Here is a 57,671-nt window from a genome sequence, read left to right on the forward strand (position 1 = left end):
TCAAGTATTACAATACGGAACGGATCAAGATAAAATTAAAAGGACTGAGTCCGGTTCAATACCGAACTCAGTCTTTAACCTAACTAATTTAAACTGTCCAATAAACTGGGGTCAGTTCAAACACGCTGTTATTGGGGTTTTGTTTATATCTTTGTCAATTAGATACTTAAGTCGATATGACTATTTTTTATTTAACTCTGCTTCATCTATTGGGGTATAAATTAATACATGGACATCCGTTAAAGTCTCCATTGCAATTTTAATTTTTTCATACACCACCGACCATTCTAGGCCACCTAAACCCGCCCCTAAAGGTGGAATGGCAATAGATTTAATATTGCGCTGTTTGATTTCATCAACCAGTGTAATTAATCCCGCTTCAATATCTTTAATGTTACTTGCATTTCGCCAATGGCGTTTGGTAGGGAAATTGATAATAAAACGAGGATTAGACGTTTTTTGTATCTGATAAATAAACATTACACCGGGTATGAGTTCTTTATTTTTACATGCTAAAGCATACGCTTTGAAATTATCTGGCCATGCTTTTTTAAACTGTAAGGCAATACCGCGCCCCATTACACCAACACAATTAACAGCATTTACAATCGCCTCAGTATTTGCATGTAAAAGGTTACCTCGGGTGAGTTCTATCATTTAAATCACCTCCAACGTTATACTGAATTAAGGCTCTTCTACTATACGATTAAAATGGCGATAGGCATGATTAGTGGCAACCCGGCCTCTTGGCGTGCGCTGAATAAACCCTTGTTGAATTAAATAAGGCTCTAACACATCTTCAATGGTTTCTCGCTCTTCACCAATGGCGGCAGCAAGGTTATCTAATCCTACTGGGCCACCCATAAATTTATCAATAATGGCAAAAAGAAGTTTGCGATCTAAATAATCAAAACCCGCAGCATCCACATTTAACATATCAAGCGCTTTTGAGGCAGTATCCTCATCGATGGCTCCATTACCTTTAACCTGTGCAAAGTCTCGTACTCGGCGTAATAATCGGTTAGTAATACGTGGTGTACCTCGTGAGCGCATTGCTATTTGGCGCGCACCTTCATCTGTCATCTCTAATCCCATAAAGCTGGCGCTGCGAGAGACAATGTGCTGGAGATCGTCAACATTATAAAACTCAAGGCGTTGAACAATACCAAAACGGTCACGCAAAGGTGATGTTAAAGAGCCAGCTCTTGTGGTTGCTCCCACTAAAGTAAATGGCGGTAGATCAATTTTAATTGAACGTGCGGCAGGCCCTTCACCAATCATAATATCAAGCTGGTAATCTTCCATCGCAGGATAAAGAATTTCTTCAACAACCGGGGAAAGTCGATGAATTTCATCAATAAACAGTACGTCATGAGGCTCAAGGTTAGTTAGCATCGCGGCTAAATCGCCTGCTTTTTCAAGTACAGGGCCTGATGTCGTACGCAAGTTAACCCCCATTTCATTAGCAATGATATTTGCCAATGTAGTTTTGCCTAATCCGGGAGGGCCAAAAATAAGCAAATGGTCGAGTGCATCATGACGTAATTTAGCCGCCTGAATAAAAATCTCCATCTGTTCACGAACTTGTGGTTGCCCAACATATTCGGCAAGAGATTTAGGGCGAATAGCCCTATCTATCATTTCTTCTTCAGGTTGTTGAATTTCTGCTGAAATCAGGCGATCTGCTTCAATCACAATGTGTTACTCCTAAATAGCCGCGCGCAATGCTTCTTTGATAAGCGTTTCACTATCTGAACCCAGTTTTGCTACTTTACTGATCATTTTTGCTGCTTCTTGTGGTTTATAGCCCAATGCGATTAATGCAGCAGAAGCTTCAGCTTCAATATCAGCCGCTTTTGGCGCTTTAGGTGAAGCACTTTCTGGTAATTCAATATCGCTATTTTCGAATAAATCACCATTAAGACCCTTGAAGCGGTCTTTCATTTCAACCACTAAACGTTCTGCTGTTTTCTTACCCACGCCGGGTAATTTTACTAATGAAGAGATAGATTCATTTTCAATCGCTGTCACAAATTGGCGAGCCGACATACCCGATAAAATAGCGAGTGCCAGTTTCGGACCGACGCCATTGACTTTAATTAATTCACGAAAGAGTGCGCGCTCTTGTTTTTGGTTAAAACCATAAAGTAATTGAGCATCTTCACGTACGATAAATTGCGTATAGATAATGGCTTCTTGGCCAATATCAGGCAGTTCATAAAAACAGGTCATTGGCATATTAATTTCATAACCTACACCATTACCTGCCTCGATCAGCACCACTGGTGGCTGTTTTTCAAGAATAATTCCTCTGATACGACCTATCACCCTAACGCCTCCGCAAATATATTTACGCCAAGTTTATAACATAAAAAAAGCTGGACGTATATCCAGCCTGTGAAAAACCAAAGACATTTACCAAGATAACAACTTATCTTAATCTACCTCGCGTTAAAACTAATCGAGGATCACCCACACGTAATAAATTTTGGTTAAAGTGGCAATGTGTGATAGCAATAGCTAAGGCATCGGCGGCATCTGATTGTGGTGCGGCAGATAGCTTTAATATTGAACGCACCATATGTTGTACTTGGCTTTTTTCGGCAGCACCCGTACCCACAACCGTTTGTTTAACCTGACGAGCCGCATATTCAAAAACAGGTAAATCGTTATTTACCGCAGCCAATATCGCCACACCTCGTGCTTGCCCTAGTTTTAATGCAGAATCCGCATTTTTAGCCATAAACACTTGTTCAACCGCAAACACATCTGGCGAAAATTGCGTAATTATTTCGCTAACACCTGCATAAATACGTTTAAGTCGATTAGGAAGGTCGGGAACTTGTGTGCGAATGCAACCGCTTCCCAAATAGATAAGTTGTCGCCCTTGTTGTCGAATTACACCGTAGCCTGTAACGCGCGAACCGGGGTCTATACCTAGAATGATAGCCATATCAATTCCTGTTGCCGATATGGTCGATGGCGAGAGAAAAGAGCAAGAAAATCTGCTCTGCTCTTCTCTTCGCACTTTTTAATAACAGCAGTCAACACTGTTATTTTCGATAATCGTTAGAACGATTACAGGATATCTTCCAGTTGTTTTGCAACTTCATCAGAGATATCACCGTTGTGATACACTTCTTGCACGTCATCACTGTCTTCTAACATATCAATAAGACGCATTAATTTTGGTGCTGTTTCAATATCTAATTCTGCTTTTGTCGATGGGATCATGGAAACTTCTGCTGATTCAGCAACAAAACCTGCCGCATCCATCGCATCTTTCACTTCACCAAACGATTCTGGTGTGGTGTAAACATCAATAGCGCCATCATCATAAGTTTCAACGTCATCCGCACCCGCTTCTAACGCAGCTTCCATAACAGCATCTTCATCAACACCTGGTGCGTAAGAAATGACACCTTTTTTGGTGAAAAGATAAGAAACTGAACCATCTGTTCCTAAGTTACCACCTGTTTTGGTAAATGCATGGCGAACATCGGAAACAGTACGGTTACGATTATCACTTAAGCATTCAACCATCACAGCAGTACCCGCAGGGCCATAGCCTTCATAGATGATAGTTTCCATATTATCATTTTCATCATTACCCACACCGCGTGCAATCGCACGGTTTAAGGTGTCACGAGTCATGTTGTTTGATAATGCTTTATCAACTGCCGCACGTAAACGCGGGTTAGTTGCAGGATCACCACCACCTAAACGTGCTGCTGTAACTAATTCACGGATGATTTTAGTGAAAATTTTACCGCGTTTCGCATCTTGCGCTGCTTTACGGTGTTTTGTATTGGCCCATTTACTATGACCTGCCATGAAAATATCTCCAAACGTGGTCTAATCATTAAATAACAAATTCTTCAATCGCTTGCTGATTACTGGTGGATTTTGTTAATTTTGCCGCCAGTGGTACGTCGAGCCATTGGTATTGAGAATGCTCAGTTAACACTAGCTCTCGCTCTGCGGGCAGTGCTAACGTAAACCAATGTTCCTGACAATGTGTCACATCGGGTGCATAACGATGCCGAAAATGTGCAAAAATCTCAAAAAGGACTGAGCGATGACAATCCACCAGCTCAAGATTTTCTTTTATGATATCAATTCCAACTTCTTCTTGCACTTCACGCAAGGCAGTTTGAAAAGGTGTTTCGTTCTCTTCTAAGCTACCTGTCACCGATTGCCAAAAATCAGGATCATCTCGACGTTTAAGCATAAGCACCCGTTTGGTCTCTTTTGCATAAATAACAACTAAAACGGATATCGGGCGCTTATATTTCATTATTTACTCTTTATCTTCGCTAACTTCTTTTTGAATTACTGCAATTGCTAGTTCTTTTAAAGAATCAGCATTAGCAAAACTCGGTGCGTTAGTCATTAAGCACGCTGCCGCTGTTGTTTTAGGGAATGCAATAACATCACGGATATTATCAGTCCCTGTTAACAACATCACTAAACGGTCTAAACCAAAAGCTAAACCTGCATGTGGTGGTGTACCAAATTTAAGTGCATCTAATAAGAAACCGAATTTCTCTTGTTGCTCATCTGGCGAAATACCTAAAATGCTAAATACCGCTTGTTGCATTTCATTACGGTGAATACGTACAGAGCCACCACCCACTTCATAACCATTGATAACCATATCATACGCATTTGCTACCGCACCTACTGGATGTGCTGTCAGCTCAACAGGTGATAAGTCTTTTGGTGAAGTAAATGGATGGTGCATTGCACTTAAACTACCCGTTTCTTCATCTTCTTCAAACATTGGGAAGTCAATAACCCATAATGGTTTCCATGCATTTAAGTCTGTCAGTTCAAGATCACGACCCACTTTCAAACGCAGAGCACCCATTGCATCACTCATAGTGCCTTTACGACCTGCACCAAAGAAGATTAAATCGCCATCAGTTGCACCTGTTGTTTCTAAAATAGCGTTAACAACATCATTCGTCAGGAATTTAGCAATTGGGCTTTGTACACCTTCAATGCCTTTAGCACTTTCGTTGACTTTCATCCACGCAAGGCCTTTAGCGCCGTAAATACCAACAAATTGTGTATACTCATCGATATTTTTACGGGTTAATGATGCGCCACCGGGCACACGCAGTGCGATAACACGGCATTTCTCATCATTAGCGGCTTGAGCAAATACACTGAACTCAACATCTTTGACTAAATCAGCAATGTCTTTGAGTTCCATTGGGTTACGTAAATCAGGTTTGTCTGAACCATAACGACGCATTGCTTCAGCAAAGGTCATGACAGGGAACGCACCTAAATCGACATTAAGAATATCCAACCATAATGCGTGGATCATACGCTCCATCACTTCGCGCACTTGATCTGCACTCATGAAAGAGGTTTCAACATCGATTTGTGTAAATTCAGGCTGACGATCGGCACGTAAGTCTTCATCACGGAAGCATTTTACGATTTGATAATAACGGTCAAAGCCAGACATCATTAACAGCTGTTTAAAAAGCTGTGGTGATTGTGGTAATGCGTAGAATTTACCTTTGTGTACACGACTTGGTACTAAATAGTCACGCGCCCCTTCTGGTGTCGCTTTTGTCAGCATTGGAGTTTCAACATCAAGGAAACCTTCACCATCCATAAAACGGCGAACAAAGCTTGTGATTTTAGCTCGGGTTTTTAAGCGATCAGACATTTCAGGGCGACGCAGGTCTAAATAACGATAAGTTAAACGACGCTCTTCAGTATTTGTTTGATTACTATCTAACGGTAATGGCTCTGAACGGTTAAAAATAGACAGAGATTCTGCCGCTAACTCAATTTCACCTGTTGCCATATTTTTGTTAACTTGGCTATCAGGACGAGCGCGTACTGTTCCTGTGACTTGAATACAAAATTCATTACGCAGTTCTGATGCCTGAGAAAATGCCTCTTTCTGCTCTGGGTCAAAGAAAACTTGAACAATACCTTCGCGATCTCGCATATCAATAAAGATAAGTCCACCTAAGTCACGGCGACGGTTAACCCAACCACAAAGAGTCACTTTTTGGCCCACATGGGCACTATTCAACTGCCCACAATAATTAGTACGCATACAATATCCTTTTACTCAGCTTGTTGTGCTTTCTGCTGCGGAAATTTTGGCAATAGTCTTTTTCGAGTAGTGTCAAAAAAAAGGCAGACATTATAACGAAAATTCTTCCTAGAGATAAGAGTATAGACCTAGTTTATATGATACATCTTTTCAAGGATTTGCTAATCCCCAAACAATTAATTAATAATAATTATTTATAGCGACAGAAGTCGCTTTGAGGTTTATCATTAAATTCGCCGTTTTTTGGCTTTGGCAATGGAGAAAAGATGGTTAGCTCGCTTTATATCGTACTGGGCGCACTATTATTGATTAAATTGTCCCTCAATGTCGTAAAACTCAGAACACAATATCGGGTTGCTTATGGCGATGGTGGCTTTTATGAATTACAAACCGCCATCCGTGTTCACGGCAATGCGGTAGAATATATTCCTATTTCTATGATCTTATTGCTGGTCATGGAAATGAATGGTGCTTTTGTTTGGATGGTACACATCTGTGGCTCAATTTTAATCGCAGGTCGCTTCTTACACTCTTATGGATTAAAACACCGTGAACTTTGCTGGCGTCGTTCAGGCATGGCTGCCACTTACTTATCAATGGTATTGATGATCATTGCTAATATTTATTTCCTTCCTTGGATTCAAATCTTTTCCTTTTATTACTAAGTCCTCGTGGGAATAACATGATCATCCATGATCAAAACCGACATCCTTGCTGTTGTGTCTAATAACGGCAAGGTATCAAAAAGGTTTATTTATTTTTTCCAATTTCTTTCTAAATAATGCAACTTTGTGAGCACCGTCGCTTCTGGTAGAATGCTTGCTTCTTTTATTCCTTAAACCTATTTTAGTTATGTCGAATTCAAAATCATCACAACAAGACAGCTTATTTGCGACACCTATTGCAAACCTTGGTGACTGGCGCTTTGATGAAAAAGTCGCTGAAGTGTTTCCTGATATGATAAAACGCTCAGTACCCGGTTATTCAAATATCATCTCTATGATTGGTATGCTTGCAGGTCGCTTTGTTACACCCAATAGCCAAGTCTATGATTTAGGCTGTTCTTTAGGTGCTGCAACCCTTTCGATGCGTCGTAATATTGATGTGACAGGCTGTAAAATTATTGGTGTTGATAATTCACCAGCTATGGTAGAGCGTTGTCAACGCCATATTGATGCCTATAAAGCAGACACTCCCGTCGATATTATTGAGGGAGATATTCTCGATATTGAGATCAATAATGCCTCAATGGTCGTGCTTAACTTCACCTTACAATTCTTAGCACCAAACGATCGCCAAATATTATTAAACCGCATTTACCAAGGCCTTAACCCTGGTGGTGTGTTAGTTCTTTCTGAAAAATTCAGTTTTGAAGATAAAGAAATTGGTGAATTATTGTTTAATATGCACCATGATTTCAAACGCGCTAATGGTTACAGCGAATTAGAAATTAGCCAAAAACGTAGCATGTTAGAAAATGTCATGCTGACAGACTCTGTTGAAACCCATAAAACTCGCTTACATAATGCAGGTTTCCCTCATGCAGAAGTTTGGTTCCAATGTTTTAATTTTGGCTCTCTTTTAGCGATTAAAGGCAATAACTAATGATTAATTTTGGTTCGTTCTATCAACTTATTGCGCAAGATGAGCGCTTATTTCATTGGTTAGATACATTACCTGCTCAATTATCAGAATGGCGCTCAAATGCGTTACACGGTCACTTTTCCTCATGGGAAAGAATGCTTGATGGTTTGCCTGAAATAACCCCTACTGAACTTGATTTAAAAAATGGAGTAATTGCCAATAAAACACCTACATTAAGTGCCGGTGAGCAACTAGGTTTAAATAATATTCTGAAATCCTTAATGCCATGGCGAAAAGGCCCTTTCTCTCTTTATGGGGTCGATATTGATACAGAGTGGCGTTCAGATTGGAAATGGGATCGTGTTTTACCTCACCTTTCCCCTCTTGAAGGCCGTTTGGTGCTGGATGTAGGTTGTGGCAGTGGTTATCACATGTGGCGAATGTTAGGTGAAGGTGCTGAGTTTGTTGTGGGGATCGACCCTACTCAACTTTTCTTATGCCAATTTGAAGCCGTCAGAAAATTATTAGGGAATGATCAACGTGCACATTTAATTCCTGTTGGTATTGAACAAATGCCAGAATTAAAAGCCTTTGATACCGTATTCTCAATGGGTGTACTTTATCATCGTCGTTCACCACTTGATCATTTATGGCAATTAAAAAATCAATTGGTTTCAGGCGGTGAATTAGTATTAGAAAGCCTCGTTGTTGATGGTGATGAATTTCAATGTCTGATCCCTGGTGAACGTTATGCACAAATGCGTAACGTGTATTTTATTCCATCGGCAAAAATGCTAAAAGTTTGGTTAGAGAAATGTGGTTTTAAAGATGTACGCATTGTCGATGAAAACACAACCTCTCTAGATGAACAACGTAAAACGGATTGGATGATAACAGATTCATTAGATGCATTCTTAGATGCTGACGATAAAACAAAAACAGTTGAAGGTTATCCAGCACCTAAGCGTGCAATATTAATTGCAACTAAGCCTTAAATTTGATTAATTTTAAGTGTGCTACAAATAATCATTATAAAAAGGGTATCTTATAGAGATATCCTTTTTTCTATATTAAATTGTATTTAAAAATGACTTCATCAAACTTGGATCTATTTATAACTATAAAATTGGCTCTATAAAAGCTCACTATGGCAAAATATAAAGAAAATAAGCAAGCTAAACAAAAAAGGATCGCACAACAAAAGCAGCAATCTCTGGTTCTTAATAAGCAACGAAAAGAGAGTGAAAAGCGAGAGCTTTTTTTTGCTAAGCAAAATTTTTTAGCAGAAGAATCACCTGTTACACTTACGCCGTTACAGCGTAAAATCAGTGAGTTATTCTCTTGGTTTGATTATTTTACCCAATTTTTCTATATCGCTTTTATTATTACCGTTTGGTGCTATCCCGCATTATTTAGTGTTCAGACCATTTATAATTTAACCGTTATTTTTATCTTTGAATTTATTCTGGTCCATTCAGGCCTATTTATGGCTGTATTAGCACGCACTAAGCTTGTCTTTGTTCTTGTCCCCGTTTATAGCGTATTTGCCTTTATGATTAATAGTTTTGTCATGGGCGATGAAAATATTGTGCTTTGGCTCTACGCAGTTATCGTCGCTAATCGCCTTATTGGTAGCTATCAAGCAAAAAGTAGAGAAGCTTGGAATAAAAACATTCTTAATTCTGCATATATGACGCTAAATTTTCTATTTTGTATTTTCTTAATTGCAATAATTCGATTTATTATTCCTTACGGTGGTTTAACACCTGAATATTTAGACAAAGTAAATTATTTAAATTTAATCGCCTCACATAGTGAATATTTTAATGCGCCCCATGTTGGTATGGCATTAGGTACACTTTTATATACCATTCCTTTTGTTTTTTTGACAATTACAATGTTTTCACCTCTTTATAAAAAAATTAAATTTATTTATAACAGAGAAAAAGTAACTCGATGGTCACAACGTTAATTGCCTATTGATCAGGGGATGTTTATCGCTATAATGAGCTGGTTACATTTCCTATTTTATTTTTAAGAAGGCACTCCCCTACGATGAATTAAATTCTGCCAGAAAATTTTTCAAATACCTTTTGGGTATTCATTTTCTGTTACTGGCAGACAATAATTTATTTCGTCGCATCTAGAAAAAGATCTCGGCTGTCTGCCACCTATTTCGCTTAGGAGGTATTACTATGACAATAGCCTGTCACTTTTCACAACTTACAATCGAGTTTAATCAAAAACGTCTTTTTCCACCATTAACTCGCTCATTGGCTTGTCAGCAAAATGCATTAATCGGCCATAACGGTAAAGGGAAATCCATACTACTAAGATTATTAGCACAAAAAATAACACCGTCATCTGGGCAGGTTAATTGGAATATGCCTTTTGTTCACGTTGATCAATTAACACGATTACAAGGTAATACACTCGCCCAAGCGTTAGATATTCATGAAATTTATCAAGCATTCCAACGCGTTGATGCCGGTATTGCTACATTAGAAGATATTGAGTTGCTTGATGGCAAATGGCAACTTCCTGTTACGTGGCAGAATTTATTAGATTCAGCACAACTCCCTGTCGCATTAGATACTCCTATTACGCATTTAAGTGGTGGAGAACAAACACGTTTAGCACTTTGCCGTGTATTTTTACGAACCGAGAGCTTTCTTCTTTTGGATGAGCCAGATAATCATCTTGATTATCAAGGGCGACAATGGCTAATAAAACAATTAGCTCAACATAAAGCAGGCTCTCTTATTGTTAGTCACAATCGAAACTTACTCACTTATGCAGACACTACTTTAGAGTTAAGTGAAAAAGGTTTATCTGAATATGGTGGAAATTATGCTTTATATGAAACACAAAAAAATACAGAAATAGCCTCGTTGGAAGCTGCAAGTGATCGACTAAATAGCAAAATTAAAAATGAAAAACGCCAACAACAAGCCACATTACAAAAAGCAACGCAACGTAAACGCCAAGGTGAATCAATCAGGCAAAGTGGCTCTCAGTGCCTACTTCTACTGGATATGCAAAAAAATAGAGCAGAACAACGCCAATCAGCCGTAGCAAAACGGCATCAGCGTGTAATAGAAGATATGCAATCTCAAAAACAAGGTGTCGATGAAGAAAAAGTGCATGTTCATCAGCAGAAAATGATCTTGAATTATCAAAGCGATGGGCATCGTTTAAATGTATTTGTGGATAATCTTCAGCTTCCGTATGGTTATCAGCGCCCTATTTCATTTTCAGCCTACGGTAATGAGCATTGGCATATTAAAGGTAAAAATGGGTGTGGAAAATCGACATTATTGAAATGTCTGATCCAACAATTTAGCCCACGTTCTGGTGAGTTTCGTCTTAATAAAGACTTTTGTTATCTTGATCAACATCTTGCTCTACTTGATAAAACATTACCTGTTGCACAAGCACTACACCAATATCAACCCGCTATTTCTATCGAACAATGGCGAACACGGCTGGGTATGTTAAGGATCAGAGGCGATAACTCATTACTCCCTCTAGAAAAACTAAGTGGTGGCGAACAATTAAAAGCAACGTTATTGGCTTTAACCCAGAGTCCAATTCCCCCTGCGGTATTATTGCTTGATGAACCAGATAATCACCTTGATATTGGATCTAAACAATTATTGGAAAATTTACTCGTTGAATATCAAGGTACATTGTTACTGGTTTCGCATGATGAAACCTTTGTTGAACATTGCGGTATAACACATACTTTAGTATTGGATGAGATTGCATAAAAAAAACTGCGCTATAAAGGCGCAGTTTTAAAATTGGTCATTAAAACTAATTAAAGTTAACTAAAACTAAGAGGCTAATGGCGTATAAATACTCATAATGTCTTTCATCGCTTCAACCGTGTCTTCGTCCACACAATAATGGGTAAACTCATCAACTTCACTGTCTGAGCTCATTGTGACACCAGCTTTACGATAAATCATGGTTGAGGGTGCAACTTTACCTGCAGAGCTATGTATTTCTTTTAAACCTGCATCTAAGAATTTTTGGATATTACTTAGTCTTACACCAGCTCCCGCCATAATAACGGGACCTTGTGTTTTTTCATTTAATGTTCGTAATAAAGGTAAACCTAATTCTGCATTCGCTTGCTGGCCTGATGTTAAAATACGAGAAACACCTAACTGAGTCAGTTGTTCTAACCCTAATAATGGATTAATACACATATCAAAAGCACGATGAAAAGTAATAGCTAAAGGACCCGCAAGCTCCATTAGAATTTCCATTTTAGGCAAATCAATATGCCCTTCTTCATTTAATAAACCAACAACTGCACCAGGGAAGCCCATATCACGAATAAGGCTAATATCATTTTTCATTGCTGAAAAATCAGCTTGTGTGTAACAAAAATCCCCCCCTCGAGGGCGAATAATAGGATGAACGGGAATACGAACCAGATCTCTGACTTGTCTTAGCATTCCAAAGCTTGGCGTAATGCCACCTTCTGATGGACTGGTGCATAGTTCAATTCTATCCGCACCTGCTCGTTCTGCCACCAGCGCACACTCTGCGCCAAAACAACAAATCTCCAACGTAGCCATATCATCCCTCTTTATCCTTAATACAGAAAGTAATCAGAAAATAAATATCATTTCTCAGCGATTACTAACAATAGTTGTCGAATATCGTTATTCATTCAATTCCACTATCAGAATTTTGTGCTGACACAAGCAAACTATTTTCTGAAAGTGTCGTTCAACACTCACTTTCTACGATTTCAAGTAACGAATAAGGATGATACTTCACAGTCACTTTACCATTAGAAATAGCCACAGTGGGATTAGGCAAGCGTTCTTTTTCGCCTTTAGGTTCACTGATTTTTAAGCTAATACTCTCTGGTAAAGGAGATGGTAAAAATGCCATAACATTATTGACTAAATCAGAAGGCTCAACAGAGATCACTTGCTCAATATGTTCCCAACCTTGGTACTCATATATTTTATGGGTGGGAAATGGTAATTCAACAATAGAAACTGCTTGATTTAAAACCGTTAATGGTGTGTCTAATTGAAAAAGATAAATTGGACGTCCGTTAATAATATTATCAGAAATACACTTTCCACATTGACTAAGACCTTTTCTCCATTGTTCAGCCAATATTAAATCGTGACAACGTAACGAAACATGATCAATAAGATAAAGTGAAAAATTCAAACCTAGCTGATTGGCAAGCTGTATCATTTTTTCTTCAAACTGTGGAAGCTCGTGAGTTAAATCATTTAATTGAGGGATTGAAGAAAATAACGCCATTTTGAGTAACCTTAATGAAAAAACAGAGAAAAAACCTTAAAGATAAGGCGCAGATGGTAGCATGTTCTAGCCGGAATATGTTATAAATTCAAGGTTAATCCTAATTCTTTATAATAAACCTGTCAGGCTTTTGTCGTCAGGTTTTATTTTCTCAATAATTTAAGGTAACCCGGTGAATATTCAGGCTTTTCTTTCAGAAAAAATCAGTGTGGCAATGTGTGCCGCTGGCGCACCCGCTGATAGCGAACCACTTGTCCGCCAGTCAGCCAAAGTGCAATTTGGTGACTATCAGGCAAATGGTGTCATGGGAGCAGCAAAAAAGATGGGGATCCCACCCCGACAACTCGCAGAGAAAATTCTGGAACAGCTTGATATTACAGGTATTGCAGATAAAGTTGAAATCGCGGGCCCTGGTTTTATCAATATCTTCTTATCGCCACAATGGGTTGCAAAGCAAGCAGAAGACGCATTAGTCGATGAACATCTGAATGTAACATCTGTTACACCTCAAACTATTGTTATTGATTATTCTTCTCCCAACGTTGCAAAACAAATGCATGTCGGTCACTTACGCTCTACGATTATTGGCGATGCAAGTGCGCGTACATTATCTTTCTTAGGTCATAACGTTATTCGTGCTAATCACCTTGGTGATTGGGGTACGCAATTTGGTATGTTAATTGCGTATTTAGAGAAAAAACAAAACGAAAATGCCGCAGATATGGCGTTATCTGATCTCGAAGAGTTCTATCGTGAAGCAAAAAAATGCTATGACGAAGATGAAGTCTTTGCAGAGCGTGCGCGTAATTACGTTGTAAAATTACAAGGCGGTGATGAATATTGCCGTACAATGTGGCGCAAACTTGTTGATATCACGATGCAACAAAACCAAGTGACTTATCAGCGTCTTAACGTCACATTAACCGAAGACGACATTATGGGTGAAAGTCTTTATAACCCAATGTTACCTGGTATTGTTGCTGACCTAAAAGCAAAAGGCCTTGCTGTAGAAAGTGACGGTGCAACCGTTGTTTTCCTTGATGAATATAAAAACAAGGAAGGCGAACCTATGGGTGTTATCGTTCAGAAAAAAGACGGTGGCTACCTTTATACAACAACCGATATTGCTTGTGCTAAATATCGTCACGATAATCTACATGCTGATCGTGTTCTCTATTATATCGACTCTCGCCAACATCAGCATTTAATGCAAGCATGGACAATTGTCCGTAAAGCAGGTTATATCCCTGATTCAATGTTACTTGAACACCATATGTTCGGCATGATGTTAGGTAAAGACGGTCGTCCATTTAAAACACGTTCTGGTGGTACTATCCGTTTAACGGATTTACTCGATGAAGCACAAGAAAGAGCGCGCACATTAATTGCTGAAAAAAATCCAGATATGGATAAAGATGAATTAAATAATGTTGCTCGCGTTGTTGGTATTGGTGCTGTGAAATACGCTGACTTATCTAAAAACCGTACAACAGATTACATCTTTGATTGGGATCTGATGTTAAGCTTTGAAGGTAATACCGCACCTTATATGCAATATGCTTATACTCGTGTTGCTTCAATTTTTAAACGTGCTGAAATTGATGAAAGCACATTAACTCAGCCAATCACATTAACACAATCTCATGAAAAACAACTTGCATTACGTTTAGTGCAATTTGATGAGACCATCATGCAAGTTGCTCGTGAAGGAACACCTCATGTGATGTGTGCTTATCTCTACGATTTGGCACAAACCTTCTCTGGTTTTTATGAAAACTGCCCTATCTTATCTGCTGAAGATGAAAACACTCGCCAAAGCCGTCTAAAACTGGCGCGCTTGACCGCAAGAACCTTAAAACAAGGTTTAGATACTTTAGGGATCGAAACGGTCGATAGAATGTAATTAGCTTAAGCGCACAAATTACAGAAACAAAAAAACCGATGGCATTTGACCATCGGTTTTTTTATACATTAATTCTTAATTCAATATAGCTAAAAAACACTTCAAACGATTACTCAATCTCACTTCCAATGCTACTTAATCATTAATCTTCATTAGCAGTTATAACATCCTGACACAATAGCCCTCTGATATCTTTTACCTCAATCCAACCATCAACACTATCTATTGGCTTGCTTGGGCTATAAAGGCGATCGTTGACGTCTTTAGCCGTAAATGACAGTTGCTCATTTGTTTTGTCAAATACACCCACACAGTTAACTGGCGTTAATTTTGAGGTATTGATTTTTCCATCAGCAGTACAACCAGCAAGAAATAACGTAGCTAATGATACAGAAATGATAATTGCTTTTTTCATAGTAGCTCCTTGACACTCTTTTATTTTTATTTTTACTAAAAACCGTCTAATTGATTATTTAATAGTCTTTAAACTAGAAATATCTAATCGTTTATAACTGCCTTGAGTATAGCGAACAAATGGAGAAATATTTGAGTTATTGAGCTATTAATGAAAAAAATAAGAACTATTGCGAAGGTTTTGAAAAGAGAGGGAAAAACAGAAAACAATGGCGGACAAATGAAAGCAACAATTAGTGTACCATACCGAATTACCAGTAATCTAATTATCTATTAATAATAGATTTAGCATTAATTTCATTATTCACACGACTTATTGTTTACTGCTTATCCCTAGCAATCGTATTACCTATTTGAAGCGCAGACAAAATAGATATGATCACTTTCAGTAGTACTGAACGATAACAAGCAAATAACTTTACAGTCACGGTTAATCTACCTGAATAAAGAAATAATAATATGTCTTAAATCAAAAAAATTAAATGTTTTAAAATATACTGCAATATTTTGAAATATTTGCAATATCTCATCATTAAGTAAGAAATATTTAACAGATGTGTCATTTTTTAAACCTAAACAACACCAGAGAGTTTATCTAAAAAAAGATAATTCGTCAAACCGTAAGTGCTTAGAATATAGCGTCTATTTTTTTACTTTATGTAGAATAGCTGTACAAGTAAACAAATTGTCTAAAGATATTCGGTATGAATAATGATTAAATTAATTTATGCATTTCACTTAAAAAACACATTCTAATGCCGAAAAACTGTATAAATCATTCAGAAATTGGAAAAAAAATTTAATAAAAAAATAATGAAGAAAAAAAATTTCTGTATTTTTTTATTCTATTTTTCTTTTTGAACAGCATAGAGCTAATCTAACTAAATGCCAAAAGTGTGATCAATGTTGCATTATAAATAGTCTAGAAATAGAGAAAGGATCTAAATGAGAGGAATAGTAATGATAAAAAAATTGTTAATTTAAACCTCCCCGCTTTTATACAAAAAGCGGGGAGCATATTTTATGAACTATAAAGCGCGTAATGAAAAATGACGAGGCCTAAAACCTAATACATATAAAGCAACAAAATAACTGCCAGCCCCAACTACAACGACGAGTAATAGACGTAAAATACGCATAAGCATACTTCCGATATCCCAGCTTGGCATGATCCATAACATTCCAACTAAAACAGCCCCCATTACCACCAACGCAATTGTTAGTTTTAACAAAAAGACTGGCCAACCCGCCAAAGGTTGATAAATATCTTTTTTACGAATTTGCCAAAATAACATAGAGGCATTAAAACAAGCTGCAATACCAATAGAAAGCGCAAGACCAACGTGCTTTAAACTACCGACAAATGCGAGATTCATTAATTGTGTCAGTATTAATGTTGCGATAGCGATTTTTACAGGTGTTTTAATATCCTGACGCGAATAGAAACCAGGCGCTAAGATTTTTATGATAATAAGTCCCATCAACCCAACACAGTAAGCGATTAACGCTTGTTGTGTCATTAACGCATCATGAGCATTAAAATTGCCATACTGGAATAAAGATGCCGTTAACGGCCCTGATAATACAGCTAAACCAATCGTACAAGGTAGTGCCAATAAAAAGCACAGCCTTAATCCCCAATCCATTAGCTTTCTATATTCTTCAGTATTACCACTAGCAAAACTCTTCGATAATGAAGGTAATAAAATAGTGCCTAATGCAACCCCTAACACCCCGGTCGGTAGCTCCATAAGACGATCAGCATAATACATCCAAGAAACCGACCCAGACACTAAGAAAGAAGCAAAAATTGTATTGATAATTAAAGATATTTGGCTAACCGAAACACCTAAAATAGCAGGCCCCATTAATTTTAAAACACGCCAAACACCACTGTTTTTAAATGAGACTCTAGGTAGTACAAGCATGCCGATTTTTTTCAAATGCGGTAATTGGTAACCAAGTTGTAATATTCCGCCAGCAACAACCGCCCATGCCAATGCCATAATTGGTGGATTACAATAAGGTGCGACTACCAAAGCAAAAAATATCATACTGACATTGAGTAATGTCGGTGCAAAAGCAGGTACTGAAAAACGGTTCCATGTATTTAAAATAGAGCCCGTTAATGAAGCCAAAGAAATAAGGAAAATATAAGGAAAGGTTATTCGTAATAAATCGGTCGTAAGTTGAAACTTATCTGGCGAGCTACTAAAACCTGGCGCTGTGACATAAATAACCCATGGTGCAGCGATAATACCAATCACCGTAACAACGGCAAGGATCAGTGTTAGCATACCTGAAACATAAGCGATAAAAGTACGTGTTGCTTCATCACCTTGCTGATTTTTATATTCAGCTAATATTGGCACAAAGGCTTGAGAAAATGCCCCTTCTGCAAAAATACGACGAAGTAAATTCGGTAATTTAAATGCAACAAAAAAAGCATCTGTTGCCATACCTGCGCCAAAAATACGCGCAATGATTGCATCACGAATGAATCCTAAAACCCGTGAAAACATAGTCATAGAACTCACTGCGGCCAGTGATTTAAGTAAATTCATAAAGTCATTCTAATTTTTGTTGAATGGAATAAAAAGAAAGGGACTATACTCCGTCTCTAACATCGAAAAATCAATCATCAATTGGCTAAAAATAAGCAGTTTCAACTTACTTTTAACTGATTCCAATAAGAGAAAAACACCTATAATTTATGGTCTAGCTAATATTTTTCTCAACATTAATTCCAACATCGTTTGGCTATCATTTTCACTAAACTCAGGATCGATAATATTTCTCCCCATAGAACCATCTGCAATCACAAATAACCAAGTAGCCATTTTTTCTGGCTCTAATAGCGGGTCAATTTGCCCTTTTTTAATACCGTTTTCTAACATGGCAATCAAACGTTGCTTATTGTTTCTTTCATTTTCAATGAAAATTTCGTGAATACTCGCATTACGTGAAGCTTCAGCAAAAATTTCAATACTAATGCGCGCGTACTCTGGATGATTATAAAGCGCTATAATCTCTGTCATTAAACCAATAACTGCCTGAATACTCTCTTCTTGCGCTTCATAACGACAAAAAATCTCATCAAAAAGCTGTGCATCTTCTAACGCAATCGCTTCAATAATCGCATTTTTATTGGGAAAATAATGAAATACATTTCCGGGACTCATCCCTGCTTCATGACAAATTTCTGCTGTTGATGTGGAATGAAAGCCTTTTACGGCAAAGCAACGCATTGCGGCATCAATGATGTGCTTCATTTTTGCTTTTTGTTTTTCAGTCGCTGTCTTGTTCATAAACTAAAATCTCTAGACAAAATAAATTAGACTGATTAGTCTAGAATAAAGTAGACCAAACAGTCTAAAAGTTAACCCTATTATTGCAGAGTAACGATATCATGCAATTACTTAATGAACACTATCAGCTTCGCGTTGCAGAGCCTTCAGATCTTACTGAAATTATTCAATTATTTGCACAAGCCTTTCGTTTTAAATTGAATGCTTTTAACATTGATATTGCTCACCCTAAACAGAGTCAGCAATTAGAAGCCATTTGGAATACACTAGCGTGTAAAAAGAATAGCCAACAATTTGTTGTCACCGAGAATGAAAAGATAATTGCAACATTTTGTTTAGTCACAAAAGAAGCTCAATTTATATCAAATTCTTTTGCTAAAACACCTTTCTCTAATTATTGGCGCAATGGCATTATTCATTATATTAAGCAAAAAATTTTCTTTTCATTATTTGATTATACGCCAAAAGAAAATGAAGTTTATTTAGCTCATATTGCTGTTTTACCCACTTATCAAGGTCGTGGTATCGCTTATGCAATACTTCAATGGATATCGCAATACAGTAAAGATATTCTGAAAAAAGTATATTTATCACTTTATGTGGATACTCATCATAAAGGTGCTCTTTATTTATATCAAAAAAATGGGTTTTATATTGAGAGAAAAGGATCATCGCGCCTAACACAATCTATTTTTCATATTCAACATTGGTATTATATGTTGAAAAAAATCAACTAAAGGCAAATTCAATATCACTATTAGCATCAATATATGGATTAAAAGCACTGAAAAAAGCACCACTATAATTATAAACAGTGCTTCATCCTTAACAACATGGGCTACTTATCTTTTACAGTAAGTTATTGTTGTTAATGCGGTTAATACATGATCACGCCATTCTTGGTTTATTTGCAGATAATTTTTTGCATAGCCTTCTCGTTCAAAACCATGCTTCGCCAATAAATTACCACTACGTAAATTATGAGGCATATAATTCGCCATAATACGGTGCATACCTTGCTGGCGTTGCATATAACGCAACGTTTCAGTTAATGCCTCAGACATATAACCTTTACCTTGCCATTTCTCACCTACGGAATAACCTAAAAAACAGGCATTAAAGGCACCACGCATCACATTACTATAATTAGCCACACCAATAATTTCATCTTCAGTTGGTGTTAACAACAAAAAATGAAATGCACTTTCTTGTCGATGTAATTCGTTCATATATTGCAAACGATGTTCCCAACCGGAAGGCAAATAATGTGTTTTATCTCTTAAGGGTTCCCATGGAATTAAAAAACGACGATTTAATGTATAATAATCAGCCAATTTTTCCGCATCTCGCTCATAAGCTAAACGAATTATCATTCTTGTCGTTTCGAAACGAATTTTAGGAACTCCACCACGATAACCAAACATTGCGATCCCATTATCCTTTGATATAAATAAGCCTAATTCTGAAGTAACTCTTCTTATTCTGCCACTAACCTTAATAAAAAAATATCATCTTTAATTTACTAGGAATTATGCACATTTAGAGACAGAATAGTCGAAGAAATAAATTATTTCATTCCCCCCTTATTTTATTTAAATTATTTGCTTATTGATGGTGAGTAATGGCACTGGTAACACAAGCCCGTACCTTGGGTAAATACTTCCTCCTAATTGACAATATGTTAGTTGTCTTAGGTTTTTTCGTCGTTTTTCCTCTGATTTCTATTCGTTTCGTCGAACAATTGGGTTGGGCTGGTGTTATTGTCGGTTTTGCATTAGGGCTTAGACAGTTAGTCCAGCAAGGCCTAGGTATTTTTGGTGGCGCCATCGCAGACCGCTTTGGTGCAAAACCAATGATAATAACTGGAATGTTATTACGTGCTTTAGGTTTTGCTTTAATGGCAATGGCAGACCAACCGTGGATACTTTGGTTATCTTGCATTTTATCTGCATTAGGGGGAACATTATTTGATCCACCTCGCACAGCACTAGTTATTAAATTAACCCGTCCTTATGAACGTGGTCGTTTTTATTCTCTATTATTAATGCAAGATAGTGCAGGAGCAGTTATTGGGGCGCTGATTGGTAGTTGGTTATTATTATATGATTTTCATTTAGTATGCTGGGTTGGCGCTGGTGTTTTTGTTATTGCTGCTTTATTCAATGCTTGGTTATTACCTGCTTACCGCATATCTACTACCAGAACACCGATTAAAGAAGGGCTAAATCGTGTATTACTGGATAAACGTTTTGTCAGTTATGTCTTAACGTTAACAGGCTATTTTGTATTGTCTGTTCAAGTCATGTTGATGTTCCCTATTATCGTTAACGATATCGCCGGTACTCCCACAGCAGTAAAATGGATGTATGCCATTGAAGCACTACTCTCTTTAACCTTGCTCTATCCTATTGCGCGCTGGAGTGAAAAACGTTTCAAATTGGAACAGCGTTTAATGGCAGGCTTATTTTTAATGAGCATCAGCATGTTTCCTGTTGGAATGATCCATTCATTACAAGGCATCTTCTTAATTATTGGTTTATTTTATCTCGGCACGATCACTGCAGAGCCTGCGCGCGAAACATTAAGTGCCTCCCTGGCTGATCCTCGCGCTCGTGGCAGTTATATGGGATTTAGCCGCTTAGGCTTGGCCTTTGGTGGCGCAATCGGATACACCGGTGGTGGATGGATGTACGATTTAGGTAACCAATTTGATATGCCTGAATTACCTTGGTTCTTATTAGGTACGGTAGGATTAATAACGCTTTACGCACTACATCGCCAATTTAATCGTAAAAAAATAGAAACAGCCATGCTTACTCCTTAGATATCAGGTAAACTTTTAGTTATCAATGATCAAGGAGTGTTTATGAAAGCTATTCTTCTAACAACCATATTATTACTAACAAGCTTTGTGGTGGGTTGTGATCAGCTCAAGCAATTTGATGTAAGTGAAAATTTGATTAATGACTATATTAGCCGGAAAACAAATCTTCAAAAACATATTGGTGAAGATGAAGTTGTATCCGCTGATATCAGATTAAGTAATCTTTCAATCCAAATTGGTCGTACAGAGCCGGGTAAAATTAACCTTTCAGGTACTGCCGATCTAAAAATTAATTCATTTTTTGGTAAAACAAGTGCCAAAGTTGATCTTACATTATCAGGTCAACCTTCTTATCAAGCCGATCAAGGTGCGATATACATAAAGTCCATGACTATTGATAACTATAAAGTATCGCCAGAAAAAATGGATGCTGTCGTTGTCGCATTAAAACCTTATTTAGATGCCACCATTGCAACGTATTTTGATAATCATCCTGTTTATATCCTCAATCCTGAGAAAAATAGCGCTGAAGCCGCGGCATTTAAACTGGCAAAAGGCATTGAAGTTAAACCGGGTAAATTCGTGATCCAACTCTAATAGTTACGTGAGTTGATTAAAAATATTTATCGACATTAATGAGAAAGGCAAACCTAATGGTTTGCCTTTTTTATGAATAGTAAAATACTTTTGCAAAGAAAATAAGATATTACTCTGCTTCAGTATCTTCACCCTTTTCATCATCAGAAAGCTCTTCACGTAATGCCGATAACGCACCACGCGCAATTGCAGCTAATGTACGATAAAAACCACTTGTTGCGTGAGCTTCTACTTTACCAAGAAATGCCCCAGCCCAAGGTAATAAGTATTCATCAAATAACTGTATTTGAGCTAATACTTCATCTTCTGCTGAATTATCTTCCAGCCATGAAGCAGCAAGTAATAAAGCGCCAAAACTGTCTGTTGCATTCTCAGTAACTGGCATACCTCTTGCAATTAAGAATTGACGAACATCGTCTTCTTTGATCTCTTCGTAATCATGAGCATAAATAGATACAGCAGGCGCCTCTCCACCAAAAAGAGATTGGTAATCAGCTTCAACAATAGCCAAATCTTTGACACTATTTTTTAATGTATTAAATAACTCGTCTTGCTCCAATGGCCATAACTGGCTCAATTTTCCTTCACCAACCATTTTAATAATTGGCGCTAAAATAGGATCATTTGGGTCACGTTGAAATAATGTGCCTAAAAGTCGGCAAACTATTGAGAATTCATTCATTGTATTTTTTATCCTAAAAAGTTTCGCGTTATTGTGCGTTTAACGACAAGAAAATCAACTTTTTTCTTTTTTATTATTATAAGTATTAATTTAACCAAAGGGAGCTTTTAAAACAGAAAAAGCGCGCTCTTAATAATTAAGCTTTTGCTTAATATAAGAAACGCGCCTAATCCCATGCTACTTATCTTTTAAAACAGTTTTATTATAACGACTTTAAAACTCTTTTATGACAACAGCATTTTTGTTGCATTAGTTAACTTGCAATATCAAGAAAATTATCTCTTACACCATTGACTCGAAACCACCCAGCAATACTCACTCGCTCTTTATTAGTAGGGAGCACTTCATGAGGGAATTGTTCTGAAAGGAAAACAACTAAACGCCCTCCTTTTGGTGTGATTGTCGCAAGTTCGTTATCCTTTAAATCATAGATAACTAATTCGCCACCATCTTCGGTTGTCCAATCCTCATTAAGATATAACACTGTGGTTAAACGCCGAGTTACATTTTCTTTAAAAGCATCCAGATGTTTTTTATAAAATGCTCCTTTCTCATAACACGCAAAATGTGCTTCGTATTCAAATAGTCCTAAATAAAACTCTCGATTAACAGCACGTTGAATAGACTCCATTTGCATTAAATAATGTTGTACTGGTTCACCCATTTCTGGCTCTAGCCAACTTATTTTATCGCTACGTATTGTTGTTTCTGCTTGACGATTTTCATGACGACCAATACGAGCTTGTTGTGCATTGTCACCAAAACAAGTGCGTAGTTATTGAACAGCTTCTGGTGTGAGGAAATCATCCCATACACACCATCCTTTCTCTGCTATTTGCTCAAGAAGTTCTGCTATATTCATAGGTATATTGTCTGATAAACATGGGAAACTACTTTATATCACCAAGTTGACTAAAATGACAATTTAATAAACTTATCTTTTCGATAACATCAATTAATCAGAGTTTAATTCTATAAAAACCACAAAAACATACAGTGTATTCTTCTAGCATTAAGAGTAAAAGCGTTTTCTATTTAGACGAATAAATTCATATTAATAATATTTATTTTTAATAAATTTAAATTTTATATTCATTAATATTAAATGTTATTTTTAATAATATGTTCTAAGCATTGATAAGATCATAATTAATATATATCTTTTTTTACAATTAAAATCTTATGGATTTATATAACACACTAAAAATGTAATATTATTTAATAATTAGAGATAAAAATAGGCGATAAATATAAATTTTATCGCCCACTTTCTAAAATCAAAATATAAGAGAAGGAAACTTAATAGCCACTATCCATATCAACCACACCAAAAGGAGTCTCTCCTTTTTCAATTCGTTGAATATTTTCAACTATAGTATCCATTGCAATATTTGGAATGGTAAAGGCCGCGATATGTGGTGTAATAGAAACTCGAGGATGAGTCCAGAATGGATGCATACCTGCTAAAGGCTCTTGAGCAAAAACATCAAGAGTTGCATCAGCAATGTATCCTTGGTCTATCGCTTCTAATAAATCTTGATCAACTAAATGTGCGCCACGAGCAAGGTTAATTAAATAGGATGAAGGTTTAAGTTGTTCAAAAAGAGAAAAATTTAAAATACCATGAGTTTCTGGTGTATAAGGTAATAAGTTAATCAGTAAATTACACTCTTTAAGGAAGTCCTTAAGTTGCTCTTTACCATAAAAACTTTCAACATTCTTAATTTGCTTTTCACTACGGCTCCAGCAACGCACTTTAAAACCTAGTTCAGCGAGTTTAGTCGCGACACTCCCGCCTAAAGCACCTGCACCTAAAACACCAATCACAAAATCATCATAAGAGTGAGAAGGAAGCTGTTTCCATAAACGTTGTGATTGTTGGCGTTTATAATCATCCATGCGACGAAAATAATACATTACTTTCGCAATCGCATATTCTTGCATTTGAAGCCCCATTCCGGTGTCTTCCAAACGCATAACAGGAACACCTGTTGGTAATGTGCCAGGCTTTTGTTGTTCTTGTTTTAAAATAGCATCAACCCCCGCCCCTAATGCAAAAATACCTTTAAGGTGATTGCGACTTGCAAGCATTTCATAAGGAGGAAGCCAAACCATAGCATAATCAGCAGGTTGATTATCGCCTGGTTCCCAAATGCGTATATTGGCATTCGGCAAACGCGCCTTCATACCGTTGATCCATGTCTCTGCGTCAAAAAAAGGATGATAATAAATAATATTCATTGTGCCTTCCTCCAGCATTTTTATCATAGGGTGCGAGGGTTACGTTCTGATTTCAAGTCTCTTTGAATAAGTTGTTAATAAAAATGTTGAGAATGTTAACCAGTTAACGAAAATCTCAATTCTTTTTTCAATACGCTAACCTATTGCGTGAATGGGTTTACTACATAATTTGTCTAGCATTTGTGCATATTGTTTTTTATTTGACTGCTTGATACAAAAGTTAAAAGAAAAATGCATTTAGCTGTTGACGCTTATGCTCCTTTTCCCTATAGTAGCGCCCCGTTGAGAGATGTTAAGTACATATCCAACAACAATACGGTGAGATGTCCGAGAGGCTGAAGGAGCACGCCTGGAAAGTGTGTATACGGCAACGTATCGAGGGTTCGAATCCCTCTCTCACCGCCATATTCTAAGATAGAGCCTAGTTTTTTAATTAGGCTCTATTTTTTTGTAGAAAAAATATCAACTTTCATTCTAGTTATTTTTTCTCGCTTCCATCTATAGCCTATTTAAACTCATTTTTCGATACTATTTCTTTAGTATACAACACCCACTTATTTTATTTTGGCTTAATCGTTTTATTTAATAATTTTTTATCAGTTAACAATCTCTAATAATTAATTTTTAATGATCAAGAATAGCTTATCTAGTTACTATTTAACTCTATTCGTATTTTTATGACAGAAAACGACTTTTATTATCTCTCTATAAATGACATTTATTCTAAAATAAAACGCTTTTTATAATTTTTAAATAAATTTAAACTTTATTTTCAAGCAAGCAACAGAATAAATACAATAAGATACATTGTATTATCTCTTTACGTTAACTTATTAGTTTAATTGATTTAATTTTCACTAAGCTTTAAGATATACATTAATAATTTGATGTATCACATTATTATCAGCGAATAAAAGCGATATCCTCTCTTTTCCTTATCGCCGTTATTCGGCATCTGACTTCTTATTTTGGTTTAAGCCTAAATGAAAACTCATAAAGTTAACCGGGTTCGCCCCTTTAGTGCATTTATTGATGCATGTGTAAAAGAGCCTTACTCTTTTGCACGTTTATTAAAAGATATTATTGCAGGGATCACCGTCGGAATTATCGCGATACCATTAGCCATGGCACTGGCAATTGGTAGCGGTGTTCCTCCGCAATACGGTCTTTATACCGCAGCTATTGCCGGTATAGTCATTGCTGTTTCTGGTGGCTCTCGCTACAGTGTTTCAGGCCCCACAGCAGCTTTCGTTGTGATACTTTATCCGGTATCTCAGCAATTTGGTTTAAGTGGTTTATTGATTGCCACATTAATGTCTGGCGTTATTTTAGTTGTTATGGGATTAGCCCGCTTTGGTAAACTCATTGAGTATATTCCTGTTTCTGTAACACTGGGATTTACCTCAGGGATTGCTATCACCATTGCGACCATGCAAATAAAAGACTTTTTTGGTCTTGAAATGGCGCATGTACCAGAAACTTATATCGATAAAATTATTGCCTTAGGTTCTGCATTACCTACCATTCACCTTGGTGATACGCTTATCGGTTTAACAACACTGTTTGTTTTAATCTACTGGCCAAAATTAAATTTACGCTTACCAGGGCATTTACCCGCTTTAATCGCGGGTACTGCAGTAATGGGTATTGTGAATATGTTTGGCCATGAAGTTGCAACGATTGGCTCACAGTTTAGTTATCTACTTCCAGATGGATCAACTGGACAAGGTATTCCACCGATACTGCCTCAGTTTGTTTTACCTTGGAATTTACCAAGCACTGGGGCATCTCTTGAATTAAATTGGAGTACAGTTTCTGCTTTGTTACCGGCGGCTTTTTCAATGGCAATGTTAGGTGCAATCGAATCGTTACTGTGTGCCGTTGTGCTTGATGGCATGACAGGTAAAAAGCACCATTCTAATGGTGAATTACTAGGACAAGGTGTCGGTAATATTGTCGCCCCTTTCTTTGGTGGTATAACAGCAACTGCAGCGATTGCACGTTCAGCAGCTAACGTTCGCGCAGGTGCAACATCACCAGTTTCAGCGATTGTTCACTCATTGTTAGTGTTATTAACTTTACTGGTATTAGCCCCATTTCTTTCATATTTACCTTTAGCCGCAATGTCAGCACTACTGTTAATTGTTGCATGGAATATGAGTGAAGCGCGTAAAGTTATTGATCTCATTCGTCACGCTCCTAAAGATGATATTATTGTCTTAGTGTTATGTTTATCACTCACCGTTCTCTTTGATATGGTCATTGCCATTACTATCGGTATTGTATTAGCTTCACTGTTATTTATGCGTCGTATTGCCAATATGACCAAAATAACTGAATCTCCTTATACCGATGATGATAAACAATTATTAGTTGTGCGTGTTAATGGCCCGCTATTCTTTGCAGCTGCTGAGCGTATTTTTAATGAATTACGTGAGCGTAGCAAAGGTTATAAAACCGTTATTATGCAATGGGATGCTGTGCCAGTCTTAGATGCAGGGGGCTTACATGCCTTCCAACATTTCGTGACTGATGTCAAACATAATACTCATGTGATTGTGTGTGATATTCCCTTCCAACCTTTAAAAACGTTGGCAAGAGCAAGAGTCACGCCTATTGAAGGAGAACTTAATTTTTATCCTTCATTACAAAAAGCACTGGATGATTTGGAATTAATTCAGTAGTTATTTAGATTTTTCAGATAAAAAACCAACGCCTTTAATTAATATTAAATAAAGATTAAAGGCGTTTTTTTATTATGAGTAATTATAAGATTTAATTTGAGAAATTATTTACTTCAATATTTATTCTTAATATAAGAAATAATTTACTTAATAAGGAATAAACCCATTACCAATCCCACTTCCTTGCACACCTTTTTTTAATAAATCTTGATAAAGCGCATTCATACCCAGCCAGTGATTTTCACACCATTCAGGGGCAAGTAAGGTCGGTTTTCTCGCACTGGCACAAACGCGGTGATAGATAATTTCACAGGGAGTATGGCGGATCATCTCACCCGCTGTATAAACATATTGTTCTTGCGTCAATGCATTAATACGCCCTGCTTTCCATGCCTTAGCTATCGTACTACCTTCAACAATATGCAAAGGATGCAATTTAAGCCCGTCAGTCCCCGTTTCAACCACTCGTTCTAATGTTTGCATATTAAGCAGATGATCTTCTCGTGGTAATCCGACAATAAGGTGCGTACACACTTTTAAACCACGACGACGAGCCTCTCGCGTTGTCGCTTGATAACACTGAAAATCATGCCCACGATTAATGTGTTTCAATGTTTTATCATGGGCTGTTTGTAAACCCAGCTCTAACCACACTTCATAACCTTGATCGCGATAACCTTGCAATAAATCCAATACACTAACAGGAACACAGTCTGGCCGAGTTCCTACACATAACCCTACCATATCGGCTTGTAATAGCGCGGTTTCATATAAAGTACGTAAGTATTCTACTTCGGCATAAGTGCTGGTATAAGCTTGGAAATAAGCTAGGTAACGATGTGCTCGGTTAATATTTTTGGCTTGTAACGCAATTTGTTCTTCTATCGAATGATATTGCGTTTGTTCATCAGCAAAAGAAGAGACATTACAGAAAGTACAGCCACCTCGCCCTAATGTGCCATCTCGATTAGGGCAGTTGAAACCGCCATGGAGGGTGATTTTATGGATCTTTTCGTGATAACGGCGCTGAAGATCAGCGCCGAACATATTCACTACCGTATGCAGTTGCATAACAATTTTATTTGCTGGTATCTAACTCAGGGAAACTTTTTACTAAGTCATCAATGGCTTTAATTTGCGCTAAGAATGGCTCTAATTTTGCTAATGGTAAAGCTGATGGGCCGTCGCAACGTGCATTATCTGGATCTGGGTGAGCTTCAAGAAATAATCCGGCAAGACCTACCGCCATACCTGCGCGTGCTAATTCAGCGACTTGCGCACGACGGCCACCCGATGCAGCACCAAATGGGTCACGACATTGTAATGAATGCGTTACGTCAAAAATAACAGGTGCGCCCTGAGAGGCTTGCATCATGACATGAAAACCTAACATATCTACAACCAAGTTATCATAGCCAAAGTTACTTCCACGATCACATAAAATGACTTGGTCGTTACCGCCTTCTTTAAACTTATCGACGATATTTCCCATTTGGCCAGGGCTAACAAACTGAGGTTTTTTTACGTTAATCACAGCACCTGTTTTTGCCATTGCTTCAACAAGATCGGTTTGACGCGCTAAAAATGCAGGTAACTGAATAACATCAACGACTTCTGATACAGGCTGAGCTTGCGCTGATTCATGAACATCCGTAATAATTTTGACACCAAAAGTCTCTTTTAACTCTTGGAAAATCTTCATTCCTTCTTCTAAACCTGGACCACGATAAGAGTGGATAGAAGAACGGTTTGCTTTATCAAAAGAAGCTTTGAATACATAAGGAATATTCAGTTTTTGAGTCACAGTGACGTAGTGCTCACAAATACGCATGGCTAAATCGCGCGATTCTAATACATTCATGCCACCAAAAAGCACAAATGGTAGGTCGTTTGCTACCTTGATATCACCAATATTCACCACTTTATGTTGCATATTTATCCCTATACTGTTTGTAATGTACTGTGTTAATCAAGTACGTTGCGTAAACTTTTAATGTAGAACAACTGGATTTTGCTCTATCGAATGAATTTGAATTTTGATCATTTCTGAAATTGGATCTTCGGGACATTGCTCAACAAAATAGTTTAAGTCGGAAATTGCCACATGATGACACTCTAACTGAGCAAAAATCAGTCCACGATCACGTATTTCGTAGGGATCTTCAGGATCAAACATTAATACCGTTTCACTGGCTTTTAATGCTTGTTCCATATTCTTTTCTTCCATTAAAGACACTTTCAAGGTATCTAGCAGCTTGCGAATAATGGAGCTGTATTCTGATTCTTCTAAATCAGCCTCTAGTAACACCGAATTATTTCCTACATTCCCTTTTAACCAAACTTCTAAGGTATGTTGTGATAGATATTCGCCATTTATTGGGTTTAAAAATAACGTTTTTTCATTGGGAATATCTATTCTGATGATAAGTTGTGTAGGAAAAATAACAGGAGCTAACGGCAGGTTTAACGCTTGTGCGATATAAATAAGAATCGAACCTAGTGAAACAGGAGAACCCACATGTGTCGCTAATACTTTATCTAACCATAAAGTATCGGAAAGACAATATTTACCACTTGCACCACTAAAGTGCCACTGCTTATAAAACAGTTTTAGTAATGCTTCTATTTGTTCTTTGATGTTTCCTTGCTTAGGAATTTCAGCTTCTGCTTGCTCAACAAGTTGTGCTAGTTGATAACCAACAGAAGTGGTCGGAAAATCAGGTCGAATAGCCTGAGAGATAAGGATCATGCCCTTAACTAAAGGGGCTTTATTAAATTCGTAATCAGCTATGGTTTCTATCATAATTCCAACGACCTACTGTCACTCGCTCATTACCGCCATAATCACGGAAAGTTTCCACACAGCAGTAACCCTTATCAGTAAAAATTTTGCGAACACCTTCACCTTGCTGCCAACCGTGTTCCAGTAATACCCAGCCATTATCAGTTAAAAACTGACGGGCGGTTTCGATGATAATTTCTATATCAGCAAAACCGTTATTACCAGCGACTAACGCGGTTAAAGGTTCAAAACGAACATCCCCCTGATGAATATGCTCATCATTTTCATCTATGTAAGGAGGATTACTAATTATCATACCAAATTGATACCCAGAGAGTGAACTAAACCAGCAACTTTCCATAAATTCTGTGTTGTTTAATGCTAAGCGGGTCGCATTCTCTTGCGCTAGCGCCACGGCTTCGGCTTGAAAATCCACACCAATAATATGGCAATCAGGACGCTCTGATGCCATAGCAAGTGCAATAGCCCCCGTTCCCGTTCCTAAATCAAGAATAGTTGTTGGCTCTGTTGGCAGTTTTTCTAACGCTTGTTCAACAAGACATTCGGTATCAGGTCGAGGAATTAATGTTGCAGGTGAGACTTTTAAAGGCAGTGACCAAAATTCTCTTTCGCCCACTAAATAAGCGATAGGTTCACCTTTAATACGTCGAGTAAGTAGTTGCGATAATTGTATTAATTCATCTTGTGAAAGCAACGTTTCATTAAAAGCCATTAAGTACGTTCGAGCACGTTGTGTTACGTGCCCAAGTAGGATTTCAGCATCACGTTTAGGGCTGTCACTTTCAATTAATTGCAAGGCTGCTTGACGCAGCCATTGTTCATAATTCATTAATTTAACTCAGAAAGTGCAGAGAGTTGGTCCGCTTGATACTCAGTGACAATAGGCTGAATTAGAGGATCTAATTTTCCTTCCATCACTTCATCTAAACGATAAAATGTGAGGTTGATACGGTGATCTGTAACTCGCCCTTGTGGGAAGTTATACGTTCTAATACGGTCAGAACGATCACCAGAGCCTAATAAGTTACGACGTTCAGACGCTTCAGCTTCTTGACGTTTTTGCATTTCAGCAGCACGAATACGCGCACCTAATACAGACATCGCTTTGGCTTTGTTTTTGTGCTGTGAACGCTCATCCTGACATTCCACCACAATACCCGTTGGAATATGCGTGATACGAATTGCAGAATCAGTGGTGTTAACGTGCTGACCACCCGCACCTGACGAACGGAATGTGTCAATACGCAAATCGCTTGGACTAATATCAGGTAATTCAGCTTCTGGCACTTCAGCTAATACTGCAACCGTACAAGCCGAGGTATGAATACGACCCTGAGATTCGGTTTCTGGCACCCGTTGAACACGGTGACCGCCTGATTCAAATTTCAATACCCCATAAGCGCCATCACCCACTACTTTTGCAATGACTTCTTTATAGCCACCATGCTCACCTTCGTTAGCATTCATGACTTCAATACGCCAGCGACGTGATTCTGCATAACGACTATACATACGGAATAAATCACCAGCAAATAATGCGGCTTCATCCCCACCTGTTCCTGCCCGAATTTCAAGGAAACAGTTAAATTCATCATCAGGATCTTTAGGCAATAACAGCACTTGTAACTGTTGCTCTAAATCATCGTTTAGTGCTTGCGCTTCTTTCAGCTCTTCTTGCGCCATCTCTTTCATTTCAGGATCATCAAGCATCATTTCTGCTGCTTCGATGTCGTCTTGCACTTTCCGCCATTGACTAAAACAAGCCGTGACGTCGGTTAATTGAGAGTATTCTTTTGAAAGCGCACGAAAACGCTCCTGAGAGGCAATCACATCGGCTTCTGACAGAAGTGCCTGAATTTCTTCATAACGCTCTTGTAGAGCTTCCAACTTAGCGACAATAGAAGGCTTCATTCGTAGATTAAGATCCTGTTAGACAAAGTTAATTATGGGTAATACCCAAACTTTCACGTAATAGATTCAGGCGTTCAATATCACCATCACTGGCAGCCTGTTGAAGAGATTTCGTTGGTGTGTGAATTAGACGATTCATCAATTGATGTGAGAGTTGCTGAATAACTTTTTCTGCATCTGCTCCATTTTGTATCAATGTGATGGCTTTTTCTGTCATTTCTGCACGTAACATTTCAGCGCTGTCTCGATATTCTCGAATCGCACCCACGGCACCTTGCGCTCGTAGCCAATCCATAAATTGTCCACTTTCTTGTTGAACAATATGTTCGGCTTGAATAGCAGCCGCTTGGCGTTGTTCGCGGTTATGTTGAATAATCGCTTCTAAATCATCGACACTATAAAGATAAACATTATTGAGTTTTTCAATATCTTGTTCAATATCTCGCGGAACCGCAATATCCACCAGTAACATAGGTTGATTGCGACGTTTTTTAAGCGCCCTTTCAACCATGCCTTTACCAATAATAGGCAAAGGACTTGCAGTAGAACTAATAACAATATCAGCTTGTGATAGGCATTCATCAATCTCTGATAATGTAATAACATCCGCATCGACTTCATTGGCTAAACGCTGAGCACGCTCTTTAGTTCGGTTAGCAATAATGATTTTTTTAACTTGATGCTCACGAAGATGACGAGCGACTAATTCTATAGTTTCGCCCGCACCGACCAATAAAATAGTCAAAGAGGATAATGATTCGAAGATTTGACGCGCTAAAGTACAAGCGGCAAAAGCAACAGAAACGGCATTGGCACCGATTTGTGTCTCTGTTCTCACTCTTTTCGCAACTGAAAAAGACTTCTGAAACAAACGTTCCAGCTCTGAAGAGAGCGAGTCATAATTTTGGGAATCGGCAAAGGCTTTTTTAACTTGCCCTAAAATTTGGGGTTCACCTAATACAAGAGAATCTAAACCACTTGCCACTCGCATTAGGTGGCTGACAGCTTGATTATCTTGATGCCAATAAACACTATTTTTCAGCTCACTTGGCTCTATTTGGTGATATTGACATAACCAGCGAATAAGCTGTTCATGGCTATTTTCTTTGTCTTCCATACTTAAATAAAGCTCAGTACGGTTACAAGTGGACAGCACAACACCGCCTCTGACAGCAGGTTGCTGTAAGAGGTTATTTAAGGCATCACCCATGGTATCGGGAGAAAAAGAAACTTTCTCACGTAAAGCAACGGGGGCTGTTTTATGATTAATACCTAATGCTAATAACGTCATATCAACTATATCGAGTTATGAATAAATACCGCCTCGCGACTTGACTTAGTGTAAACCTAAAACAGCGCATTTAGTATGGACTCTTCATTTCCGCCATTCTACTTGATGAACAGATTCAATAAAAGAGCTTACTTGAGTGATAGGAGATTTCTATACACAATTTAACGAAATATCGTTATATCATAAGGTTTATGATACTCTTTTTTTTAACTAATAACGAATTAAAGGAATCTCTCAGCTATGCGTTCACGCTTTTTTTCAACCAAACAACTCCTGCGTATCATCCCGCTTACGGCGTTGTTGCTGAGTGCCTGTAATCTAAATCAGATAAAGACACAAGGCTCTGCGTCTGATAACGATGTGCAATGGCAAGCTCGCCAACAAGCATTAAAGAAAATTTCACAATATGAAACTCGAGGTGCTTTTGCTTATATCGAAGATACAAACAAAACCTATGCTCGATTCTATTGGCAAGACAAAGCAGATGAGCGTTATCGTTTATTATTGACTAATCCGCTAGGTACCACTGAGCTTGATTTAAATGTTATGCCAGGTGTCATTGAAGTTACTGACAATAAAGGTAAAAAGTATTATAGCGATAACCCAGCGGAGATGATTTATCAACTTACTGGCATGGTTATTCCACTGAAAAATCTACGTGCTTGGCTTGTTGGCTTACCCGGTGATGCAACTAATTTTGAGTTAGATGCAAATCACTTATTAAAATCTGTCACATTACCCGCCACCGAAGGTGATTGGCTTGTGACTTACCAAGCTTATGATTCAAGCATTACCCCTAACCTGCCACAACGTCTTGAGTTAAAACAAGGCGAACGCATTATCAAATTAAAAATGGATAACTGGGATATACAGCAATGACACTAAGTTGGCCTTCTCCTGCCAAATTAAACCTTTTTCTCTATATCACAGGGAAACGTTCGGATGGTTATCATAATCTACAAACGTTATTCCAGTTTTTAGATTATGGCGATACATTAACGATTACTCCTCGTGATGATACCCAGTTAACTATCTTAACGCCAATTGATGGCGTAGAAGATAAAGATAATTTAATTATTAAAGCTGCTAAACTACTGCGTGATTATTGCCAACAACATCATATTCCTTTGCAGTATCAAGGCGCCGATATCAGTGTCGATAAAAAGCTACCAATGGGAGGTGGCTTAGGCGGAGGCTCTTCTAACGCCGCAACCACATTAATTGCACTTAATTACCACTGGCAAGCGGGTTTAAGTGATGAAACATTAGCCGAATTAGGGGTGAGTTTAGGGGCTGATGTCCCTGTTTTTGTAAAAGGTCATGCTGCGTTTGCCGAAGGCGTTGGTGAAATTTTGACCCCAGCAGAGCCAAAAGAGCAATGGTATTTGGTCGCACACCCTGGAATTTCCATTCCAACCCCGACAATCTTCACAGATCCAGAATTAAAACGTAATTCTCCTATTCGCTCTCTTGGCGCATTATTAAAGGCTCCGTTCGAAAATGACTGTGAAATGATCGCAAGAAAACGTTTTCGTGAGGTTGAATATCTGCTTTCGTGGCTGTTAGAATATGCACCGTCACGCTTAACTGGGACAGGTGCCTGTGTGTTCGGTGAGTTCGGATCACAAGTTGCCGCTAGTGAAGTGTTAATTAACGCCCCTGAGTGGGTGCATGGGTTTGTAGCGCAAGGCGTCAACATTTCTCCTCTGCATTTATTCCGCTCAAGGATACCTGTGTTATTGCACCCGTAAGATGATGTTTACAAACCCTATGTTCATAAACACGTTCTTTACAGGTCAACAATATCTCTCTCTGGACGCAAGCCTGAGGTTTTTCTCGTGCCCGATATGAAGCTTTTTGCTGGTAACGCAACCCCGGAACTGGCTCAACGTGTTGCCAACCGACTCTACACTAGCCTAGGAGACGCGGCTGTAGGTCGTTTTAGCGACGGTGAAGTCAGTGTGCAAATCAACGAAAACGTACGTGGTGGTGATGTATTTATCATTCAATCAACCTGTGCACCTACTAATGATAATTTAATGGAATTAGTGGTCATGGTTGACGCATTACGTCGAGCTTCCGCTGGTCGTATCACTGCTGTTATTCCTTACTTCGGTTATGCCCGTCAGGATCGCCGTGTTCGTTCAGCCCGTGTTCCTATTACGGCAAAAGTTGTTGCGGATTTCTTATCTAGTGTAGGCGTAGACCGTGTTTTAACCTGTGACTTACACGCAGAACAAATCCAAGGGTTCTTTGATGTACCGGTTGACAATGTCTTCGGCAGCCCAATTCTTTTAGAAGATATGCTTCAAAAAGATTTGGACAACCCTATTGTTGTTTCTCCAGATATTGGCGGTGTTGTTCGCGCTCGTGCTATCGCTAAACTGCTAAACGACACTGATATGGCTATCATTGATAAACGTCGCCCTCGTGCTAACGTTTCTCAAGTTATGCATATTATCGGTGATGTTGCTAACCGCGACTGTATCCTTGTTGACGATATGATCGACACAGGTGGTACATTGTGTAAAGCAGCTGAAGCGTTGAAAGAACGTGGTGCTAAACGCGTATTTGCTTACGCAACTCACCCAATCTTTTCTGGTAATGCTGTTGAGAACATCAAAAGCTCTGTTATTGATGAAGTGGTTGTCTGCGATACAATTCCATTGTCAGCAGAAATCAAAGCATTAAATAAAGTCCGTTCATTGACTCTTTCAGGCATGCTGGCAGAAGCAATTCGCCGTATTAGCAATGAAGAGTCAATCTCTGCGATGTTTGAACATTAATTTGTTATAACATTCATTGCAATTTGAGATAACTAAACCCGCTATAGCGTTTGTTATAGCGGGTTTTTTGTTAATGTTTTCCAAAAACAAGGTAGTTTAGGCAATAAAAAAACCCGCCATAATATCAACGGGTCTATTGGTGTGTATTACATTCATAATGATAGCGGTTATTCACTTAATACCAGTTTATCTTAAACTTAGTTATTATTTTTTATCTATTCTGATATTAATTGCATTAACAATATTATGGATAACGGTGATTATCATGGCGACGATAACGCTCATCATGATTACGTAACCACCAATATCTTTCTGCTATTGTTTCTCTACCACCGATACGGGCACCAGCTAGCCAAACCAGAGCACCAATAAAAATCCCCATTAAAGAGATATCTGCTAAAAATTCAGGCAATCCTAATGGGAATATATGACTAAGAAGCGTATAACCAAGACTACCGAGCATCACGACCATCCCCGTAGCCATACATAAATTACCAACTGCAAATGCATGTTTATATTTCATGTTGCACCTCCAAGCGCGTCGTCAGACGATTCAACAACAAAATACATCGAATAACTTTTATTCATTGTGGTTATTATAGCCATAAATCCTAAAAAGGTATTGTCGAAGCGATCACATCGTTCTGATATTTATTGACAAATCTTCACAAAAAATGTGTTTTTTTCTTTTCAAAGTAGAAAATTACACTGTTTTTATCGTTTTCGCTCTTTTTGTTAAATTAAAATAAGGGTATTTCCTCGCCCCTGCATTTCTAAAAAACATTCTATGCAATCTATTTTGTGCTTCTGTGCTTAGACAGGTAAACTATGGGCTTTCTTTTAAGACGATAACAGTGAAAGGCTATTGTGAGTAAAATTAAACTTATCGTCGGGTTAGCAAACCCCGGTGCAGATTATGCCCAGACTCGCCATAATGCGGGTGCTTGGTATGTAGATTTATTGGCTCAACGTCATCAGCAATCTCTAAAAGAAGAGAGCAAATTCTTTGGTTACACCGCACGCATTAATTTAAACGGTAATGATGTTCGTTTATTGGTTCCGACCACTTTTATGAATTTAAGTGGTAAAGCGGTACAAGCAATGGCGAACTTTTATCGCATTGAACTTGATGAAATTTTAGTTGCACATGATGAACTCGATTTACCGCCCGGCGTTGTCAAAATGAAATTAGGTGGTGGTAATGGTGGCCATAACGGATTAAAAGATATTCAAAGTAAATTTAGCAATAATCCAAATTTCTATCGTTTACGCATTGGTATTGGCCACCCTGGTGATAAAAATAAAGTTGTTGGCTTTGTATTAGGCAAACCACCAATGAGTGAACAAAAATTAATTGATGACGCTATCGATGAAGCCCTTTCGTGCACAGATATTTTAATGCGTGATGGTTATGAGAAAGCAATAAATCGTTTACATAGTTTTAAAGCGTAATCATTACATTGATAAATTAAGTAATTTCAATATTCAGAGGGTAAAATGCCCTCTTCTTTTGTGCGATTAATTCCTGATGATTTAATCAAACAAGGATTTGCTCTATAATAGCGCCAAATTTTTTTTAACAGCACACAACAGGAATACTCCCTCCTGTTGTTTTTATGTGACAAGGTGAACGTTTATGGGATTTAAATGTGGTATCGTCGGTCTGCCTAACGTAGGGAAATCTACACTGTTTAATGCCTTAACTAAGGCAGGTATTGAGGCAGCCAACTTCCCATTCTGTACTATCGAGCCAAACACAGGTGTTGTTCCAATGCCTGATCCTCGCTTAGATAAACTGGCCGAAATTGTTAAGCCACAGCGTATTTTACCTACAACAATGGAATTTGTTGATATTGCAGGCTTAGTAAAAGGCGCATCTAAAGGTGAAGGTTTAGGTAACCAATTCCTAACGAATATCCGTGAAACTGAAGCGATTGGTCATGTGGTTCGTTGTTTTGAAAATGACAATATCATTCACGTTGCGGGTAAAGTTGATCCTGCTGAAGATATCGAAACTATTAATACTGAATTAGCACTTTCTGACTTAGATACCTGTGAACGTGCAATGCACCGTAATCAGAAAAAAGCAAAAGGTGGCGATAAAATTGCTAAAGCAGAAATGGAAGTGTTAGAAAAATGCTTACCACATTTAGAAAATGCTGGCATGTTACGTGCTTTAGATTTAACGGAAGAAGAAAAAGCAACAATTCGTTATTTAAGCTTCTTAACGTTAAAACCAACAATGTATATTGCAAACGTTAATGAAGATGGTTTTGAAAACAACCCATATCTTGAAACTGTTCGCAAAATCGCAGAAGCAGAAGGCTCTGTAGTTGTTCCTGTTTGTGCCGCTATCGAAGCAGATATTGCTGAGTTAGAAGATGCAGAACGCGAAGAATTTATGCAAGATTTAGGCATTGAAGAGCCTGGCTTAAACCGTGTTATTCGCGCGGGTTACTCATTATTGAACTTACAAACTTACTTCACTGCTGGCGTTAAAGAAGTACGTGCATGGACAATCCCTGTAGGTGCAACAGCGCCACAAGCCGCAGGTAAAATCCACACTGACTTTGAAAAAGGTTTTATCCGTGCTCAAACTATCGCTTATAACGATTTTATCACTTACGGTGGTGAACAAGGCGCTAAAGAAGCTGGTAAAATGCGTGCAGAAGGTAAAGAATATATCGTTCAAGACGGCGATGTAATGAACTTCTTATTTAATGTGTAAGTTCTTCTATCTTTCATAATGTCAAACCACGTAAATTGAGAAAAACTCAAGTACGTGGTTTTTTATTAGTTACCTATGAGCAAAATAAAGTATATTTTTTATTTGTCAAAAAACACTTACTCTTATTACTTTATCCAATGTAAAGGTATTATTTTACGATAAACCTGTTCAAAGTGTTTATTTGCGTATTTTTTCATTTTAGATAAAGTCAATTTAAGTTCATTATTTTCCGAAGATAAATTAGACAGTGTATTTTCCCATATTGTAAATTTTCGCCCCATTAGCTCTGGATTTAATTCATTTGCTTTATTCATCAATGCACAGGCATATTTCAATGGCATTTGATAGTAATCATTATCAATATTGAAAATATATTTATCTACATAGTTGATAATTAAGATAGCAAGGCTCATTAAATATTTAGATTGTTCTTTATTATCCAACAATACCAATTCAAAATTCTTATAAATATCTTCAAAATGCTCATTATTAAGTGAGATTTTCTTTTCTCTATCGTCTGGAATTACTAATAGCCGCTCAAATATTGTTGATAAATTTTTATATTTATCTATACCAACTAATTTATCCTCAGCTGCAATAGGTATATCTACCCAAGCCGACTGGAATAAGTTTTGATACGCACCAAGATTAAGTGATGATAAAAAACCATCTATTTTAATTTTATTAAGTGATGCATTGCGATTATTTCTAAAAACTTTAAAATCCTCATTAAATAAAACATTATAATCAATATTTTCTTTTTTTTGATACTTATCATCAATATAAAGATAAAACTTATCCCATTTCGCAGTGCAACCGATTTCATTACTAAACAACATTTTAGTTATATTTTTATGATTAGTTATCATCGCCTTATTTCCTTCAACTAGAACATAATTATTATTTTCTTCATTTTTCCAGTTAATATGGTGATATCCGTTACTGAAATTCATCTTCTTTATTAAAGGCTTTACCTCCTCTAAATTAAGATATTTTTCATATAAACGCCTAGCTATCCATCTAGTGGCATTATCCTTATGATAAAGAGACAATGCCATTAATTTAATAAAACTACCATTATTTTCCAATGTAAATCTTTTAAATTCTTTATGATCATAATAATCATAAAGAACATCCAAATATGTATTTATATACTTTTCTTCCATATTAAAATGAAAATCCTTGCCTAATTTATTTAAACATTTTATTTCGAATAAATTTTTAACAAATTTAGAAATGATTTCATTTTCCATATAGTTGTTCCTATCTGTGAGATTTTTTATTATAGAATCCATAGGAACTTCATTCGTCATTTCAGATACACTTATTTTATTTATAATGTCTTGGATAAGAGATAGTTTTATTTCTTTATATTTATCACTTATAGTTTCAATCGTCTTAAATAGTGTATTCTCATAGTAATCTTCATTTAAATGAAGATTTAAAAATTCACTATCAGAAAAACTTATTTTTGCTCCATCAAGATTTGCATTTGAAAAATCAGTTAATGTATAGCAAATATTAATCTTGATTTTAGCATCGGTCAAATCAGCATCTTTAAATATTGCACCGTCTATATTTACATTACTTAAGTCTACCCCTTTTAGGCAAGAACCAGAAAAATCAACACCTATATTTTTTCTATCAAATTGTTCTTGTGATAAACAAAATTTTGCATTACTTAAATCTCTATTTTTAAAGTTAATATTACTTAAGTTATTGCTATCAAAATTAATATTTTTATAATCATTATGACTTTCAATTCTCTCGACGTCTTTTCTTAACTTCTCACATTCACTTTTAATTAATGGATTAGATCCTTGATTAAATTTATTTTTACACTTATTAATTATTTTAATTGAATTTAATCTTTGACTTAGCATTTCATAGCCATCCCATTTTTTCTTATAAGAAAAGCAATCCTTGTCATTGTTATTTAAATTTAGTTTTACGCTTCTCATTTTTATTGCTAATAGCTTCTCTGCAAAAGAAAGATTACTTTCTGTTGGTTTTTTTGCTGCTAAATCAACCGCTGATACAGTGCTTCTAAATAAGTGAGACTTAAAATATAACAACATAGCATTCATAATTATTCCCTATAAATCACTAAAAATAGATGATTATTGAGAATTTCAACCAAGTTAAAATTCATTGGGTTACTATATAAGTATTAATTATTTACACTTTAATAAAGTAACCACTAGTAATATGTTTTCCTTATCAAGAATAAAATAAAACATCAAATTACTTTAATCACTAAATCTTATTAATTAAATCAAAAAAACAATTGTCTGTATTTAATTTATAAATACACAACTATCACGCACTATTCAATAACAATTAAAACATTTGAAATACTTATGAATTGGAGTAATACTTAATTTGATGTTCGATTAATGATCGATACTTATTAAATAAAGGAATAGCTTTACCATGAATACTAATTTTCAACCTAACATGCGAGATAATAGCGATATAAAACACAATAAAAATCATCATTGCCAATGTGGACAAGAAATAATAACTAACTTAAATAATTATATTACTAAACATCCCGAATGTACTATTTATCAAAATTCATTAATGAGTAGTTTAATTGCGGGTGTATATGATAGTGATGTCACTATTGCTGATTTATTAAAGCATGGTGATTTTGGTTTAGGAACTTTTGAACAACTTGATGGCGAGCTAGTTGCATTTGACAATAATGTTTTTCAATTACGCTCTGATGGTAGCGCACGTAAGGCATTAAACTCTCAAAAATCTCCTTTTGCTGTAATGACATTTTTCAATTGTGATATTGAACATCACTTTTCTTATGGTGCATCGCAAAAAGAAATACACAATGTAATTAATCAGTACGTTCCTTCCGACAATCTATTTTGCGCGATCAGAATTGAAGGCGAATTTGAATTAGTTAAAACACGCACAGTTCCTCGTCAAGAGCCTCCCTACCGCCCAATGTTAGAAGCTATCGAAAATCAGCCTATTTTCACCTTTCACAATGAAACAGGAACTATTGCAGGTTTTCGATCACCACAATTTACCCAAGGCATAAATGTTGCAGGGTTTCATGAACATTATATTAATCAACAACGCCAAGGTGGTGGACATGTACTTGATTACTACTTAAAAAAAGGCACATTACAAATCGGCATCATTTCTCGCCTTACCATTGATTTACCCAGCCAGTCAGCTTTCCTACAAGCTAACTTAATGCCAGATAATCTTCATCAAGCAATAGAACAAGCCGAAAATTAATTCAAAAGATCGCTTCACTTTATTCTCAATCCAATTTTTTATTCACTTGCAAAATCAAAGAAGGTTATATGAATACTCCTCATTGGAAATGTGGTGCAGATTTAGTTGTCAAACAATTAGAACAACATGGCATTAAACAAGTATTTGGTATCCCGGGTGCAAAAATTGATCGTGTATTTGATTCTCTTGTTGATTCCAGAATTGAAACAGTAGTTGTTCGCCATGAAGCTAATGCCGCATTTATGGCTGCCGCGGTTGGTCGTTTAACTGGTAAAGCGGGTGTGGCTATCGCAACATCAGGTCCGGGATGCTCTAATCTTGCGACGGGCATTGCAACAGCAACATCTGAAGGAGATCCATTAGTTGCGTTGGGAGGATCAGTAAAATCCTCTGATAGATTAAAACTGGTTCATCAAAGCATGGATACCGTTACCATGTTTAATCCTATTACTAAATTTTGCGCAGAAATTGATTCCTCAAAATCAATTTCCGAAACTATGGCTAATGCCTTTCGCCATGCAGAATCAGGAAGACCAGGCTCCGCTTTTTTAACTTTTCCAATGGATATTTTAAATAATGAAGTTAATAGCCCAATATTAATTCCCAAATCAAAATCCAATATTGGTAGTGCAAATAATGATGCCATCCAAGAAGCCGTTAAATTACTGCTGAATGCAAAAAGTCCCGTTATTTTATTAGGGCTACAAGCTAGTTACCCTGAAAATGCATTAGCATTACAAAAGCTACTTGATATTTGCCCGCTACCGATTGTAGGCACTTATCAGTCGGCTGGCGCGATTGCTCAACGCCATTTTTCTTTATTTGCTGGTCGTATTGGTTTATTTAATAATCAACCGGGTGATGAGTTATTATCTCACGCTGATTTAGTAATCACTCTAGGTTATAGCCCTATCGAATATGAGCCGTCATTATGGAATCACAATAATGCCAATATTATTCATATAGACGAGATCCCCGCTGAAATTGATTTAGCTTACTGCCCTGATTTAGAATTAACAGGTAATATCAAATTAACAATTGATAATTTAACTCACTATTTTGCTAAGCAATCTACATCTCAAATTACACTTTCAAATAATACTCGTCAGATTTTAGAGAAAATTCGCCACCAAAGAGAAATTCTGCAACAAAATAGTTATTTTCGACATGGTTCTCCTATTCACCCTTTAACCATCATCCATGAGATGCAAAATATTATTGATAACGATGTAACACTCTGCATTGATATGGGGAGTTTTCATATATGGCTCGCTCGTTATCTTTATAGTTTTAGAGCAAGACAAATGCTAATTTCTAATGGGCAACAAACAATGGGTGTTGCATTACCTTGGGGGATTGGCGCTTCTTTTGTTCGACCTTCTGATAAAATTATCTCTATTTCTGGCGATGGGGGTTTTATGCAATCGTCTATGGAGCTAGAAACCGCAGTTCGGTTAAATACAAATATCTTGCATATTATCTGGGTGGACAATGCTTATAATATGGTCGAAATGCAAGAACAAGAAAAATATGGCCGTTATTCTGGTGTAAAATTTGGAGCTATTGATTTTAAACGTTACGCTGAGTCCTTTGGCGCTAAAGGTTTTTCTGTTGAATGTGCTTCTCAATTACGTACCGTTTTACATGAAGCAATAGCTGTTGATGGCCCCGCGGTACTTGCTATTCCTGTCGATTATCGAGATAACGCTAAACTAATGGAACATATTAATTATAATCTGATTATTTAGTGTATCTACACTCATCATATAAAAGCCCTCAATAGTATAAAATACTACTGAGGACTTTCTAATATGGTACTACTGTTTATTTTGATTTAAATACTCAGCGACACGAGTTTCAATATTTTTACGCTCACTCTCTGATAAAGAATAGAACATAGCAATATTATTGACATCTACATTCAGTAATAAACCGTAATAATAAGCATTTTTCACATCACCTTTAAACAGAAATGCTTCATAGAGTTTTGAGAAAGAAGGCTCTGCAAAACTCATTTTTCCTAATCGAGTATGCATATCTGTCATATAGTCATTATTATTTTTCAGCGCAGAAATATGCATATTTACTGCAGGATTTTGATTTACGCTCTCCATTCCATTGGAGTATATTTTATTTAGTTCAGTGTATATATGACTATCTATACCGAATGGATAATCTAAAGATAATTGATACCATTCAATGGCTTTATCTAAGTTTTTCTCAACTAAACAAGGCGCCTCTAAATAATAGTTGCCAATTATTCTAGCGCTATTATAGGTAAACTCGTTACTATGAGGTTTTTCTGTTTCTATCCACTCTTTAAAATAGTTCGCTGCTTTATTGATATTATCTTTATTTTTACAAATATTTTCCACATAGTAATTATAAAGATATTGGCTCGCTTTTTTGTTTCCTAAATTATACGATCCCTCTGCATAAATAAAACTTTTATCAATATCTTCACTAGAATAATACTTTGCTAATAACAATAAATTTTCTTGACTCTTATCTTCATGAATTAAAGAATTATATTTTTGTTGCACATATTCAAAATTACTTTTCTCTATAGCATATAATTCCAAATCAGTACTATTTAAAGGGACAGTGATGTGACTTTCATATTCTTTTGCTTTTTCAGAGTCTTTCTCAACTCCATCCTTTCCATATTTATAAATTAATGATAAGTCTTTCAAGCAAATATTATTACCCAAATCAGCACATTTATTACGCCAGAAAGAGCGTTCTTCCTTGGTAATATTTGTTAATCTATCAAAATTATAGTCATAAAAAATTCCATCTTGCATTAATTCACCATGATATATCCTTGTGACAATAAAATTCATTGCATCAACATACCCAGAATCAGCGAATTTTATAATTTCTTGATAATATTCAATCAGTTTAGCCTCATCTATATTTTCAGAGTAAGATTCATGCTCAATATTCTTTATTATATATTTAAAATGGATTTCTTTATTTTCACTTAATAAAGATCCCATAATTAATTTAATCGAATCATCAAATAAAGATCTCTCTATAAAAAAATCACTAACCTCAGGATAATTAATTCCATATTTAAATAAAATATCATATACCTCCCGTCTTTTTGATGAACTTATTTTGCTATAAGTCGAATCACATTGTAGCCCTTTAACAAGGTTAGTTAAAATATCCTCATTCATTATTTTTTTATATTTCGTCATCGCAACCAATTGAAAAACATAACTACTGCAACCGTTACCTCTTCCTTGTTCATATAATGAAAAAGCATATTCATCATTATTAAAGGCATCTTGCTCCAAAAGAATGTCGGCATAATAATGGGCTAAGCGATAATCTATATCATAGGTGTTATCTCTATTAACACTATCTTTTAACATCTCAATAATATTTTCTTTTTCTATATATTCTGAAATATCAAAATGAAAATAAAGGCTGATAATTAAATATCTACTTTCTTTCAAAAATTGATCATTAGTAATAGTTTCCTTTAATAAATCAACTGCTTTTTTTAAATCTTTTTTTACACCAATACCATAAGCATATTTTTCAGCCAGATAAAATTTAACCTCAGCTGATGGCTGTATATCATAAGCTTTAAGCATTAATTCAAAAGCTTTTTTGGGATTATAAAATTCACTTTCCACATGCGAGTAAACTTTAGCAGCAGTGATAGTTGCTTGATAAGAATTAGGATATTTTTCTAATAATTTGATCACATATTTTTCAGGCGATTCAATAGAAGACTGTGTTCGTTCGCTATAGCCAATTAATAAACTTTCTATTTTCTTAATTAACCCATCATGATGATCTAAATCCGCTGATAGCTGTAAATAAACCTCAGCTGATCTTGTATCACTCTTCAAATTCTTAACTTCTTTATCACCGTTATACACTTGATAGAGAAAATAAACTGCATCAGGGTAATTAGCATTTGCTGAGTCTATAAGGAGACGAACATCCTGTGTAATTAATGTATATTTTAAGTACATAAACTTGGGATCTTTACTCTCAATAAAAGGATCTAAATAACCCTCTGTTTTGATAGATCTTTTTGATGAATTTGCATTATTTAAATATTGATATATTGCTTCTTTATTACCGCCTTCAGCTAATTTTTCTAACTCTCTAAGTGTTGCTCTTTTTTCAAACCATGTTTGTTCACCATAAATTGGTAATAATCTACTTTCTAATTTTCCCCATTGGCTAGATTCAATTTCATTTAAAAATATTTTCGCCTCAGAAGAGCCTAAATCCACTGCCTTTGATAGAGAAGAAAAACCATGAATATCTTCAGGAGTACTCTCGATTAATTCATGATAGCGTAAATATCCTAAATTATAGAGAGCATCCCTATTTTCTAAATTTGCTGATTTAATTAACCACTTTCGAGCAATAAGGCGATCTTCTGGTACTGCAATTCCTTCCCAATACATGACAGACAAGCTAAAAGCGGCTTGAGAGTCATTTTCTGCATGTCGTGTAAAATAGTCTAAAGCTTCCTTATACTCCCCTTTTTGATAATAATTATATCCTTCTTGTAAAGGTGAATTTTCATTTCCTTTAAAATAAAAAAACAACCCCGCCATTAATAATATTATAAATATAGTTTTTATTTTTATCGACATAATCATCCTTTAATGTGTATATCTTTTAAAATCGCATGTAGTCAGTTCTAAATGAAGTTAATTTAACCTTTCTATCAGAAGTTAGATATCATCTAATTTTATAAAACTTACCAATCATTTATATTATCATTAATATTCTTTTATTTTTACTTTGCATGTAATTTAATTTAATTTACCTTAAGCAAAGTTAGCTTTAATTAATAAGTATCAATGAGAAATTAATATGTCATTAACTCGTTCTTTTATTCTCATTTAATATTTACAAAGATAAATTTATCATTAGGCGATTTTTTACATTGTTAACACTTTTTTGTTTAAAAATCATTTACTGTCTATTCCCTATCTACTCTTTTCCATGAATAATAATAAAAATTACTTTGATACTTCGTTGATACTGATTAATGTCAACTTTCACTTATCAAATTGACTATTTTGATAGATGATATCGTTCCCCTGTTATATTGATATTTAGGACAAAACGCCCATGTCTCACACCTCATTATTTTCTTCTCATGCCCGATTTATTGCACTTCGCCTTCTCCCTAACGAGGATGTGATTATGGCATTACGACAGATTATTAAAGAACAAAACCTAAAATCAGCATTTATTGCAGGTTGTGTGGGAAGTTTAACAGATGTGGTATTACGCTTTGCAGGACGCGAAGAAAATCGCTATCTTACAGGTAAATTTGAGATTGTTTCATTAATTGGAACATTAGATAGTCAAGGTGAACATTTGCATTTAGCAATCTCAGATGAAAATGGATTAATGTGTGGTGGACATATGATGCCAGGTTGTACAGTGCGCACGACGCTAGAGCTCGTTATTGGTGAGTTAGAGCAAGTGACTTTTAGCCGTCAGCCTTGTGAACACTCTGGTTATGAGGAGTTGGTCATCACACCGCGTAAATAGCTTTTTTATAAAAAATAGCTATGTATGCAAAACAATAAAACCAATAGTCACTATCCTTTGTAAAGGTTTTTAAACTATGTCTACAACTCCTCAAATTTCGAGTCGTACGCTCGTACTCATTGTTGTATCTATTGCAATAAATATGATCGGTGGCCAAATTACCTCAATGGTAAAACTCCCTATCTTTTTAGATTCTATCGGTACACTGATTTGTGCCTTATTAGGTGGCCCATGGGTCGCATTATTCACTGGATTATTAACCAATCTATTATGGGGATTAATTAGTGGTCCAATGGCGGCTGCATTTGCTCCAGTAGCCATGATGATAGGATTAAGTGCAGGTTTATTGGCTCGTGCAGGTGGTTTTCGTTCTTTAATTCGCGTTATTGGTTCGGGAATCGTCATTACTTTAGCGTTAATGATTGTCGCCGTTCCAATTCGTACTTATTTATTTGGTGGCGCAACAGGTAGTGGTGCTGATTTCTTTGTTGCTTATTTTCATGCTGTGGGTGAAGGGCTTATTGAGTCTGTTGCCATTACTGTATTAGGTGCAAATCTCGCAGATAAAATATTATCAGCGATTGTCGCTTGGTTATTAGTACGTCAATTACCACAACGAACACAACGTAATTTTCCTGCGATTGCCAAGGTTCGCTAATAATGCATCCATTTACCTCATTGGCATTATGGCTTTGGCTAAGTGCTAGTGTACTTTTTTTATCATTAGGCTTACCACTGCTGATAATCAGCAGTGGTATTTTTATTAGCTTATTGATTTGGAAAGCATCTCGCTGGCGTTGGCGTTTTATTGCTTGGTTAATGATCCCAATGGCAATCGGATTATGGTTAGTCCATAGTGGTTGGTTAGCTTATTGGTTAGTAGGTGGATCTTTAGATACTAGTAAACAAACTATGGCAATAACGCTATGGTTAAGATTATTAGCAATAATAAGTGGTGCTCAATTGTGGTTACAACACTCATCAACAGAGCAATTTATTAGAGCGCTATTTGCTAGCCGTTTACCTATGAGCCTTTCCTATTTATTAGCAGGGCCTTTGCTACTTGTAGAACAATTACGCCAACAATTACACAATATAAGAGAGGCACAATTAGCGCGAGGTGTTCCTCTTGATGGATCATTTTGGCAACGATTCATCACATTACCAGCGATTATTTTGCCTCTTATTAGTCACGTATTAAGTGATTTAACGATTAGAAGTGCAGCATTAGATATGCGAGGATTTCGTATTATTAAAAAACGAACAACCTTATACCCACCAACGGATACGCCACTTCAAACAATGCTTCGCTACTTGATTTTATTGCTTATTTTGGTTGAAGGAGGTATTTGGCTATGGTACTAAATCTTCAGCAATTGAGTTTTACCCCCAAAGGTGACGAAAAACCTATTCTTGGCCCTATTGATTTACAGTTAAAACAAGGAGAATGGCTTGTGATTTTAGGGGGGAATGGCAGCGGAAAAAGCCTTCTTGCGCAATTACTAGCCGGTTGGTACCCCGATTTATTAACAGGTTCAGTGCAAGGCATGGGAATTGTACAAAATATTGCCCTCGATAAAAGCCGATTAGTGTCGCTAGCGCCCGGACGACAACTCGTTCAACAATCGCCACAATTACAACTTTCAGGATGTGCATTCACTGTAGAGCAAGAAATTGCCTTTGGCCCTGAAAATTTGGGGTTGAGCGATAATGAAATTCGATTTCGAGTAAAAGAAGCTATGGCATTAACACAATGTGAATACTTGCGTTTTCGTCACCCTTCAACCCTTTCTGGTGGTGAGGCTCAACGTGTTGTCATAGCTAGTGCGCTTGCTATGCACCCAAAGTTATTATTACTTGATGAAGCTTTTAGTCGCTTAACACCCTATGCAACCCAACAATTACAGCAACACATAAAACACTATGCAAAAGAGCATAAATGCAGTGTAGTTATTTTTGAACGAAATTTATTACCTGCAATAAGTCTGAGTGAGCAATTTTTGTTATTGGAAGCCGGAAAAATGAAGGCAAAAGGTACTTTAGACTCTATTTTTCCGTTCTTATTTTCAACAATTAATGCTCCTGATGCATGGCAAGCTTTACATTGGTTAATTGAAAACCATCATTGGAATAAGAATATTGTGAGTAATGATAAAGCCTTGCTTAATGCTTTTAAGGAATTTTATGTTACAGCTCAATAATGTGACTTATCGCTGGAGTGATGAGGTTCCGCCTTGTATCTCTCAATTATCCTTAACGTTAAATCAAGGAGAATGGATAAGCTTAGTCGGCGATAATGGCGCTGGTAAATCTACTTTATTGCGATTAATTGCAGGACTATTAACTCCCAACGAAGGTGATATAACACTCAATAATCAGTCACTTTTTCAACTAAAAGCACAGCAACGCGCTCATTATATTGGGGTATTATTTCAAGAGCCTGAACGACAAATTTTTCATAATACTGTTGAGAAAGAGATCACGTTTGGTTTAAAGCAACGTAAATTTCCGAAAGAAGAAATTAAAAAATGTTTAGATGAAACACTGTCGCTTTGTGGTTTAAATGATGTTGCAGATGTTCATCCTTTAGATTTACATGCTGGCCAACGTAGAATGGTTGCTGTTGCGAGCTTAAGTATTTTATCACCTCAAATATTATTACTTGATGAACCCACTCGTGATTTTGATGCATATTGGTTAAGTTGTTTTGAGAATTGGCTTCAGGTACAAAAAACATTAGGTACAACGGTATTGGCTATTAGTCATGATCTTGATTTTACTGCTCGCCATTTTCAGCGTGTTATCCATTTATCCTCAGGTAAATTAATTGCTGATGGTTCCCCTGATAAAGTGCTAATGAATTCAACACTGCAATCCCTTTCTGATATTCCTGCGCCTACGCTATACTCATTAAGTCAGAAACTGAAATTGCCAATTAAAAATACACCTATTGAATGGGCAACAATGTTAGTTGAAATGAATAAAAATTCTAAAACAACCTCATAATAATCTTAATATTTATCACTATTATTATGTTTATTTATAAGTAGTTGGAGATAATTAAATGGAAATTATTCACACTTTATTCGATTCCTTGAGTCACTTATCTCCTATTACCCTATTCTTATCTATTATTTTAATCACAGCAGGCAAATCAACCATTGGGATTTCTTCATTTTTGCCCCCGGCTTCTTTAATGTTGATCTTTATCTTTGGTGCTTGTTTACCACTTTATTCTCCAATCTTTCTTTGGCTAGCCACCAGCTTTGGTGCTCTATTAGGTTCAATTTTAAGCTATGAATTAGGGCGCTCTATCTATCGTTTTCCTCGCCTTAAAATATGGGTTAATCGTTATCAATCAAAAATTAATCGTACTCAACAATTATTAAAAAATAAAACTCACTATATTTTATTTATTTCTCGATTTTTAGCTGTCTTTCGCTACTTAACTCCCTTTAGTGCTGGCTTATTAAAACTATCTGCATATGGTATTTATATCACCAGCGCTATTTCTGCTTTAGTTTGGTCTGCAATGTTTGTTTTAATCGCAACAGGTGTACTTACTTTTGCTTTATAAGTGACGAATTAACACTTAATTTTAATCTTTCTATTAATACTAAAAGTGGCCTATTTTCTTTTTACATAATCATATTGTTTAAATATTTTCTGCCCCCTCTTTTTTTCATTTTATTTTTAATTATCGATAAATAGACTATTTTTTAGCTTCTTTTATCTTTTCTTCCATGCTTTATTGATATTTTCTTTCGCATTTTGTGCCTATCACCATAATTATGATTAAAATTTGCATAATTACTATGCTGATCACAATTTGTTATCTTCTTGTTTTAATTTCATTACGCTACGTCACAATTTCTTAACACTCCTTATTTCTATAAAAGTTGTCATGTTGTATACAAGTTGGTGTGAAACATTCACCTGCGTTTTTATGTACAGGAACAACATCATGAGAATAAGAAAAACAAAGCTTGCCATCGGTATTGTTGCTGTTATTGCGGTTGTCTCATTAGCAATAGCTGGCAAAAAAGAGAATGCGAATAAACAATTTCTCTCTGTAGCAACCGCTTCAACAGGAGGAACGTATTATCCGATGGGAGTGGGATTAGCAAACGTATGGAGTACACACCTTAAGGATAGAGGCGTTCAAGTAACAGGGCAATCTTCGGCAGGATCGATAGAAAACATCTATTTAATGCAAAAAAATGAAGCTCAGCTCTCTATTTTGCAAAGTCTTTTAGCTGTGGAAGCTTATGAAGGTGTGCGCAATTTTGAAGGTAAACCAGAAAAAAATCTGCGCTCAATTTCTATGTTGTGGCCCAATGTTGAACACTTTGTTTTAATGAATGACAAAGTAAAAACCGGCACATTAGATGATATTCGTGCGACAAGTTTTTCTGTTGGCCCTCAAGCTAGCGGTACAGAACAATCCACAATTATCATTCTTAAAGGTGTTAATTTAACTAAAAAAGATATTACCCCTGAATATCTTGGGTATGGAGACACTGTTTCTGCCATGCGAGACGGCCGTCTTGACGGTGGCGCTTTACCTGCTGGCGTTCCAGCTTCAGCCGTCACCGACATGTATGCTAGTGGTGTCAGCGCAAAACTACTCGAAGTCACAGATAAACAACTTGATGATATCAATCATGTGGCAAATTCATGGTTTCGTTTTGAAATACCCGCGAATACCTATCCTCGTCAAACTGAAATAGTCAATACAATAGCTCAACCTAATATTTTAATGGCCACAACCAGTATTGATAATGACTTAGTTTATGAGCTAACAAAAACTATGTTTGAGAACCTTCCTGAGGTTCATCAAGTTCATAGCGCAGCTAAATACATCACCACAGAAAATGCATTAAAAGGTGTTTCTGTGCCATTACATTTAGGGGCTTACCGCTACTACAAAGAAATCGGGTTAGAGATCCCAGATTATCTTATTCCACCAGAAGCTCAAACGCAGACTAATAATAAATAACAGGAGTGAGTTATGACTAATAATGACCACCTAACTCCGGTAGAGCCACCTGCATTAGATAAAGAAGCAAGCTCTGGCAATCGCCAACTTGCTGGCATTTACCTGAAAATTACCACGACTCTTGCAATATTAATTTCACTTTATGCAATTTACTCAAACGCATTATCAAATACTCAAGAGTTTTACCGTAATACTATTTTTCTTAGTGGTATTTTAATTTTAGGCTTTATTTTATTCCCATTCTCTAAGCGTTTTTCCACACCTAAATTTAATGGATGGGATTATCTTTTTATTGCTTTAACATTAATCAGTTATGGCTATTTTTTCTTTAATTATGTTGATCTTCATGTAGTAAGAAAAAGTATTCCAAATACTACTGATTATGTCATGGCTATATTAGGGATTATCGTACTGTTTGAAGCAGCAAGAAGAACTACTGGTTATTTCATTCCAGGGCTTGCAATTTTTGCCATTATCTATGCTTTATTTGGTCAGTATTTTATGGGTATTTTCGGTCATGCAGGATTTTCTGTAGAAAGATTGTTATACCGTTTATTTATGACCAGTGAAGGGATTTTTGGTATTACTCTTTCAACGGCCTCCACCGCTATTGTGGTCTTTATTCTCTTTGGTTCATTCTTGAGTGTCAGTGGTGCTACTGCTTTATTTAATGATTTAGCGCTGGCTATCGCAGGTCGTCGTCGTGGAGGGCCTGCCCAAGTTGCGGTTATTTCATCTGCATTAACAGGCTCTTTAAGCGGAAGTGCTGTTGCTAACGTAGCAACAACGGGTACTTTCACCATTCCTTTAATGAAAAGTATTGGATTAACTCCGCGTTTTGCTGGAGCTGTAGAAGCAACCGCATCAACGGGTGGTATGATCATGCCTCCGATTATGGGTGCAGCTGCATTTATTATGGCAGGCTTTTTAGGAATTTCGTATACCACCATTGTTATTGCAGCCATTATTCCAGCACTGTTGTATTACGCCGCATTAATTATGGCCATTGACATTGAAGCCAAGAAACAAGGGTTAAAAGGGCTAAGCAAAGAAAATATTCCACAAGTTAAAGCCGTATTAAAAGCCCGTGGCTTACTATTATTACCATTGGTTATTGTAATTGGAACCTTATTAGTAGGTAAAACACCTATTTATGCTGGCTTCTTAGGTATTCTAACCATTATTGTTGCAAGTTGGATAACACCTGACAAAACTGTTCGTATGACTTTAACGAAAGTGGCTGATGCCTTAGCCGAAGCGGCTCGCGGTTCAGTTCAAGTAACTGTTGCTTGTGCGGCTATTGGCGTGATTATCTGTGTAGTTACAATGACGGGTATCGGGGCAACATTAGCCTTTAATATCGTCTCAATGACGGATAATACACTATGGATGATCTTATTAGTTGTTATGCTAGTGTGTATTGTATTAAGTATGGGGTTACCTTCAACGGCTTTATATATTGTCGTTGCCGTTACAGTGTCACCTATCTTAATTAAAGCTGGTGTTATGCCTTTAGCGGCTCATTTCTTTGTATTCTGGTTTGGGGCACTATCCAATATTACACCTCCTGTTGCCTTAGCCAGTTATACTGCCGCAAGTATTGCAAGAGCAGATCCGATGCAAACATCATGGGATGCAGTTCGATTAGCCCTTCCCGGCTTTATTATTCCGTTTATTTTAGTCTATAACCCTGCTTTACTGATGCAAGGTGATAATTTAGGTGTACTTTCTATTGGATTAATGATTATTACTGCATTAGTCGGAATTTATGCACTAAGTATCGCAACAGCAAACTTTTGGATGATTAAAACAACGTGGTTTGAACGTATTGCATTTGCAGCAGCGGCAATTCTAATGATTAAACCGGGCTTATATACCGATCTTTTAGGTGTTGCCTTGATCCTATTAACTGGTGCATTCCATCTATTACGGTCTAAAAAACAGTTAGCTAATATGGAGCATGCATCTGGAGAAAACTAGATGATACAAAAGATCTCACGCCAAAAAGCGTCGCATCAAATTCTTGAGCAAATAAAGCAAAATATTAGTAACGGAACATACCCTATTGGTGAAAAGTTACCTTCTGAAAATGTACTCGCTGATGCCTTTGGCGTCAGTCGAGTCCCGATCAGAGAAGCATTAGGTGTTTTAGAAGCCAGTGGCATTGTGACTTCACGCCAAGGAGGCGGTCGCCGTGTCATTGACCATTCTATACTCAGTAAATATGAACCATTAGTCATGGAAATTGCTTGCCCTGAAGAGATTGATTCACTGCTTGAGATGCGTGAGGTCATTGAACATGAAGCGGCAGCTATTGCCGCTTTACGTCGAACACCAGAAGAATTACGCGCTATCGAAAATGCCCACGATGCCTTTGTTTTAGCAACAAGACAAAATAAAAGTATTGGTCATGAAGAAGACTATCAATTTCATCGTTCTATTATGGTTGCTGCACACAATCCTTTTTTTGTCAGGATCTTAGATAATATGCATGAGCTTTATCTTGGTGTCTTAATGTATTCATTAAGTCAAAATAAAGGGCGAGAAACAGAAACAGAGCGTGTTATTGCAGAGCATGAAGCAATTGTTGAAGCAATACGCCAACAAGATCACGATGAAACAAGCCATAAAATGCGCCTTCACTTAACTAATGTACGTGGCAAATTAAAGCGCTTACAACAAGAACCCTGTTAATTTAAAATTTATAAAATGGATAAGATTATGACGTATGACGTGATTATTATTGGTGCGGGATTAGTCGGATTAGGGGTTGCAAGTGCGCTACAAGAAAGTCAACCTGAACTAAAACTACTAGTGATTGATAAAGAATCTGGCCCTGCGGCTCATCAAAGTGGACATAACAGTAATGTTGTTCACTCTGGTATTTATTATACTCCAGGGAGCCTTAAAGCAAGGCTGGCTAAACAAGGGAATATCACCACTTATGCGTTTTGCCAACAACATAATCTTTATTACGATCGTTGTGGCAAAGTGATTGTCGCTACCAATGAAAAAGAGCTAAATGCGTTAGAAAACATTTATCAACGTGGCATTGATAATGGGCTTGAAGTTATCAAAATGACTGAAAGTGAGCTTAAAGTTAGAGAGCCTTATGTCAATGGTATTGCTGCCTTATTAGTTCCTGATGCAGGTATTGTGAATTACTCTGAAATTGCAGCAAAACACGTGGAAATTATTCAATCTCGTGGCGGTGAATTTACATTTGGACAAGCGGTTACAGCAATTAATGAAGCCGATGATAGTGTCACTGTAACGACATCCAATGAACGATTTACAGGCAAATGGTTGATTAATTGCGCAGGGTTATTTAGTGATCGTATTGCTAAAATGGCAGGTTATGACACGGGTATGAAGATAGTCCCATTCCGTGGTGAATACTTTATGCTTAATGCTAATAAAAACTACTTAGTCAACCATCTAATTTATCCCGTTCCTAACCCTGATTTTCCATTCTTAGGTGTACACTTCACGCGCATGTATAACGGACATCGCGATGTTGGGCCTAATGCGGTATTAGCGTTTAAACGCGAAGGTTATAAAAAAAGCGATATTAACTTAAAAGATCTCGCTGAAGTGCTCACTTATAAGGGCTTTTGGAAAATTGCAGGTAATTATTTAGGCGAAGGAATGGCAGAGCTTCGTCGTTCATATTCCCGCAAATTATTTACTGCGAATGCACAAAAATTAATTCCTGATTTACGTGAAGCAGATATTCATCCGGGTCCTGCGGGAGTTCGAGCTCAAGCATTAACTCGTGAAGGAAAACTAGTAGATGATTTCCATTTTGTGAAAGGCAAACGTTCATTACATGTGTGTAATGCTCCATCACCTGCAGCAACAGCATCTATTGAAATAGGCAGAGAAATCGTTAGAGAACATTTTTCTTTGTAATTAAAAAATATACGACGAGTAAAAAATAATAAATAGCACTGGCATTAATCAGTGCTATTTATTTTATATCACTTACTACACTCTTTTAGCGCTTCATTCATTAACCATTGCTGAAATATTTCCATTGATGCGGTCATTGGTTTTGACTTTAAATACGTTAACCAATACTTGCCCATTTCAACTTCTATTTTAAAAGGTTGTATTAGTTGACCACTTTCTATTTCTCTTGAAAACATCTTTGCAGGCGCTAATGCAACTCCGCCTTCATAAATCGCGCTTTCTACCATTAATCGTGAAGAATCAAAAATAGAACCTGTTATTTTTATTGGTAGCATACCTGCTTTTTCAAACCATTGTGACCATTCATCTTCTCGATAAGAACGATATAAATTTTCATTTATCAAGTCAGTTGGATAATGTAATCGTTTTGCTGTTGTTGGTGAGCACAAGACCGTTAATGGTGCAGAAAATAAGGCTTTATTATGAGTTAAAGGCCATACCCCTTCGCCAAATCGAATGGCAAAATCAAGTCCTTCGGTTGCCAAATTAACTACGTTATTATTTGTTCTTAAATTCACTTCTATTCTTGGATATTGTTGCTTAAATTCAGCCAATCTAGGTAATAACCAGCCAACAGCAAATGTTCCCACAGTGGCAATCGAAACAACGTCACGGTATTCACCTCGTTCGAACTGTTTAAATACTCGTTCGATATCACTAAACGCGGTTGTTAATACCGAAAATAAGATCTGTGCATCATCTGTTATCTCCAAACCACGGGGTAAACGCTTAAACAGCATCACACCCAAACGTTCTTCT

General features: G+C 36.8%; 54 protein-coding genes and 1 tRNA gene (1 of these 55 running past the window's edge). 29 read left to right on the forward strand and 26 right to left on the reverse strand.

Annotated elements, in window-relative coordinates:
* Positions 1-83, forward strand: an 83-nt coding sequence (locus tag DK866_RS02175; RefSeq protein WP_162556974.1) for an IS3 family transposase, incomplete at its 5' end; no start/stop codon positions are given.
* A 97-nt stretch (positions 84-180) separates the two neighbouring features.
* Here the strand turns inward: DK866_RS02175 and DK866_RS02180 are convergent.
* From DK866_RS02180 to aspS, 7 genes are all read right to left on the reverse strand, one after another.
* Entirely contained in the window at positions 181-657 is a 477-nt protein-coding gene (locus DK866_RS02180; protein ID WP_109407556.1) for a macro domain-containing protein, read from the reverse strand.
* 27 nt (positions 658-684) lie between these two features.
* A complete protein-coding gene (ruvB, locus tag DK866_RS02185; protein ID WP_109407557.1) occupies positions 685-1,695 on the reverse strand; it encodes a Holliday junction branch migration DNA helicase RuvB in 1,011 nt (336 codons plus the stop codon).
* 12 nt (positions 1,696-1,707) lie between these two features.
* Complete coding sequence (ruvA, locus tag DK866_RS02190) at positions 1,708-2,328, reverse strand: Holliday junction branch migration protein RuvA (protein WP_109407558.1); 621 nt, start codon at positions 2,326-2,328, stop codon at positions 1,708-1,710.
* A 103-nt stretch (positions 2,329-2,431) separates the two neighbouring features.
* On the reverse strand, positions 2,432-2,953 hold the full coding sequence (gene ruvC / locus DK866_RS02195; RefSeq protein ID WP_006536599.1) for a crossover junction endodeoxyribonuclease RuvC: 522 nt from the start codon (positions 2,951-2,953) through the stop codon (positions 2,432-2,434).
* A 125-nt stretch (positions 2,954-3,078) separates the two neighbouring features.
* A complete protein-coding gene (locus DK866_RS02200; protein WP_006536597.1) occupies positions 3,079-3,834 on the reverse strand; it encodes a YebC/PmpR family DNA-binding transcriptional regulator in 756 nt (251 codons plus the stop codon).
* Between the two features lie 28 nt (positions 3,835-3,862).
* On the reverse strand, positions 3,863-4,297 hold the full coding sequence (gene nudB, locus DK866_RS02205; RefSeq protein ID WP_109407559.1) for a dihydroneopterin triphosphate diphosphatase: 435 nt from the start codon (positions 4,295-4,297) through the stop codon (positions 3,863-3,865).
* 3 nt (positions 4,298-4,300) lie between these two features.
* Positions 4,301-6,085 (reverse strand): aspartate--tRNA ligase, encoded by a 1,785-nt coding sequence (aspS, locus tag DK866_RS02210; protein ID WP_109407560.1) that lies wholly within the window; start codon positions 6,083-6,085, stop codon positions 4,301-4,303.
* A 266-nt stretch (positions 6,086-6,351) separates the two neighbouring features.
* Here aspS and DK866_RS02215 point away from each other — a divergent pair, with 266 nt between their 5' ends.
* From DK866_RS02215 to DK866_RS02235, 5 genes are all read left to right on the forward strand, one after another.
* Positions 6,352-6,750, forward strand: a complete 399-nt coding sequence (locus tag DK866_RS02215) for an MAPEG family protein (RefSeq protein WP_109407561.1) — start codon at positions 6,352-6,354, stop codon at positions 6,748-6,750.
* 187 nt (positions 6,751-6,937) lie between these two features.
* Positions 6,938-7,690: a carboxy-S-adenosyl-L-methionine synthase CmoA gene (gene cmoA, locus DK866_RS02220; protein WP_099660455.1), complete on the forward strand. Its 753-nt coding sequence runs from the start codon at positions 6,938-6,940 to the stop codon at positions 7,688-7,690.
* Positions 7,690-8,664, forward strand: a complete 975-nt coding sequence (cmoB, locus tag DK866_RS02225; protein ID WP_109407562.1) for a tRNA 5-methoxyuridine(34)/uridine 5-oxyacetic acid(34) synthase CmoB — start codon at positions 7,690-7,692, stop codon at positions 8,662-8,664. The genes cmoA and cmoB overlap by 1 nt, the downstream gene beginning before the upstream one ends.
* A gap of 152 nt (positions 8,665-8,816) precedes the next feature.
* Entirely contained in the window at positions 8,817-9,641 is an 825-nt protein-coding gene (locus tag DK866_RS02230) for a hypothetical protein (RefSeq protein ID WP_109407563.1), read from the forward strand.
* A gap of 223 nt (positions 9,642-9,864) precedes the next feature.
* A complete protein-coding gene (locus DK866_RS02235) occupies positions 9,865-11,439 on the forward strand; it encodes an ATP-binding cassette domain-containing protein (protein ID WP_109407564.1) in 1,575 nt (524 codons plus the stop codon).
* A gap of 66 nt (positions 11,440-11,505) precedes the next feature.
* Here DK866_RS02235 and cutC read toward each other — a convergent pair whose 3' ends face one another.
* Both cutC and DK866_RS02245 read right to left on the reverse strand, forming a co-directional pair.
* Positions 11,506-12,258 carry a copper homeostasis protein CutC gene (gene cutC / locus DK866_RS02240; protein ID WP_072068218.1) on the reverse strand — a complete coding sequence of 251 codons (753 nt, stop codon included), beginning with the start codon at positions 12,256-12,258 and terminating at the stop codon, positions 11,506-11,508.
* Positions 12,259-12,412: 154 nt separating this feature from the next.
* Positions 12,413-12,967, reverse strand: a complete 555-nt coding sequence (locus tag DK866_RS02245; RefSeq protein WP_109407565.1) for a VOC family protein — start codon at positions 12,965-12,967, stop codon at positions 12,413-12,415.
* A 172-nt stretch (positions 12,968-13,139) separates the two neighbouring features.
* Here DK866_RS02245 and argS point away from each other — a divergent pair, with 172 nt between their 5' ends.
* Positions 13,140-14,870 carry an arginine--tRNA ligase gene (gene argS, locus DK866_RS02250; RefSeq protein WP_109407566.1) on the forward strand — a complete coding sequence of 577 codons (1,731 nt, stop codon included), beginning with the start codon at positions 13,140-13,142 and terminating at the stop codon, positions 14,868-14,870.
* A gap of 142 nt (positions 14,871-15,012) precedes the next feature.
* Here argS and DK866_RS02255 read toward each other — a convergent pair whose 3' ends face one another.
* The 3 genes from DK866_RS02255 to DK866_RS02265 all read right to left on the reverse strand — a co-directional run bounded on the left by DK866_RS02255 (position 15,013) and on the right by DK866_RS02265 (position 18,592).
* Positions 15,013-15,285 (reverse strand): hypothetical protein, encoded by a 273-nt coding sequence (locus DK866_RS02255; protein WP_109407567.1) that lies wholly within the window; start codon positions 15,283-15,285, stop codon positions 15,013-15,015.
* 1,027 nt (positions 15,286-16,312) lie between these two features.
* Positions 16,313-17,848 (reverse strand): murein biosynthesis integral membrane protein MurJ, encoded by a 1,536-nt coding sequence (murJ, locus tag DK866_RS02260; protein WP_109407568.1) that lies wholly within the window; start codon positions 17,846-17,848, stop codon positions 16,313-16,315.
* Between the two features lie 147 nt (positions 17,849-17,995).
* Positions 17,996-18,592 (reverse strand): TetR/AcrR family transcriptional regulator, encoded by a 597-nt coding sequence (locus tag DK866_RS02265; protein ID WP_109407569.1) that lies wholly within the window; start codon positions 18,590-18,592, stop codon positions 17,996-17,998.
* A 101-nt stretch (positions 18,593-18,693) separates the two neighbouring features.
* Between DK866_RS02265 and DK866_RS02270 the strand changes: the two genes are divergently transcribed.
* On the forward strand, positions 18,694-19,329 hold the full coding sequence (locus DK866_RS02270; protein WP_109407570.1) for a GNAT family N-acetyltransferase: 636 nt from the start codon (positions 18,694-18,696) through the stop codon (positions 19,327-19,329).
* 105 nt (positions 19,330-19,434) lie between these two features.
* On the opposite strand, the gene rimJ is transcribed toward DK866_RS02270, so the two are convergent.
* Entirely contained in the window at positions 19,435-20,016 is a 582-nt protein-coding gene (rimJ, locus tag DK866_RS02275) for a ribosomal protein S5-alanine N-acetyltransferase (protein ID WP_109407571.1), read from the reverse strand.
* A 197-nt stretch (positions 20,017-20,213) separates the two neighbouring features.
* Between rimJ and mdtH the strand changes: the two genes are divergently transcribed.
* Both mdtH and DK866_RS02285 read left to right on the forward strand, forming a co-directional pair.
* Positions 20,214-21,416, forward strand: coding sequence for a multidrug efflux MFS transporter MdtH (gene mdtH, locus DK866_RS02280; RefSeq protein WP_109407572.1), 1,203 nt, complete (start codon positions 20,214-20,216; stop codon positions 21,414-21,416).
* Between the two features lie 42 nt (positions 21,417-21,458).
* Positions 21,459-22,013: a lipoprotein gene (locus DK866_RS02285; RefSeq protein WP_109407573.1), complete on the forward strand. Its 555-nt coding sequence runs from the start codon at positions 21,459-21,461 to the stop codon at positions 22,011-22,013.
* Positions 22,014-22,122: 109 nt separating this feature from the next.
* On the opposite strand, the gene DK866_RS02290 is transcribed toward DK866_RS02285, so the two are convergent.
* The 3 genes from DK866_RS02290 to ghrA form a co-directional block, all read right to left on the reverse strand.
* The gene (locus tag DK866_RS02290) at positions 22,123-22,695 is read right to left on the reverse strand and encodes a TorD/DmsD family molecular chaperone (RefSeq protein ID WP_109407574.1); all 573 of its coding nucleotides are present in this window, start codon (positions 22,693-22,695) and stop codon (positions 22,123-22,125) included.
* A 253-nt stretch (positions 22,696-22,948) separates the two neighbouring features.
* Complete coding sequence (locus DK866_RS02295; protein ID WP_244179641.1) at positions 22,949-23,359, reverse strand: 2OG-Fe(II) oxygenase; 411 nt, start codon at positions 23,357-23,359, stop codon at positions 22,949-22,951.
* A 635-nt stretch (positions 23,360-23,994) separates the two neighbouring features.
* Positions 23,995-24,936, reverse strand: coding sequence for a glyoxylate/hydroxypyruvate reductase GhrA (gene ghrA / locus DK866_RS02300; protein WP_109407575.1), 942 nt, complete (start codon positions 24,934-24,936; stop codon positions 23,995-23,997).
* A 317-nt stretch (positions 24,937-25,253) separates the two neighbouring features.
* Between ghrA and DK866_RS02305 the strand changes: the two genes are divergently transcribed.
* Positions 25,254-25,341, forward strand: a tRNA-Ser gene (locus tag DK866_RS02305).
* A 578-nt stretch (positions 25,342-25,919) separates the two neighbouring features.
* A complete protein-coding gene (gene dauA, locus DK866_RS02310; protein ID WP_109407576.1) occupies positions 25,920-27,620 on the forward strand; it encodes a C4-dicarboxylic acid transporter DauA in 1,701 nt (566 codons plus the stop codon).
* Between the two features lie 147 nt (positions 27,621-27,767).
* Here the strand turns inward: dauA and DK866_RS02315 are convergent, their stop codons facing one another.
* From DK866_RS02315 to hemA, 6 genes are read right to left on the reverse strand one after another with little or no spacing between them, the layout of a single operon-like run.
* Positions 27,768-28,691 (reverse strand): TIGR01212 family radical SAM protein, encoded by a 924-nt coding sequence (locus DK866_RS02315; protein WP_109407577.1) that lies wholly within the window; start codon positions 28,689-28,691, stop codon positions 27,768-27,770.
* Between the two features lie 7 nt (positions 28,692-28,698).
* Entirely contained in the window at positions 28,699-29,553 is an 855-nt protein-coding gene (gene kdsA / locus DK866_RS02320) for a 3-deoxy-8-phosphooctulonate synthase (RefSeq protein WP_109407578.1), read from the reverse strand.
* A gap of 57 nt (positions 29,554-29,610) precedes the next feature.
* Positions 29,611-30,420 (reverse strand): invasion regulator SirB1, encoded by an 810-nt coding sequence (gene sirB1 / locus DK866_RS02325; RefSeq protein ID WP_166540030.1) that lies wholly within the window; start codon positions 30,418-30,420, stop codon positions 29,611-29,613.
* A complete protein-coding gene (prmC, locus tag DK866_RS02330; protein ID WP_109407580.1) occupies positions 30,404-31,252 on the reverse strand; it encodes a peptide chain release factor N(5)-glutamine methyltransferase in 849 nt (282 codons plus the stop codon). Before prmC ends, sirB1 begins: the two co-directional genes overlap by 17 nt.
* Entirely contained in the window at positions 31,252-32,334 is a 1,083-nt protein-coding gene (gene prfA / locus DK866_RS02335) for a peptide chain release factor 1 (RefSeq protein ID WP_072064034.1), read from the reverse strand. The genes prmC and prfA overlap by 1 nt, the downstream gene beginning before the upstream one ends.
* 28 nt (positions 32,335-32,362) lie before the next feature.
* Positions 32,363-33,625 carry a glutamyl-tRNA reductase gene (gene hemA, locus DK866_RS02340; RefSeq protein ID WP_109407581.1) on the reverse strand — a complete coding sequence of 421 codons (1,263 nt, stop codon included), beginning with the start codon at positions 33,623-33,625 and terminating at the stop codon, positions 32,363-32,365.
* 240 nt (positions 33,626-33,865) lie between these two features.
* Here hemA and lolB point away from each other — a divergent pair, with 240 nt between their 5' ends.
* The 3 genes from lolB (at position 33,866) to prs (ending at position 36,411) form a co-directional block, all read left to right on the forward strand.
* Positions 33,866-34,504 carry a lipoprotein insertase outer membrane protein LolB gene (gene lolB / locus DK866_RS02345; RefSeq protein ID WP_109407582.1) on the forward strand — a complete coding sequence of 213 codons (639 nt, stop codon included), beginning with the start codon at positions 33,866-33,868 and terminating at the stop codon, positions 34,502-34,504.
* The gene (gene ispE / locus DK866_RS02350) at positions 34,501-35,376 is read left to right on the forward strand and encodes a 4-(cytidine 5'-diphospho)-2-C-methyl-D-erythritol kinase (RefSeq protein WP_109407583.1); all 876 of its coding nucleotides are present in this window, start codon (positions 34,501-34,503) and stop codon (positions 35,374-35,376) included. The genes lolB and ispE overlap by 4 nt, the downstream gene beginning before the upstream one ends.
* A gap of 87 nt (positions 35,377-35,463) precedes the next feature.
* Positions 35,464-36,411: a ribose-phosphate diphosphokinase gene (gene prs / locus DK866_RS02355; protein ID WP_036912921.1), complete on the forward strand. Its 948-nt coding sequence runs from the start codon at positions 35,464-35,466 to the stop codon at positions 36,409-36,411.
* 244 nt (positions 36,412-36,655) lie between these two features.
* Here prs and ychH read toward each other — a convergent pair whose 3' ends face one another.
* The gene (gene ychH, locus DK866_RS02360) at positions 36,656-36,934 is read right to left on the reverse strand and encodes a stress-induced protein YchH (RefSeq protein WP_072068239.1); all 279 of its coding nucleotides are present in this window, start codon (positions 36,932-36,934) and stop codon (positions 36,656-36,658) included.
* A gap of 344 nt (positions 36,935-37,278) precedes the next feature.
* Between ychH and pth the strand changes: the two genes are divergently transcribed.
* Both pth and ychF read left to right on the forward strand, forming a co-directional pair.
* Positions 37,279-37,863 carry an aminoacyl-tRNA hydrolase gene (pth, locus tag DK866_RS02365; RefSeq protein ID WP_072068240.1) on the forward strand — a complete coding sequence of 195 codons (585 nt, stop codon included), beginning with the start codon at positions 37,279-37,281 and terminating at the stop codon, positions 37,861-37,863.
* 184 nt (positions 37,864-38,047) lie between these two features.
* Positions 38,048-39,139, forward strand: a complete 1,092-nt coding sequence (gene ychF, locus DK866_RS02370) for a redox-regulated ATPase YchF (protein ID WP_072064039.1) — start codon at positions 38,048-38,050, stop codon at positions 39,137-39,139.
* 125 nt (positions 39,140-39,264) lie between these two features.
* On the opposite strand, the gene DK866_RS02375 is transcribed toward ychF, so the two are convergent.
* Complete coding sequence (locus tag DK866_RS02375; RefSeq protein WP_109407584.1) at positions 39,265-41,226, reverse strand: pentapeptide repeat-containing protein; 1,962 nt, start codon at positions 41,224-41,226, stop codon at positions 39,265-39,267.
* A gap of 370 nt (positions 41,227-41,596) precedes the next feature.
* On the opposite strand from DK866_RS02375, the gene budA reads away from it, so the two are divergent.
* The gene (gene budA, locus DK866_RS02380) at positions 41,597-42,400 is read left to right on the forward strand and encodes an acetolactate decarboxylase (RefSeq protein WP_409455375.1); all 804 of its coding nucleotides are present in this window, start codon (positions 41,597-41,599) and stop codon (positions 42,398-42,400) included.
* Between the two features lie 68 nt (positions 42,401-42,468).
* The gene (gene alsS / locus DK866_RS02385) at positions 42,469-44,148 is read left to right on the forward strand and encodes an acetolactate synthase AlsS (protein ID WP_109407586.1); all 1,680 of its coding nucleotides are present in this window, start codon (positions 42,469-42,471) and stop codon (positions 44,146-44,148) included.
* Positions 44,149-44,217: 69 nt separating this feature from the next.
* On the opposite strand, the gene DK866_RS02390 is transcribed toward alsS, so the two are convergent.
* Complete coding sequence (locus DK866_RS02390) at positions 44,218-47,028, reverse strand: tetratricopeptide repeat protein (protein WP_109407587.1); 2,811 nt, start codon at positions 47,026-47,028, stop codon at positions 44,218-44,220.
* Between the two features lie 484 nt (positions 47,029-47,512).
* On the opposite strand from DK866_RS02390, the gene DK866_RS02395 reads away from it, so the two are divergent.
* The 10 genes from DK866_RS02395 to lhgO all read left to right on the forward strand — a co-directional run bounded on the left by DK866_RS02395 (position 47,513) and on the right by lhgO (position 56,852).
* Entirely contained in the window at positions 47,513-47,941 is a 429-nt protein-coding gene (locus DK866_RS02395) for a PPC domain-containing DNA-binding protein (protein ID WP_109407588.1), read from the forward strand.
* Positions 47,942-48,017: 76 nt separating this feature from the next.
* Positions 48,018-48,599, forward strand: a complete 582-nt coding sequence (locus DK866_RS02400; RefSeq protein ID WP_109407589.1) for an ECF transporter S component — start codon at positions 48,018-48,020, stop codon at positions 48,597-48,599.
* Positions 48,600-48,601: 2 nt separating this feature from the next.
* Positions 48,602-49,306, forward strand: coding sequence for an energy-coupling factor transporter transmembrane component T (locus DK866_RS02405; protein WP_167395469.1), 705 nt, complete (start codon positions 48,602-48,604; stop codon positions 49,304-49,306).
* Positions 49,297-50,142: an energy-coupling factor ABC transporter ATP-binding protein gene (locus tag DK866_RS02410; RefSeq protein ID WP_109407590.1), complete on the forward strand. Its 846-nt coding sequence runs from the start codon at positions 49,297-49,299 to the stop codon at positions 50,140-50,142. Before DK866_RS02405 ends, DK866_RS02410 begins: the two co-directional genes overlap by 10 nt.
* Positions 50,126-50,947 carry an energy-coupling factor ABC transporter ATP-binding protein gene (locus DK866_RS02415; RefSeq protein ID WP_109407591.1) on the forward strand — a complete coding sequence of 274 codons (822 nt, stop codon included), beginning with the start codon at positions 50,126-50,128 and terminating at the stop codon, positions 50,945-50,947. The genes DK866_RS02410 and DK866_RS02415 overlap by 17 nt, the downstream gene beginning before the upstream one ends.
* A 58-nt stretch (positions 50,948-51,005) precedes the next feature.
* Positions 51,006-51,518, forward strand: a complete 513-nt coding sequence (locus DK866_RS02420; protein WP_109407592.1) for a DedA family protein — start codon at positions 51,006-51,008, stop codon at positions 51,516-51,518.
* Positions 51,519-51,905: 387 nt separating this feature from the next.
* Complete coding sequence (locus tag DK866_RS02425; protein WP_109407593.1) at positions 51,906-52,940, forward strand: TAXI family TRAP transporter solute-binding subunit; 1,035 nt, start codon at positions 51,906-51,908, stop codon at positions 52,938-52,940.
* 12 nt (positions 52,941-52,952) lie between these two features.
* Positions 52,953-54,920 (forward strand): TRAP transporter permease, encoded by a 1,968-nt coding sequence (locus DK866_RS02430; RefSeq protein WP_109407594.1) that lies wholly within the window; start codon positions 52,953-52,955, stop codon positions 54,918-54,920.
* Positions 54,921-55,634, forward strand: coding sequence for a FadR/GntR family transcriptional regulator (locus DK866_RS02435; protein ID WP_109407595.1), 714 nt, complete (start codon positions 54,921-54,923; stop codon positions 55,632-55,634). It begins immediately after the preceding gene.
* 15 nt (positions 55,635-55,649) lie between these two features.
* On the forward strand, positions 55,650-56,852 hold the full coding sequence (gene lhgO / locus DK866_RS02440) for an L-2-hydroxyglutarate oxidase (protein ID WP_109407596.1): 1,203 nt from the start codon (positions 55,650-55,652) through the stop codon (positions 56,850-56,852).
* A 68-nt stretch (positions 56,853-56,920) separates the two neighbouring features.
* Here lhgO and DK866_RS02445 read toward each other — a convergent pair whose 3' ends face one another.
* Positions 56,921-57,671 carry the 3' portion of a LysR family transcriptional regulator gene (locus tag DK866_RS02445; protein ID WP_109407866.1) on the reverse strand. 128 nt of this gene lie beyond the right edge of the window, so only the last 751 of its 879 coding nucleotides appear in the window; its start codon lies beyond the right edge, outside the window; its stop codon occupies positions 56,921-56,923.

This window comes from Proteus genomosp. 4 str. ATCC 51469 (assembly GCF_003144375.1).
Lineage (GTDB): Bacteria > Pseudomonadota > Gammaproteobacteria > Enterobacterales > Enterobacteriaceae > Proteus.

Excerpts from the sequence above, each read along its gene's own strand:
- DK866_RS02180 (WP_109407556.1), bottom strand. The coding sequence starts at position 657 with ATGATAGAACTCACCCGAGGTAACCTTTTACATGCAAATACTGAGGCG.
- ruvC (WP_006536599.1), bottom strand. The coding sequence starts at position 2,953 with ATGGCTATCATTCTAGGTATAGACCCCGGTTCGCGCGTTACAGGCTAC.
- DK866_RS02200 (WP_006536597.1), bottom strand. The coding sequence starts at position 3,834 with ATGGCAGGTCATAGTAAATGGGCCAATACAAAACACCGTAAAGCAGCG.
- nudB (WP_109407559.1), bottom strand. The coding sequence starts at position 4,297 with ATGAAATATAAGCGCCCGATATCCGTTTTAGTTGTTATTTATGCAAAA.
- aspS (WP_109407560.1), bottom strand. The coding sequence starts at position 6,085 with ATGCGTACTAATTATTGTGGGCAGTTGAATAGTGCCCATGTGGGCCAA.
- DK866_RS02215 (WP_109407561.1), top strand. The coding sequence starts at position 6,352 with ATGGTTAGCTCGCTTTATATCGTACTGGGCGCACTATTATTGATTAAA.
- cmoA (WP_099660455.1), top strand. The coding sequence starts at position 6,938 with ATGTCGAATTCAAAATCATCACAACAAGACAGCTTATTTGCGACACCT.
- cmoB (WP_109407562.1), top strand. The coding sequence starts at position 7,690 with ATGATTAATTTTGGTTCGTTCTATCAACTTATTGCGCAAGATGAGCGC.
- DK866_RS02230 (WP_109407563.1), top strand. The coding sequence starts at position 8,817 with ATGGCAAAATATAAAGAAAATAAGCAAGCTAAACAAAAAAGGATCGCA.
- DK866_RS02235 (WP_109407564.1), top strand. The coding sequence starts at position 9,865 with ATGACAATAGCCTGTCACTTTTCACAACTTACAATCGAGTTTAATCAA.
- cutC (WP_072068218.1), bottom strand. The coding sequence starts at position 12,258 with ATGGCTACGTTGGAGATTTGTTGTTTTGGCGCAGAGTGTGCGCTGGTG.
- DK866_RS02245 (WP_109407565.1), bottom strand. The coding sequence starts at position 12,967 with ATGGCGTTATTTTCTTCAATCCCTCAATTAAATGATTTAACTCACGAG.
- DK866_RS02255 (WP_109407567.1), bottom strand. The coding sequence starts at position 15,285 with ATGAAAAAAGCAATTATCATTTCTGTATCATTAGCTACGTTATTTCTT.
- murJ (WP_109407568.1), bottom strand. The coding sequence starts at position 17,848 with ATGAATTTACTTAAATCACTGGCCGCAGTGAGTTCTATGACTATGTTT.
- DK866_RS02265 (WP_109407569.1), bottom strand. The coding sequence starts at position 18,592 with ATGAACAAGACAGCGACTGAAAAACAAAAAGCAAAAATGAAGCACATC.
- DK866_RS02270 (WP_109407570.1), top strand. The coding sequence starts at position 18,694 with ATGCAATTACTTAATGAACACTATCAGCTTCGCGTTGCAGAGCCTTCA.
- rimJ (WP_109407571.1), bottom strand. The coding sequence starts at position 20,016 with ATGTTTGGTTATCGTGGTGGAGTTCCTAAAATTCGTTTCGAAACGACA.
- mdtH (WP_109407572.1), top strand. The coding sequence starts at position 20,214 with ATGGCACTGGTAACACAAGCCCGTACCTTGGGTAAATACTTCCTCCTA.
- DK866_RS02285 (WP_109407573.1), top strand. The coding sequence starts at position 21,459 with ATGAAAGCTATTCTTCTAACAACCATATTATTACTAACAAGCTTTGTG.
- DK866_RS02290 (WP_109407574.1), bottom strand. The coding sequence starts at position 22,695 with ATGAATGAATTCTCAATAGTTTGCCGACTTTTAGGCACATTATTTCAA.
- DK866_RS02295 (WP_244179641.1), bottom strand. The coding sequence starts at position 23,359 with ATGGGTGAACCAGTACAACATTATTTAATGCAAATGGAGTCTATTCAA.
- ghrA (WP_109407575.1), bottom strand. The coding sequence starts at position 24,936 with ATGAATATTATTTATTATCATCCTTTTTTTGACGCAGAGACATGGATC.
- dauA (WP_109407576.1), top strand. The coding sequence starts at position 25,920 with ATGAAAACTCATAAAGTTAACCGGGTTCGCCCCTTTAGTGCATTTATT.
- DK866_RS02315 (WP_109407577.1), bottom strand. The coding sequence starts at position 28,691 with ATGCAACTGCATACGGTAGTGAATATGTTCGGCGCTGATCTTCAGCGC.
- kdsA (WP_109407578.1), bottom strand. The coding sequence starts at position 29,553 with ATGCAACATAAAGTGGTGAATATTGGTGATATCAAGGTAGCAAACGAC.
- prmC (WP_109407580.1), bottom strand. The coding sequence starts at position 31,252 with ATGAATTATGAACAATGGCTGCGTCAAGCAGCCTTGCAATTAATTGAA.
- prfA (WP_072064034.1), bottom strand. The coding sequence starts at position 32,334 with ATGAAGCCTTCTATTGTCGCTAAGTTGGAAGCTCTACAAGAGCGTTAT.
- hemA (WP_109407581.1), bottom strand. The coding sequence starts at position 33,625 with ATGACGTTATTAGCATTAGGTATTAATCATAAAACAGCCCCCGTTGCT.
- lolB (WP_109407582.1), top strand. The coding sequence starts at position 33,866 with ATGCGTTCACGCTTTTTTTCAACCAAACAACTCCTGCGTATCATCCCG.
- ispE (WP_109407583.1), top strand. The coding sequence starts at position 34,501 with ATGACACTAAGTTGGCCTTCTCCTGCCAAATTAAACCTTTTTCTCTAT.
- ychH (WP_072068239.1), bottom strand. The coding sequence starts at position 36,934 with ATGAAATATAAACATGCATTTGCAGTTGGTAATTTATGTATGGCTACG.
- ychF (WP_072064039.1), top strand. The coding sequence starts at position 38,048 with ATGGGATTTAAATGTGGTATCGTCGGTCTGCCTAACGTAGGGAAATCT.
- DK866_RS02375 (WP_109407584.1), bottom strand. The coding sequence starts at position 41,226 with ATGAATGCTATGTTGTTATATTTTAAGTCTCACTTATTTAGAAGCACT.
- budA (WP_409455375.1), top strand. The coding sequence starts at position 41,597 with ATGCGAGATAATAGCGATATAAAACACAATAAAAATCATCATTGCCAA.
- alsS (WP_109407586.1), top strand. The coding sequence starts at position 42,469 with ATGAATACTCCTCATTGGAAATGTGGTGCAGATTTAGTTGTCAAACAA.
- DK866_RS02390 (WP_109407587.1), bottom strand. The coding sequence starts at position 47,028 with ATGTCGATAAAAATAAAAACTATATTTATAATATTATTAATGGCGGGG.
- DK866_RS02395 (WP_109407588.1), top strand. The coding sequence starts at position 47,513 with ATGTCTCACACCTCATTATTTTCTTCTCATGCCCGATTTATTGCACTT.
- DK866_RS02400 (WP_109407589.1), top strand. The coding sequence starts at position 48,018 with ATGTCTACAACTCCTCAAATTTCGAGTCGTACGCTCGTACTCATTGTT.
- DK866_RS02405 (WP_167395469.1), top strand. The coding sequence starts at position 48,602 with ATGCATCCATTTACCTCATTGGCATTATGGCTTTGGCTAAGTGCTAGT.
- DK866_RS02410 (WP_109407590.1), top strand. The coding sequence starts at position 49,297 with ATGGTACTAAATCTTCAGCAATTGAGTTTTACCCCCAAAGGTGACGAA.
- DK866_RS02415 (WP_109407591.1), top strand. The coding sequence starts at position 50,126 with ATGTTACAGCTCAATAATGTGACTTATCGCTGGAGTGATGAGGTTCCG.
- DK866_RS02420 (WP_109407592.1), top strand. The coding sequence starts at position 51,006 with ATGGAAATTATTCACACTTTATTCGATTCCTTGAGTCACTTATCTCCT.
- DK866_RS02425 (WP_109407593.1), top strand. The coding sequence starts at position 51,906 with ATGAGAATAAGAAAAACAAAGCTTGCCATCGGTATTGTTGCTGTTATT.
- DK866_RS02430 (WP_109407594.1), top strand. The coding sequence starts at position 52,953 with ATGACTAATAATGACCACCTAACTCCGGTAGAGCCACCTGCATTAGAT.
- DK866_RS02435 (WP_109407595.1), top strand. The coding sequence starts at position 54,921 with ATGATACAAAAGATCTCACGCCAAAAAGCGTCGCATCAAATTCTTGAG.
- lhgO (WP_109407596.1), top strand. The coding sequence starts at position 55,650 with ATGGATAAGATTATGACGTATGACGTGATTATTATTGGTGCGGGATTA.